This window comes from Janthinobacterium lyxosi (assembly GCF_051380665.1).
In the GTDB taxonomy this organism is placed as follows: domain Bacteria; phylum Pseudomonadota; class Gammaproteobacteria; order Burkholderiales; family Burkholderiaceae_D; genus Janthinobacterium.
This window is the reverse complement of record NZ_JBNYXM010000007.1, coordinates 224,790-274,961: the sequence shown is the minus strand read 5'-3', so window position 1 is coordinate 274,961 and position 50,172 is coordinate 224,790. Positions and strand designations below refer to the sequence as shown.

Below are 50,172 nucleotides of genomic sequence, written 5' to 3'. Positions count from 1 at the left end.
AAGTTGGTCCCACCCCTTCCCATCCCGAACAGGACCGTGAAACAACTTTGCGCCGATGATAGTGCTGCAACCAGTGTGAAAGTAGGTTATCGTCAGGCTTGTTATTCGCAGTAGAGAAAAACCCGATCAGAAATGGTCGGGTTTTTTTTCGTCTGGTGGTTTTTCGCTATAAAAAGCCACTTTTGACCCCATCTCCAGGTAAATTCGTATATAATTCGCTTCCTCAGATCAGATAGTTTGCTGCCCCACTGGGAGCAAGCTGTTGAAAAAGTTATGCCTGATGACCATAGCAAGTTGGTCCCACCCCTTCCCATCCCGAACAGGACCGTGAAACAACTTTGCGCCGATGATAGTGCTGCAACCAGTGTGAAAGTAGGTTATCGTCAGGCTTGTTATATAAAAAAACCCCGCGTGTGCGGGGTTTTTTTTCGTCTGCAGCGTTCATGGGACTAGATGCCCCAGGTGATGCTTTCACCTTCCGCCTTGGCCGAGCGCAGCATCTCCATCAAGGGATAGGCGCGCTGCGAAAAATGCACTTTCTGTGCGCGCGCATGGGTGCCCGTTTCGCCATCTTCCAGCGTTTCCGGCGTATGCGCATCGTGTTCGATGTCATTTTCCGGATGCAGTTTGCTTTCCGCGACTTCTTTTTCCAGCAAGGCCAGGGCATCGCCCGCTTCGACTGGCGTGATGACGCCGCGCGTGAGGTTCTTGTGCAGGATGTCGAGGATACGCTGGGCATGTTCCTGGTACATCAGCACTTCTGGGGAGGATTTGGATTTGAATGAGATCAACATAAGCGCTTTCTGAAACTTGTTGTTAGTGTCGAAACAATATCACGACTTGAAATATCGCACCGGCCGCCCGATTACCCGGATTGCATATTTGCCAGCCGGATACGGTCATCTGTTGGACAACGCACGTATTTACAAGGGCATGCTGACCGTTAAAACATCCGTTTAAGCGATCGTTAAGTCTCAATCCAGTTTCACCGAGTCCATGAAGGTATCGATGGTGTCACGCGACAGCTTGTGCTCTTCACCGAGAATGATGACCTGGAAGATGTGCTTGTCCTGTGCCACAAAACGGCCGACCAGCAAGACAGGCTTGCCTTGCTGCGTGCCGCTGGCCTCGATACTGAGCGAACTGCGCTGGTGCATTCCGGCAGCAGTGCTGCTGGCCGCCGATGTGGATTTTTCGCTGCGCACGGTGCCATTGATATTTTTCAACAGGGCTGTTTGCATGGCGGGCAGGGCCGCTTGCGCCTGTTCTGGGCTGCCGAGCACGGCGCTGCCGATGGCGAAGGTAGCACCATCGATTTCGCTCGCCGTCATGGTCAGGCTGACTTTCTTGCCATCGAGATCGATCTCGCGTGTCAGCACGGCCGGTTTGCCTGGAAACAGGGCCGTGAACTGTGCGTCGGGGCTGCGATAGTCGCGCCAGTCGAATTTCGGACTGCAGGCGGACAGCGTGCAAGCTGTCGCGAGCGCGGCCAGGAAGAAGGCAAGTGATGGTTTTTTCATCAGCAGATGGTAGCAGTGCCGCCAGTCACGTGCAATCGCGCACGCGTGGCATTCACTGGGCGCCTTATATTTCACGCAGCACGCGCCGGTACTGGATCGCTTCGGCGACATGCGGCTGCGTGATCGTGGGGCTGCCCGCCAGGTCGGCGATACTGCGCGCCACGCGCAGTACCCGGTGGTAGGTGCGCGCCGACCAGTGCAGGCGCGCCATGGCGCCATGCAGCAGCTGTTCACCATGAGTTTCCAGGCGACAATGCTGTTCGATTTCCATGTTGCTCAAGCGCTGGTTCGCTTTCCCCTGGCGTGCCAGCTGCAAGGCATAGGCTGCCGCCACCCGCGTGGCGATGGACTGCGTGCTTTCGCCTGCGCCTGCGTGCCGCCCCAGCGCTGCCGGTGACATGGCGGCAACTTCGATTTGCAGGTCGATACGGTCGAGCAGCGGACCTGACAGGCGACTGTGATAGCGCAGCACGGCGTCGGGCGTGCAGCGGCAACGGCCGGAAGCGTGGCCCAGATAGCCGCACGGGCAGGGATTCATGGCGGCGATCAACTGAAAGCGGGCAGGAAATTCGGCCTGGCGGGCCGCGCGCGAAATGCTGATGACGCCCGATTCCATGGGCTGGCGCAAGACATCGAGTACCCGGCGCTGGAATTCGGCGATTTCATCGAGAAACAACACGCCGCAGTGGGCCAGCGAGATTTCTCCCGGGCGCGGCAGGTTGCCGCCGCCCACCAGGGCCACACCGGACGCCGTCTGGTGCGGCGCACGATAGGGACGACGTTTCCAGTGTTCCACCTTGAAGTGGCCGACGAGGGAGTGCACGGCGGCTGATTCCAGTGCCTCTTCATCGCTCATGGGCGGCAGCACGCCGGGAAAGCGGCTGGCCAGCATGGTCTTGCCCGCGCCCGGCGGCCCCACCATCAAGACGTTATGGCCGCCCGCGGCCGCCACTTCCAGTGCGCGTCGCGCTTGCAACTGCCCCTGCACATCGGCAAAGTCGGGATACGCAAAAGCGAGCGCTGCCAGCACGGGTTGATGGCGCTGCAGGGCGGTCTGGCTGGCGGGTGCGGCAAAATGCGCGCAGACCTCGAGCAGGCTGTGGGCGGGATAGATGCAGGCATCGCTGACCAGTGCTGCCTCGTCCGCGTTCGCTTGCGGCAGGATGAAGGCGCGCGGCGCGCCCGATTGGCTGCGCTGCATGGCTAAGGTCATGGCCAGCGCACCACGGATGGGGCGTAGCTGGCCCGAAAGCGACAGTTCGCCAGCGAATTCGTAGTGGTGTAACTGCTTGTCCGGCAACTGGCCGGAGGCGGCCAGGATGCCCAGCGCGATGGGCAAGTCGAAGCGGCCCGATTCCTTGGGCAGGTCCGCAGGCGCCAGATTGGCCGTAATGCGCCGCGCCGGCATCTCAAAGCCGCAGTTTTGCAGCGCGGCGCGGACGCGGTCGCGCGATTCCTTCACTTCCGTATCCGGCAGGCCGACAATGGTAAAGGCGGGCAAGCCATTGGCAAGGTGGACTTCGACACTTACCTCGGGTGCCTCCATGCCGGCCAGGGCGCGGCTTTTCAGGACGGCCAAACTCATCAGACTCCCCTGTGGCGCGAGCGCGGTCAGGATCAGTCTAGCGCTTGCAACGCTGTCAGGCTTGAGGTATGCCAGCAATGCCGTCTATAACGCGACCTTGCAGGCGGTACTTTATGCCTTTGGTTCGTTCAGGCGCGTTTCCAGTTCGATCAGGCGCAGTTCCAGTGCGTCCAGCTTGGCGCGGGTCTTGGCCAGCACTTGTGCCTGGATATCGAATTCCTCGCGCGTGACGAGATCGAGGCGGGCAAAGCCCTGGGTCATCATCGATTTCACGTTTTTCTCGATATCCTTGGCAGGCGAGTTTTCGATGGCTTGATGGATCTTGCCTTGCAAGTCGTTAAAGAAGGTATTCATGTCCATGGTCAGTCCTTTTATGGTGCGGCCTGTGCATCGCACCATTGCGGTGCACAGCGGCGTTAATCTGGTGCGAAACTGGGCGCTTCATTGTGCTTCAGCAGTCCGTCTCCGCATTCCTGGCGGCTTGCTGGGTATGTATGGACGGAAATGCACCTGTCAAGGTGGCAAGAGAGCTGGCACGTATTCTGCTAAAGAAGTGATGAACGCTTTGTGATCTCCAGCCAAGATTCTAAACCTCAACCGCTTTAAAAGTTCAATAAAAGGGAATCGCCATGAAGAATCTGTCCAAGAACATGACTTTAGTAGCAGCGTTGACGCTGGCCATGACCGCCGTGTGCGGCAGCGCCATGGCCCAGGATGCAGTGGCAGTGCCTGCTGCGGCCGAAGTCGTACCTGATAACGTGGTGAGCTACAACGTGGCGCTGACCAGCGACTACCGTTACCGCGGCGTGTCGCAAAGCCGTCTTGACCCGGCCATCAGCGGCGGTGCCGACTATACCCATAACCCAACGGGCCTGTATGTCGGCACCTGGTTGTCGAGCATCAAATGGATCAAGGATGGCGGCGGCGATACCAACCTGGAATGGGATATCTACGGCGGCAAGCGGGGCGAGATCAGCAAGGATTTTACCTATGACGTGGGTGGCCTGTACTATTTCTATCCCTCGAATGGACTGAGCACCAATGCCAACACTTTCGAGCTGTACGGCCAGCTCGGCTACGGCCCGATGTATATCAAGTACTCGCATTCGACCACCAATTTGTTCGGTGTTGCCGACAGCAAGAACAGCGGCTACCTCGACGTGGGTGCCAACGTGGAAGTGCATGATGGCTACATGCTGAACCTGCATGCGGGGCGTCAGAAGGTTGAGCACAACGATGCCCTCAGCTATAGCGATTACAAGATTGGCGTGACCAAGGACTTTGGCATGGCAACCGTTTCCCTGGCGGCAGTCAAAGCCAACATCACGTCGCTGGCACCGAATGGCAAGAACCTGGCGAAATCCGGTCTCGTGCTGACCGTGTCCAAAACCTTTTAAGCGAGACTGCCATGAAAATGATTACAGCAATCATTAAACCGTTCAAACTGGACGAAGTACGCGAAGCTTTGTCGGCTATCAATGTGCAAGGCATTACCGTCACCGAAGTGAAAGGTTTCGGCCGCCAGAAAGGTCACACGGAACTCTACCGTGGCGCTGAGTATGTCGTCGATTTCTTGCCAAAGACCAAGATTGAAGCGGCCGTCGATGACGCCATTGTCGACCAGGCCATCGAAGCGATCGAAGGCGCCGCGCGCACCGGTAAAATCGGTGATGGCAAGATTTTCGTCTACAACCTGGAACAGGTCATCCGCATCCGTACCGGTGAAACCGGCAACGAAGCGCTCTAAGGGGAATATTGATGCATAAAAATATAACAAAATTGCTCGCCGGGATAGCCTGCCTGTGTGCGTTTGGCATCGCCGCGCCGAGCTTTGCCGATGCCCCCGTCAAGACGGAAGCGGCTACGACTACTGCCGTCGCCGCCCCCGCCGTAACGCCGGTTCCCGACGCCGCGCCAGCTGCTGCTGCTGCTGCTGCTCCGGCCCCGGCCGCTGCCGCGCCAGCCGCCGCGCCCGTCGCCAACAAGGGCGACACCAGTTTCATGATGATCAGCACCTTGCTGGTGATTTTGATGACCATCCCCGGCCTGGCCCTGTTCTACGGCGGCCTGGTGCGCTCGAAGAACATGCTGTCGGTGCTGATGCAAGTGTTCATGGTGTTCGCGTTGGTCATCGTACTGTGGTGTATTTATGGCTACTCGATCGCCTTCACGGAAAAAACCGCCTTCTTCGGTGGCTTCGACCGCTTGTTCCTGAACGGTATCTGGGATACGGCCAAGGGCACGTTTGCCGCCACTGCCACCTTCAGCAAGGGCGTCGTCATTCCCGAGTTCGTGTTTGTCGCTTTCCAGGGCACGTTTGCCGCCATCACGTGCGCACTGATCGTCGGCGCCTTTGCCGAGCGCGCCAAGTTTTCCGCCGTGCTGGCCTTTGTCGTGCTGTGGTTCACGTTCGCCTACCTGCCGGCCGCCCACATGGTGTGGTTCTGGACGGGGCCTGACCTGATCACCAATGCCGCCACCTCGGCCAGCGAAGCGCTCAAAGCGGGCTGGATCTGGCAAAAAGGCGCGCTGGACTTTGCCGGCGGCACCGTGGTGCACATCAATGCCGCCGTCGCCGGCCTGGTGGGCGCGATCATGATCGGCAAGCGCGTCGGCTACGGCCGCGAATCGATGGCGCCGCACTCGCTGACGATGACCATGATCGGCGCTTCCCTGTTGTGGGTGGGCTGGTTCGGTTTCAATGCCGGTTCCTCGCTGGAAGCGGGCGACGTGGCTGCCCTGGCCTTCGTCAACACGCTGCTGGCCACCGCTGCTGCCACCCTGTCGTGGGTGTTCGGTGAGTGGATCAGCAAAGGCAAGCCATCCATGCTCGGTGGCGCATCGGGCGCCGTTGCCGGCCTGGTGGCGATCACCCCGGCGGCCGGCTTTGTCGGTCCGATGGGTGGCCTGGTCATCGGCCTGCTGGCCGGTGTCGTCTGCCTGTGGGGCGTGAATGGCCTGAAACGCCTGATCGGCGCCGATGATTCGCTCGACGTGTTCGGCGTGCATGGCGTGGGCGGCATCCTCGGGGCTTTGCTGACGGGTGTGTTTGCTGCACCACAACTGGGCGGTCAAGGCATCTTCGACTATGTCACCAACAAGATGTCGGCGGATCCGTACTCGATCGGCCACCAGGTGTGGGTGCAGGCGCAAGCGGTCGGCACCACCATCATCTGGTCGGCCGTGGTCTCCGTCATCGCCTATAAACTGGTCGACATCGTCATCGGCCTGCGCGTACCGGAAGAAGAAGAGCGCGAAGGCCTCGATATCACCAGCCATGGCGAGCAGGCATATCATGGTTAAATGATAATGATCTGGCATGCCAGCGCCCAGGCGCAGCATGCCTGGCTGGAAAAGGCGCCTCATTGAGGTGCCTTTTTTTCGTTGTGGGAATGGAAAAGGTCTTTAAAACAAGGCTTTTGCCCCGATTTGGGATACTTACACGGTAATATAGTCGGCAGTTCTGTGTGCTTTTTTGAATACTGCACATAATTTAAGGATGTAACTATGGTTCCCCATCTCGTCACGGCCCTGACCGGACCGCTGCTCGACCTCGAAAAAAAGATTCTGGCCGCGACGCCGGCCATTGAACGCTGGTTTCGCATGGAGTGGCAAGAGCACACGCCGCCCTTCTATTGCTCGGTAGACTTGCGCAATGCGGGCTACAAGCTGGCGCCCGTCGATACCAATTTGTTCCCTGGCGGTTTTCATAACCTGGCCACGGAAATGCTGCCCTTGTCCGTGCAGGCGGCCATGGCTGCCATTGACAAGTATTGCCCGGACGCCCGCAACCTGCTGATGGTGCCGGAATTGCACAACACCACGCCGCAATACCTGCAAAACGTGGCGCGCCTGATGCAGATCTTCCGCCAGACGGGGCTGCACGTACGCCTGGGCTCATGGTCGCCCGAGATTACCCAGCCGACACCGTTGGCATTGCCAGATGGCAACATGCTCGTCATCGAACCCCTCGTGCGCCTGAACAACGGCCGCCGGCTGGGCTTGAAGGATTTCGATCCGTGCACGATCTTGCTGAACAACGACTTGTCGGATGGTATCCCCGATATCTTGCAAAATATCCATGAACAAAGCTTGCTGCCGCCTTTGCACGCGGGCTGGGCCTTGCGCCGCAAGAGCAACCACTACGCGGCCTACGATGAAGTGGTGAAAAAATTCGGCAAGATGATCGATGTCGATCCGTGGATGCTCAATCCCTTCCACGCCAAGTGCAGCGACGTCAACTTCCAGGAGGGCGAGGGCGAAGACGCGCTGGCCGCCAGCGTCGACGTGTTGCTGGCCAAGATCCGCAAGAAATACAAGGAATACGGCATCAAGGAAAAGCCGTTTGTCATCGTCAAGCCCGATGCGGGCACGTATGGCACGGGCATCATGACGGTGCGCGACGCCAGCGAAGTGCGCGACCTGTCGCGCAAGCAGCGCGACAAGATGTCCATCGTCAAGGATGGCAAGGTCGTCACCGACGTCATCATCCAGGAAGGCGTGCCGACCTTTGAAAGCATCAAGGATGCCGTGGCCGAACCTGTCGTCTACATGATCGACCGCTATGTGGTGGGCGGCTTTTATCGCGTGCACGCGGAGCGTGGCGTGGACCAGAATCTGAACGCGCCCGGTTCGCAGTACGTGCCGCTGGCGTTTGCCCAGCAGCATGCCGTGCCGGACTTGAAGGCCAAGCCGGGCACGGCCGCGCCGAACCGCTTCTATGTGTATGGCGTGGTGGCGCGCCTGGCCTTGCTGGCCGCGTCGCTGGAAATGGAGCGCACGGACCCGAATCCCGAGGTGTATTGATCCATCCCAGCAGCTTGCCGGGCGCGGTGACTACTGTGCCTGGCGATCTCGGCTAGAATCAAGCATTCCTTATCCAGGCTCCCCGATTGGACGCACCATGAAAATTGCATTCCTTGCCGACCCGCTGGCAGGCTTCAAGACTTACAAAGATTCCACCTTCGCCATGATGCGCGAGGCGGCCAAACGCGGCCACGCCGTGTATGCCTTCGAGCAGACGGATATGGCGCTGGAAGAGGGCATTGTCACGGCCCGTGTGCAGCACATCGAGCTGACCGGCGACGAGCACGACTGGTACACGGTCGTATCCACCGAAGAAGTGCGCCTGTCGACCCTGGACGCCATCATCGAGCGCAAGGACCCGCCGTTCGACATGGAATACGTGTATGGCACGTATCTGCTGGAACTGGCGGAAAAGCAGGGCGCCTGCGTCTTCAACAAGCCGTCCGCCATCCGCGACAACAATGAAAAGCTGGCTATCGCCCAGTTTTCCGAATTCACCTCGCCCACCCTGGTGACGTCGGATGAAGCGCGCTTGCGCGCCTTCCACGCCAAGCACCAGGACGTCATTTTCAAGCCGCTCGACGGCATGGGCGGCACGGGCATCTTCCGCGTCAAGGCCGATGGCCTGAACCTGGGCGCCATCATCGAGACCTTGAGCGAGAACGGTGCGCAGACCATCATGGCGCAGCGCTTTATCGCCGACATCGTCAAGGGCGACAAGCGCATCCTCGTCATCGGCGGCAAGCCGGTGCCGTTTTCGCTGGCGCGCATCCCGCAGGCGGGAGAAGTTCGCGGCAACCTGGCCGCCGGCGGCACGGGCGTGGCGCAGCCATTGACGGCGCGCGACCTGGAAATCGCAGAAAAGCTGGGCCCGATCCTGGCCGCGCGTGGCTTGATGCTGGTAGGATTGGATGTGATCGGCGACTATCTGACGGAAGTCAATGTCACCAGCCCGACCTGCTTCCAGGAAATCATGCAGCAGACGGGGTTTGACGTGGCGGCCATGTTTGTCGACGCCGTCGAGCACGGTGTTGCGCAAGCGCAGCAGCGCCAGAAGGTGAAATGACTATGGTAGGGATTTTGCTCATGACACATGCCCCGCTGGGACAGGCGTTCATCGCCGCCTGCACGCATGTGTTTCGGGGGCCAACGGAACGTTTTGAAGCCATTGACGTCGTCGCCGACCAGGACCTGGCGGAAGTGCAGAAGCTGGCGTCGGACGCCATCTGCCGCCTCGACGACGGCTCCGGCGTGTTGGTGATTACCGACGTGAAGGGCGGCACGCCGTCGAACTGCTGCAACAAGCTGGCCGATGCGGGCCGGGTGGAAGTCATCGCCGGCATCAGCCTGCCGATGCTGCTGCGCGCCATCACGTATCGCCGCGACACGCTTGACGTGGTGGTAGAGATGGCGCTGGCCGGTGCGCAAAGCGGTGCCGTGCGCGTCGATAACCGCATCCGCGTGGGAGAATAAGGAAGTGCATGGCCGCCGCCCTGAAGGCGGCGGTTTTTATAGGCCAAGATTGTCATCAGCGTAGTGCATTCAGGGATAGAGACCATACAAAAATGATTCAAAGAGAACTCGAAATCATCAACAAGCTGGGACTGCACGCACGCGCCTCCGCCAAATTTACCCAGCTCGCCGCCAAGTTCAAGAGCGACGTCTGGCTGACCCGCAACGCGCGCCGCATCAACGCCAAATCCATCATGGGCGTGATGATGCTGGCCGCCGGCAAGGGCGCGAAAGTGACCCTGGAAGCCGAGGGCGATGATGAGCTGGCATGTGTCGATGCCCTCACCGCCCTGATTAATGACAGGTTTGGCGAAGGCGAGTAATGCTCGCCGAACGCAGCCGCAGCCGCATCCCGACAGGTCACCCCATGGCATCTTTCACGCTCCACGGCATCCCGGTCTCCCGCGGCATCGCCATTGGCCGCGCGCATCTGCTGGCGCCGGCCGCCCTTGACGTCAAACATTACCTGGTTGCCCAGGAACAGATCGAAGCCGAAGTCCAGCGCTTGCAAAATGCCATCGCTGCCGTCCACAAGGAGCTGCAAACCCTGTGGAACGAGCTGCCCAAGGACGCCCCCACCGAGCTGGGTGCGTTCATCGACGTGCATGCGCTGATCCTGTCGGACCCGCTGATCGCCGAAGCGCCGCTCGACATCATTCGTTCGCGCCACTACAACGCCGAATGGGCGCTGTTGACGCAAATCGATGAATTGTCGGCGCAGTTCGACGAAATCGAAGACCCGTATCTGCGCGAGCGCAAGGCCGATATCCAGCAAGTGGCCGAACGCGTGCTGAAGGTCTTGCTGGGCACCGAACAGCTGCTGCCCAAGGCGGCCGCCGAAGATGAATTGCTGGCGCAGATGATCGTTGTCGCCCACGATATCTCTCCGGCCGACATGCTGCAGTTCCGCGACCGTTCTTTCATCGGCTTCATCACCGACGTGGGCGGACAGAACTCGCATACAGCCATCGTCGCGCGCAGCCTGGATATCCCGGCCGCCGTCGGCATGTCGCAGGCGTCGATGCTGATCGAGCAGGACGACTGGCTGATCATCGACGGCGACGCCGGCGTGGTCATCGCCAACCCCAGCGCGCTGGTGCTGGAGCAGTACCGCGAGCGCCAGGTGGCCATGCAGCGCGCGCGCAAGAAGCTGGGCAAGCTGAAAAAGACGCCGGCCGTGACCAAATGCGGCACGCCCGTCACCCTGCTGGCAAATATCGAATTGCCCGAAGATTGCGCGTTTGCGCTGGAATCGGGCGCCAGCGGCGTGGGCCTGTTCCGCTCCGAATTCCTGTTCATGGGCCGCGCCCACAAGATTCCCACCGAGGATGAACAGTTCGAGGCTTACCGCAACACGGTGCAGTCGATGAAAGGGCGCGTGGTGACGATCCGCACGCTCGACATCGGCGCCGACAAGCCGCTCGACCAGTCCGACCATACGGCCTTGAATCCCGCCCTGGGCTTGCGCGCCATCCGTTACTGCCTGGCCGAGCCGCAGCTATTCCTGACGCAGCTGCGCGCGATTCTGCGTGCCTCGGCCTTCGGCAAGGTGCGCATCCTGATCCCCATGCTGGCACATGCCTTCGAGATCGACCAGTCGCTGGCCATGATCGCACAAGCCAAGGCCAGCCTGCGCGAGGAGGGCGTCAAGTTCGACGATGCCGTCGAAGTGGGTGCCATGATCGAGATACCGGCCGCCGCACTGGCCCTGCCCATGTTCGTCAAGCGCATGGATTTCCTGTCGATCGGCACAAATGACCTGATCCAGTACACCCTGGCCATCGACCGCGTCGATTACGAGGTGGCGCATTTGTACAATCCGCTGCATCCGGCCGTACTGCAGCTGATCTCCATGACGATAGTGGCCGGCCACAAGGCAGGCATCGACGTGGCCGTCTGCGGCGAAATGGCGGGCGACGTGAAGCTCACGCGCTTGCTGCTGGGCATGGGACTGCGCGAGTTTTCCATGCATCCGGCGCAACTGTTGGCGGTCAAGCAAGAGATCCTCAACAGCGACCTGGGCCTGATCGCACCACAAATGCGCAAAATTATGCGTTCCATGGAACCAAATGTGATCGCGGAAGCCGTACAACAGTTGCAGCTCATGTAAACTGTCGCTTTATCAGCATCAGGAGACGTCGCGCGCGGCAAGATGTTTCCTGGTGTTAAAGTTGCAGAACCTATCATCGCGGTGCTGCATCGACCATGGCCCGTGGGGCCACCCCCTTTATAAACCGACACACATGTCATCCATTGGAACTGTTTCGCCGCAAACCATGTATTTTGCGCAACCCCTGCAGCTGCAAAGCGGAGCATCGCTGCGGGACTATATGTTGATGTATGAAACCTACGGTACCCTGAACGCAGACAAATCGAACGCGGTGCTGGTCTGCCACGCCCTGAATGCCTCGCACCACGTGGCCGGCGTGTATGCCGACGAGCCGAAAAGCACGGGCTGGTGGGACAATATGGTCGGTCCCGGCAAGCCGCTCGACACGGACAAATTCTTCGTCATCGGCGTCAACAACCTGGGCTCCTGCTTCGGCTCGACGGGCCCCATGCACACCAATCCCGCCACCGGCAAGCCGTACGGTGCTTCCTTCCCCGTCGTCACGGTGGAAGACTGGGTCAGCGCGCAGGCGCGCCTGGCCGATGAACTGGGCATTACCCAGTTCGCCGCCGTGATGGGCGGCTCCCTGGGCGGCATGCAGGCACTGGCGTGGAGCATCATGTTCCCCGAGCGACTGCGCCACTGCGTGGTGATCGCCTCGACGGCCAAGCTGTCGGCGCAAAATATCGCCTTCAATGACGTGGCGCGCCAGGCCATCCTGTCCGACCCCGATTACCGCGGCGGCGATTTTTATGCGCACGGCGTGGTGCCGAAGAATGGCTTGCGCGTGGCGCGCATGGTGGGCCACATCACGTATCTGTCGAATGACGACATGGCCGAGAAATTTGGCCGCAAGCTGCGCGACGCGGCGCAGACGGGCGACTACAAATTCGGCTTCGGCATCGATTTCGAGATCGAATCGTATTTGCGCTACCAGGGCGACAAGTTCTCCGAGTACTTCGACGCCAATACCTATCTGCTGATTACCAAGGCGCTCGACTACTTCGACCCGGCGCGCGCGCATGGCGGCGACCTGGCCAAGGCCCTGTCGGGCACCAAGGCCAAGTTCTTCCTTGCCTCGTTTTCCACCGACTGGCGCTTCTCGCCCGAGCGCAGCCGTGAAATCGTCGAGGCGCTGGTGTGCAACCGCCGCCAGGTGACCTATGCGGAAATCGACGCGCCGCACGGCCACGACGCCTTCCTGCTGGAAGATGCGCGCTACATGAACATGGTGCGCGCCTATTATGGCCAGGTATGGAACGACATCGGGGCGGGCTTGCCCGCTCCTGCACAGCACACCGCCGTCCGCCAGGGCGCGAAGGAGACCGCATGACTTTTGACGAATTGAGCGCGCTGCGCCCCGACCTGGCCTTCATCGCCCACTGGGTGCCGAACAACGCGCATGTGCTGGACGTGGGCTGCGGCGAGGGCGTGATGCTGCAGTACCTGCAAAGCGACAAGGAGTGCAGCGGTTACGGCATCGAGATCGCCGACGACAAGGTGCTGGCCAGCACCCTGCGCGGCGTGAACGTGATTCAGCAGGACATGGAAAAGGGCCTGGCCATCTTTGGCGACAACAGCTTCGATACGGTGCTGTGCCTGTCGTCGCTGCAGATGATGAAGCAGGTCGAGCCGCTGCTGCGCGATATCGTGCGCGTGGGTGCCGAAGCCATCGTCTCCTTCCCCAACTTCGCCTACTGGCCGCACCGCGTGGCATTGCTGAAAGGGCGCATGCCCGTGTCGAAATCTCTGCCCTACCAGTGGTACGACACGCCCAACGTGCGCTGCGCAACCATCAACGACTTCCGCGAGCTGGCCGAGGAATGCGGCCTGGAAGTGATCGAATGCGTGGCCCTGGCCGAAGGCAAGATGGTCTCGGTGCTGCCGAACCTGCGCGGCGACCTGGCCGTCTTCCGCCTGCGTAAAAAAGCGGTGCATTGATGACGACAAGCCCGGCGCCTGGCTGGCGTTCCTATGCCAATGGCCGCATGCTGGCCGTGCTGGTGCTGGGCTTCAGTTCCGGCCTGCCCCTGTTCATCCTGCTGTATTTGTTGCAGGCATGGCTGGCCAAGTCGGGTTTGAACGTCAAGGCGCTGGGGCTGTTCGCCCTGGTGCAGTTCCCGTATATCTGGAAATTCCTGTGGGCGCCTTTGATGGACCGCTACCGCATCCTCGGGCTGGGACGCCGGCGTGGCTGGATGGCCGCCACGCAAGTGGCGCTGTTCTTTTCCATCGGCGGCATGGGCATGCTGGACCCGCTGACGCAGATCGGCCTGATCGCGGCCGCCGCCGGCGGCGTCGCCTTCCTGTCGGCCAGCCAGGACATCGTCATCGACGCCTACCGGCGTGAAATCCTTGCCGATAACGAGCAGGGCCTGGGCGCCGCCGTCATCGTCAACGCGTATAAGGTGGCGGGCATGGTTCCGGGCGCGCTGTCGCTGATCCTGGCCGATCGCATGCCGTGGCAGCCCGTCTTCTGGATCACGGCCGCCTTCATGCTGCCGGGCCTCGTGTGCACCTTGCTGATCAGGGAACCGACCGTGTACGGCTCGCCGCCGAAGACCATGCGCGAAGCGATCATCCTGCCGTTCCAGGAATTCATCGCGCGCGATGGTTGGCGTAACGCAATGTGGATCCTCGCTTTCGTCTTACTCTACAAAATCGGCGACAGCATGGCCACGGCGCTGGCGACGAAATTTTACCTGGACCTGGGTTTTTCCATGACGCAGATCGGCCTGGCCGCCAATACCACAGGTTTCTGGGCCAGCCTGGCCGGCGGCGTGGTGGGTGGCATATGGATGCTCAAGCTGGGCATCAACCGGGGCCTGTGGGTGTTTGGCGCGCTGCAGGCCATCGCGATTCTTGGCTTTGCCTGGCTGGCGCAGGTGGGGCCGAATACCATGCTGCTGAGCGCCGTGATTGGTTTTGAAGCCTTCGCCAGCCTGGGCCTGGGTGCGGCCGCCTTTGTCGCGTTCCTGTCGCGCACCACGGACCCGCGCTACACGGCCACGCAATATGCGCTGTTTTCCAGCCTGAGCGCCGTGCCGCGCACCCTGATCAACGCCTCGGTGGGCTTTCTGGTCGCTGAACTGGGCTGGTTCTCGTTTTTCATCGTTTGCTTCTTCCTGGCTTTCCCGGCCATGATGATGCTGCCTAAAATCGCTCCATGGAGGTCTGCCAATGGCACCAATATCCCTTAAACGTTACACCGTCCTGGCCAGCCTGTGCGCAGCCACCGCGCTGGCGCCGCTGTCCGTCCACGCCCAGCAGGCGACGGTACAGGATGGCATCAAGGTGCGCCCTTTGTCGACTTCGCGCATCTTTGCCGGCGGCGCCGATTTCAATGCACAATCGAGGCAGCAATATACGCAGCTGGTCAACGAAGCGAAGGAAAAAAATGCGCTGGTGCCCGACAGCGATCCGCAGGTCAAACGCCTGCGCGCCATCGCCCAGCGCATCATTCCGTTCGCCACGCGCTGGAACGAGGCGGCGGCCAGCTGGAACTGGCAGATCAACCTGCTCAACTCGGACGAGGTCAACGCCTTTTGCATGCCGGGCGGGCAAATCGCTTTTTACAGTGGCATCATCACCAAGCTGAACCTGACCGACGATGAAGTGGCTGTCGTCATGGGCCATGAAATTTCGCACGCCTTGCGCGAACACTCGCAGGCGCAGGCAGGCAAGGGTAACCTGGCCGCCGTGGGCGCCAAGCTGGCCGGCGCCGGTCTGTCGGCCTGGCTCGGTGTCGATCCGAACCTGACCAGCACCGCCACGAACATGGCAGCCAAAGGCGTGATGCTGAAGTTTTCGCGCGACGATGAACGCGAAGCGGACCTGATCGGCATGGACCTGGCCGCGCGTGCCGGTTTCGATCCGCGCGCCGGCGTCATCCTGTGGCAGAAGATGGCGGCAGTCAGCAAGGGCGCCCCGCCGGAATTTCTCTCGACGCACCCGTCGGGCAGTGACCGCATTTCGCAGATGAACAGCCATATGGCGCAAGTGCTGCCGCTGTACGCACGCAGCAAGGGCGTCAGCGTCGAGGCGTTGCCGCCCTACCGCAGCAACGCCATCGCGCAGCGCTAGGATGTCGAACCGCCACACCGCCGCACCCTTGCCCATGCGCGACGGCGTGGCGCCCAGCTACCTGTGGCTGCCGGAAGGACAGTGGCCTGACATGCTGTCGTTTCTGCTGGATCGCTATCCGCAGATCAGTGCCGCGCAATGGCAGGACCGCATGGCGCGCGGTGAAGTGGTCAATGGCGACGGCGCCGTGCTGGTGCCCGACAGCGCATACCGGCGCGGCATGCGCATTTTTTACTACCGCGAGCTGGAATGGGAAACGCCGATCCCCTTCCAGGAAGAGATCCTGTTCCAGGATGAACACCTGGTGGTGGTCGACAAGCCGCATTTTCTGCCCATGACGCCGGCCGGGCGCTTCGTGCAGGAAACCCTGTTGACGCGCCTGAAGAAAAACCTGGGCTGCAGCGAGCTGACGCCGATCCATCGCCTCGACCGCGAGACGGCCGGCGTGGTGATTTTTTCGCGCCAGATAGCCAGTCGCGGCGCCTACCAGTCGCTGTTCCAGCGCCGCGAAGTGCGCAAGACGTATGAGGCGCTGGCGCCGCGCCTGGATGGTCGCGATTTTCCATTCACCTATCGCAGCCGCATGGTCGAGGGCGCGCAGTTTTTCCTCATGCGCGAGGAAGCGGGGGAGCCGAACTCGGAAACCATCATCGACGTGATCGAGCGGCGCGGCGAGGTGAACCTGTACCGGCTGCAGCCGCACACGGGGCGCAAGCACCAGCTGCGCGTGCATCTGGCAGCGCTGGGTATCCCCATCGTCAACGATACGTTTTACCCGGTGGCCCTGCCGTGCAAGGAAGACGACATGTCGCAGCCCTTGCAACTGCTGGCGCGGGCGATCGATTTCACGGACCCTTTGAGCGGCGCGGCGCGCCACTTCGAGAGTCGGCGCAGCCTGTGAGGTGACTTACGCCTTGATGGTGTAATCGACGATCAAGGGCGCATGGTCGGAAAAACGTTCGTCCTTGTAGACGCTGACCGTGTGCGCCTGGGCCGCGATGCCGGGGGTGGCGACGTGGTAGTCGATGCGCCAGCCCACGTTCTTTGCGTAGGCTTGTCCGCGGTTGCTCCACCACGTGTACTGGTCTTCGCGCTTGTCCAGGCCGCGGTGCACGTCGACAAAGCCCACTTCGTCGAAGACGCGCGTCAGCCATGCGCGCTCTTCCGGCAGGAAGCCGGAATTCTTCTTGTTGCCCTTCCAGTTTTTCAGGTCGATTTCGTGGTGGGCGATATTCCAGTCGCCGCAGATGACCACTTCGCGGCCCAGCGCCTTCAATTCCAGCAGGTGTGGCAGGAACAGTTCCATGAAGCGGAACTTGGCTTCCTGGCGTTCCGGACCGGATGAGCCGGACGGGCAGTACACGGAAATGACGGACAGCTTGCCAAAATCACAGCGCACGTAGCGGCCTTCGGCATCGAATTCCGGGCTGCCGAAACCGATATGCACGGCGTCCGGTTCGACCTTGCTGTATACGCCCGTTCCCGAATACCCTTTTTTCTCGGCGTAGTGGAAATGGCCATGGTAGCCGTGCGGGTTGAGGAATTCGGGCGTCATGTCGGGCAGCTGCGCCTTCAATTCCTGCACGCAGATGAAATCGGCGGTCTGCGTGCCCATCCAGTTGAAAAAGCCTTTTTTGGCGGCGGAACGGATGCCGTTCAGGTTGGCGGAGATAATTTTTGGCATAGGTCTAGAGTGAAAGAGCGCTGGACGGGGCCGGCGGGCGCGGCATGGCGATTGTCTCGCCGCTGCGCGCGGATTAAAATACAGGCACTTTTAAAAAATGAGGCTAATGTGAATAATTTACGCCAGCAGTTTATCGCGTTTTCAGTATCCAAGGGAGTCTTGCGGTTTGGCGAGTTCACCACCAAGGCCGGGCGATCATCGCCGTACTTCTTCAATGCGGGCCTGTTCCATGACGGCGCCACCCTGGCCGAGCTGGCGCAGTTCTACGCGCAGACCCTGCTCGACTCGGGCGTCGAATTCGACATGCTGTTCGGCCCCGCCTACAAGGGCATCACCCTGGCGTCGGCCACCGCCGTGGCGCTGGCCGGCAAGGGCCGCAACACCTCGTTCGCCTTCAACCGCAAGGAAGCCAAGGACCATGGCGAAGGCGGCACCATCGTCGGCGCCAAGCTGCATGGCAAAGTCGTCATCATTGACGATGTGATCTCGGCCGGCACCTCGGTGCGCGAATCGGTGGACATGATCCGCGCCGCCGGCGCCGAGCCATGCGCCGTGCTGATCGCCCTGGACCGCATGGAGCGTTCTGGCCCGGACGGCCAGCTGTCGCCAAGTTCGGCGGTGCAGGAAGTGTCGAAACAGTATGGCATCCCCGTCATCTCGATCGGCAACCTGGACGATTTGTTTGGCTACCTGAATGGCGCTGGCGCCGATCCGGAACTGCTGAAACATAAAGATGCCGTTTCCGCCTACCGCACCAGGTATGGCATTTAAGTAGTCTTATCCAGCAGCGCCCGCAATCGCGGGTCGCTGCAGGCGATGCTAGCTTGCGGATGGCATTGCAACAGCCGCCGCAGCAGCGCGCCGCCGATGCCGCGCCGACGGAACGGCGGTTTCACGAACAGCATGTTCACCGTCACCCCGTTCGCGCAGTTGCTGATGTCGAGCATGGCCACCTGCTGGCCGTCGATCCACGCGCACAGCGCGCTGTCCCCTTGCCAGTCTATCTTCATCACGCCAGCCATGGTTGCAGTGCCGCATGCAGGCCCAGAGCGAACAGGCCGACAAAAAAGCATCGCTTGAACACTGGCTGCGCGATGCGCCCGCGTAGCCATTGACCGGCCAGCATGCCGGCCAGCGCCGGCAGCAGCGCATACACGGAGGCGCGGGCGGCGCCCAGGCTGAAGTCGCCGTGCAGGGCCAGGCTGGCCGCCAGCGCCACGGTCGACGCCGTAAACGCCAGGCCCAGCGCCTGTACCAGCGCATCGCGCGCCAGTCCCAGTCCCTGCAGATACGGCACGGCGGGGATGACGAACACGCCCGTGGCCGCTGTCACGAGTCCCGTCACGGCGCCCGCCACGGGTCCCAGCCAGGCTTCGTGCCGCGCCGGCACGCGCAGCTGCAGCGAGAACAGGCCAGCCAGCGCATACAGCATCAGCGCCACGCCCAGCGCGCCGACGGCCCAGGCGCCGCTGTCGGTCGGCAGCAACGCGCCGCCCGCCAGGGTGCCGGCCATGACGGCCGCCAGCATGGGCCACAGACGCCGCAGCAGGGCGCGCAGGCCGGGGCCGGCCGCCAGCTGCCAGACATTCGTCACCATCGATGGCACGATCAGCAGGGCGGCCGCCTGCACGGGTGGCATGACAAGGCTGAGCGTGCCCATGGCCACCGTCGGCAAGCCCAGTCCGACTACGCCCTTGACGAAGCCAGCGATGAGGAAGCTGGCGCCGACGGCCAGCAGGAATGACGTCTCCATCTTTTTTATTCCACAGTGATTTTGCGTGGATTCTGCGCTTGCCCGCGACTTTCGCCAAGGCGGATTATTTTGAGTCAGCCTAAGTGATAGCCGAAGGCTGATAAGATGGCGAAAAGGAGAGCTGCCATGCGTTTTGATCTGGTCGACTTGCAGCTGTTTGTCAACGTGGTGGAGGCGGGTAGCCTGACGGCGGGCGCCGCGCGCAGCCACCTGGCGCTGGCGTCCAGCAGTGCGCGCGTGCGTGGCATGGAAGAGATGCTGGGCATGCCCTTGCTGCTGCGCGGGCGGCGCGGCGTGGAGCCGACTCCCGTGGGCCAGACCTTGCTGCATCACGCGCGCCTGGTGCTGCTGCAAATGGAAAAAATGCGCGGCGAACTCGGTGAATTTGCGCGCGGCTTGAAAGGGCAGTTGCGGCTGCTGTGCAATACGGCCGCGCTCAGCGAATTTTTGCCCGAGGCGCTCGGTGCTTTTCTCGACCGCCATCCGAACCTGACCATCGACCTGGAAGAGCGCCTCAGTTACGATATCGTCAAGGCCGTCTCGGAAGGGCTGGCCGACATGGGCATCGTGTCCGACTCGGTCGACATGCGCGGCTTGCAGACGTTTTTGTTTCGCCCCGACCGGCTGGTCGTCATCGCGGCGGCCGATGGCGTGCACCACCGCGCGCTCGGCCAGGACGGCGTCGTCGCGTTCTCCACGCTGCTGGATCACGATTTCATCGGCCTGGCCGACGACAGCGCGATGCAGCAGTACCTGGGTATGCATGCGGCGCGCCTGGGGCGTCCGTTGAAGGTGCGCGTGCGCCTGCGCAGTTTCGATGCCGTGTGCCGCATGGTGGCCAGCGGCGTGGGCATCAGCGTGGTGCCGCTGGCGGCGGCCAGCCGCTGCCAGCAGACGATGGCGTTGCGCTGCCTGGAATTATCCGATCCCTGGTCGGTACGCAATCTGACAATCTGCGTGCGCCAGTTCAGTGAATTACCCCTGTATGCGCGCCAGTTGATCGATCATCTGAAGGCGTGACAGGGCATGACAGGAGCAGCGATGCGTTTTTCAGAAGACAAGATGGCCAGCCTGCTGTGCAGCGACCAGGTCGAGCGGCCCATCCACATCTGGCAGCCGCCACAGCCACACCACCGGCGCGCCGTGATCCTGGCGATCCACGGCGGCATGGCGCATGCGGGCGACTACGTCACGCCGGCGCTGTACTTCCGCCAGCACGGCATCGCCACCGTCAGCTTCGACATGGTGGGCCACGATGGCAAGCGCAAGGTGGATATTCCTTCATTCGAGGCCTTCCTTGACGACGCGGAGCTGTTCCTTGCCTGGGTCAAGCAGGCATATCCCGGCTTGCCCATCTTTGTCATGGGCCATTCCATGGGCGGCCTGATCGCCACGCACCTGGGCCTGCGGCGTTTTGCGGGCGACCTGGCCATCCGGGGCTTCATCATCTCATCGCCGTATTATGTGAATGCGATTCCCGTGCCGAAGGTGCTGCAGATGCTGTCCGGCTGGCTGGCCAGGCGCTTCCCGACGATGAAGGTACCGCTGGGGAATCTGACCATGCTGCTGACGCACGATCAAACCATCACCGCGCGCCATTTCCAGGACGAGCTCGACGGCATCCGCGCCAGTGCAGCGTCGGTGCGCTTTGCCCATGCCTTGACGTCGGCGCAAAAGGAACTGGCGGGTGGCTTGTCGAGCTGGGGTTTCCCCCTGTTCGCCGTGGTGGCGGGCGACGACAAGCTGGCCGATAGCCGCGCCACGGAAAGCATGCTGCGCAGCGTGCCCGATGGCCTGCTCGACTACCATTTTTACCCGGCCAATTACCACGAGAACTTCAATGAAGTGAACCGCGACGTGATCTTCGCCGCGATCCTTGCGTGGATGGAGAAACTGCTGGCACCCGTAGCGCCTTGAGGCGCCAGTATCGTTATAATCGGTTTAACTGAATTCACCGCCGGCGCATGCCGGCCCGGTCCCCGCGGCACAGGGGAATACTCAAGGAACGAACGATGCGCTTGCTGATTGCCCTGATACTCCCGTGGCTGACCTTTTTCACCATCGGCCGCCCCATTGCCGGCATCATTTGCCTGATCCTGCAAATCACCTTGATCGGCTGGCTGCCAGCGACGATCTGGGCCGTGTATGCGCTGAGCCAGTACAAGACGGACCAGAAGATCGCCGAGGCCATGCGCCGGCGCTGATGTGGGGCTAAGCCCTGTTTAAGCTGCGCTTCCTATCTTGATTCAACCGACCTGAGGAGAGTGAGATGGCACCAGACAGACGCGGTACCCTGGGCCTGGCGGCGGCAATGCTGGCCGCCGGGCTGTTGCTGGGAAGTGCTGCGCAGGCCCAAACCGACAGCGCACTGCCGCCCGTGCAGAAGAGCGGGGCGGTGGAGTACCTGAGCGGCGGCATCGGCCTCGATGAGTCGACTGCCATCAAGAGCGCCAGCCGGCAATGGCCCTTGAGTCTCGTGTTTTCCGTGCAGGCGGCGGGCAAGGCGGAATTTGCCTCCGACGTGAAGCTCGAGATACGCGACGCCAAGGGCGTGCTGGCGCTGGAAACGACGGCCAGCGGACCGTTCCTGCTGGCGAAACTGGCGCCGGGCAGTTATAGCCTGCGCGCCACGCTGGCCGGCAAGACGCTGGAACGCAAGGCGCAGGTCAAGGCGGGATCGTCCGCGCGGGTGGAGCTGGTCTGGCCGGCGGGAACGAACCAGGGCCGGCCTTGATGCAGGGCGGCGACGGCAAGGCGCCCGAACGGGGCTTGTCGGCGCATATCCTGCCCACGTCGGCAACGATGGTCGGCGTATGCATGACGGTGCTGTCGATCGGACACCTGGCGCCGCGCGGCGAAGTGCGCGTGGCCATCGACAAGCTGCTCGCCGTCGATGCCATTGTCTTTCTCGTCAGCGCCGTGCTCTCGTTCATGTCGCTGCGCCCCGGCCAGTCGCGCTTGCGCTACGAATGGTGGGGCGAGCTGCTGTTCATTTGCGGCCTGGCCCTGCTGGCGCTGGGTGCCGTGGTGCTGGCCTTTGTCATCAACTGACCTTGATCAACTGACCGCGAGCACGCGGCCTTCGGCGGCGCTTTGCAGTGCCAGTTCGATCAGGCGTATCGTCGCTGCCGCATCTTCGGCCGCCACGGGTGCCGGTGCGTCGTGGCGGATGGCGTCGGCCATGCCCTGGTAAAAGTCCTGGTAGCGGCCCGCCTGCATCTCCAGGTGTTCAACATGTCCGTCCGGCTGCGTGCCCAGGTGCAGCGCACCGCGCACGGGGTCCACGCCCCAGCCGGGCTGTCCCGGCCTGCCGCCTGCTTTCAATGCATCTTCCTGCGGGTCGAGGCCAAACTTCACGAAACTACCCTTGTCGCCATGCACGGCGAAGCGCGCCGTCGGCGCCTTTACCAGGCAGCCGGCCTGCAGCACCACGCGCAAGCGGTCGTAGTACAGAACAAGGTGGAAATAATCTACAGCCTGCGCGCCATCGCGCTGCAGGGCGATATCGGCAGACAGTTTTTGCGGCTGGCCGAACAGCTGCACGGCCTGGTCCAGCATGTGCGGACCCAGGTCGTACAACATACCGCCGCCGGGCGCGCCGGACTCGCGCCAGCGCTGGCGGATCTCGGGGCGGAAGCGGTCGAAATGTGATTCGACACTGGCGATGCGCCCCAGCGTGCCCTGTGCCAGCAGCGCTTTCAAGGTGAGGAAGTCGCCATCCCAGCGTCGGTTGTGATATATGCTGAGCACCAGCTTGCGCTCTTTGGCCAGGACGATCAGGGTCTGCGCCTCGGCGCTGGAAATGGTAAACGGCTTATCGACCACCACGTGCTTGCCCGCTTGCAGGGCCGCTTGCGCCAGGCTGAAATGCGCCTCATTGGGCGCGGCGATGACGACCAGCTCGATCGAGGCATCGGCAAACAGCTGCGCCGCTTCCGCATACACGGTCACTTGCGGCCAATCCTTGTGCACGAGGTCCGGCTTGCTGGAGGCGATGGCCGCCAGCTCCAGGGCAGCGATGGTGGACAGCACGGGAGCGTGGAAGGTGGAGCCGGCAAAGCCGTAGCCGACCAGGCCGGTTTTGATCTTGTTCATGGCGTGTTCACAGGTGCGTGGAAGAATCCATGATCATACCCGCAAGCGGGCGGCGGTTGCCTGACTTGCTCGACGCCATGATCTTGTTGTTAAATTGTTGCATTTGGGAAATTGTTATATAATTATTTTTAATTTCATCAGGAATACAGTTTGCTTTGTTTGGCACGCTGCCTGTTCATTCATCTATTTAAGCCTGGCTAAGCCTGGCCCTACTCTCCCCCATGACACTGAAAGCAGCAATCCTGTCGGCTACCTGTACCTTGCTTCTGGCCGGATGCATTAATACGGCGCCGCACCCCCAATATATCTTGCCGAATCCGGCGCAACCTTCGACGACGCTGGTCATCAAGCCTATTTTCACGGGATCGAGGAAAGTGGCTGTCGTGTGGCGTAACGAGGTCGATTTTGCCGCGGACGGAAAATGGGCTGCCCAGCGTAGTTTTACGCTGGCCAGTTTTAATAAGGATAACCAATCCAGGCCCGTCGTGACCAGGCTGCCGGCTGGCGTGTCGCATTTTTTCGTCAGTTATCCCTTGGATTCTTCTTACGAGTGTTCGATTTCCTTTGCTGCCAAGCTGCAGGAAGGGCACAAATACACTTTGCGGACGAATGACAAAGCAGGCGGTTTCTTCTCTCTGGGGGGCTGCGGTGTCAGCGTGCTTGACGACGATACGCAGGAAGCCTTGCCACTCATGGTGTGCCGGGACGTCGGCACGGTGTTCAGTTCCTTCTTCTGTCGCAAGCCCGCTGATGCGGCAGCAGCCGGTGCCCCGTAGAGACGAAAGCCTCCATGCGGTGCATAAAAAAAGGACGCCGCGGCGTCCTTTTTTTTCAAGCGGACGGTCAGCCCGCCAGCCTGGCTTTCAGCAGTTCCGTCAGCTGGGCCGGATTGGCCTTGCCTTTGGATGCCTTCATGGCTTGGCCGATCAGCGCGTTGATGGCTGCTTCCTTGCCGGCGCGGTACTGCTCCACCGATTTGGCGTTTGCCGCTAGCACTTCATCGACGATGGCTTCCAGGGCGCCAGAATCCGAGATCTGCTTCAGGCCCTTGGTATCGATGACGGTATCGACCAGGTGTTCGTCACTCGATTTGGCTTCCCACATGCCGGCGAAGACTTCCTTCGCCGCCTTGTTCGAGATCGTGCCGTCGGCGATACGCTTGAGCATGGCGGCCAGCTGCGCGGCGGAGACGGGCGCGTCGTCCAGGTCCACGCCTTCGCGGTTCAGGGTCGACGCCACGTCGCCCATCAGCCAGTTGGCGGCGGCCTTGGCATTTTCCTTGCCGGCCTTGTCGACCACGGCGACGAAATAGGTGGCCATGGCTTTCGATTGCGTCAGCACCAGCGCATCGTATTCCGGCAGCGCGTATTCGCTGATGAAACGCGCGCGCATGGCGGCCGGCAGTTCCGGCATCGAGGCCTTGACCGTGGCTATCCACTCTGGCGAGATGACCAGCGGCGGCAAGTCAGGGTCCGGGAAATAGCGGTAATCCTGGGCGTCTTCCTTGCTGCGCATTTCGCGCGTTTCCTTGCGGTCCGGATCATACAGGCGCGTTGCCTGCACGACCTTGCCGCCATCTTCGATCAGTTCGATCTGGCGGCGCACTTCGACGTGCACGGCTTCCTCGATGAAGCGGAAGGAGTTCAGGTTCTTGATCTCGCAGCGGGTGCCGAATTCCTTCTGGCCGACGGGGCGCACGGAGACGTTGACGTCGCAGCGGAACGAGCCTTCCTGCATGTTGCCGTCGCAAACGCCCAGCCACATGACCAGCGAGTGCAGGGCCTTGGCGTAGGCCACGGCTTCGGCGGCGCTGCGGATTTCCGGTTCCGAGACGATTTCCAGCAGCGGCGTGCCGGCGCGGTTCAAGTCGATGCCGCTCATGCCCGCATAGTCTTCATGCAGCGATTTACCGGCGTCTTCTTCCAGGTGGGCGCGCGTCAGGTTGACCGTCTTGGTGACGAATTCGCCATCCTTTTCATAGCCGAAGGTCAGCGCGCCGCCGATGACGACGGGGTCTTCGAACTGGCTGATCTGGTAGCCCTTGGGCGAATCGGGATAAAAATAGTTCTTGCGCGCGAAGACCGAGCGCGGCGCGACGGTGGCGCCCACGGCCAGGCCGAAGCGAATCGCGCGGTCGACGGCCTGCTTGTTCATCACCGGCAGCACGCCTGGCAGGGCCAGGTCGACAGGGCTGGCCTGTGTGTTGGCGTCGGCGCCGTACTTGATCGGCGAACCGCTGAAAATTTTGGATTCGGTCGTGAGCTGCACGTGGTTCTCAAGACCGATGACGACTTCCCATTGCATAGTGTTCTCGCTTTTTTTCTGGTGGCGCCGGCAAAGCGGCGCAAATATATATTTAGATGCCGGCAGGAGCGCGCGTATGCCAGTCCGTCACTTGCTGGAACTGGTGGGCCACGTTCAGCAGCTTGGCTTCGCCGAAGTAATTGCCGATGATTTGCAGGCCGACTGGGCGCTTGCCATTCTTGTCTCCCGCGCCGAAACCGCAAGGGATCGACATGCCGGGCAGGCCCGCCAGGCTGGTCGACAGGGTGTAGATGTCGGCCAGGTAGTTTGCGACCGGGTCGTCCGTCTTGTCGCCCAGGTCCCAGGCGACAGTCGGCGCGACGGGGCCCATGATGACGTCGCAGACGGCGTTCGGGCCATTCAGGACGGCGTCGAAATCCTGCGCGATCAGGCGGCGGATCTTTTGCGCCTTCAGGTAGTAGGCGTCGTAGTAGCCATGGCACAGCACATAGGTGCCGACCATGATGCGGCGCTGCACTTCCGGGCCGAAGCCCTGCGCGCGCGACTTCTTGTACATGTCCTGCAAGTCCTTGTACTCGGCCGCGCGGTGGCCGTAGCGCACGCCGTCGTAGCGCGACAGGTTCGACGACGCTTCGGCCGGCGCGATCATGTAGTAGGCGGGAATCGACAGGGCCGTGTTCGGCAGAGAGATGTCGACCAGGGTGGCGCCCAGTTTTTCATACTGCGCCAGCGCGCCGCGCACGGCCGCTTCCACGTCCTTGGCCAGGCCCTCGCCGAAATACTCGCGCGGCACGCCGATGCGCAAGCCTGTGAGAGGTTGATCCAGACTGCGCGAAAAATCTTCCGCCACGCCGCCTTGCTCCGGTGAGAGGCTGGTCGAGTCGCGTGCGTCGAAGCCTGCCATGGCGGTGAGCAGCAGGGCGCAGTCTTCGGCCGAGCGGGCCATCGGGCCGCCCTGGTCCAGCGACGAGGCAAAGGCGATCATGCCGAAGCGCGAGACGCGACCATAGGTTGGCTTGATGCCGGTGATGCCGCAAAAAGCGGCAGGCTGGCGGATCGAACCGCCCGTGTCGGTGCCGGTGGCCGCTGGCGTCAGGCCGGCTGCGACGGCGGCGGCCGAGCCGCCCGAGGAGCCGCCCGGCACGGCGTTCTTGTCCCACGGGTTCTGCACGGCGCCGAAGGCCGAGTTCTCGTTGCCGGAACCCATGGCGAATTCATCGCAATTGACCTTGCCCAGGGTGACCATGCCGGCCGCCTGGAATTTTTCCACCACGGTGGCGTCAAACGGGCTGGCGTAGTTGGCCAGCATTTTCGAGCCGGCCGTGGTGCGCCAGCCTTTCGTCACGAACAAGTCCTTGTGGGCGATCGGCACGCCCGTCAATGGCGTGGCTGTGCCGGCGGCGATGCGCGCATCGGCCTCGGCCGCTTGCGCCAGGGTCAGGGCACGGTCGACGTGCAGGAAGGCGTTCGAAGTGTCCGCTGCGATGCGGTCGAGGAAGTGCGTCGCCAGTGCAACGGCGGAAATTTCCTTGTTCTGCAAAAGCGTGGACAGCTGTTTGATGGATTTTGTATGCATGGCGTTTCTATTTTGATATTCGACGGGATGGCAAAAGCATGGAGCTGCGCAATTACTCGATCACTTTTGGCACCAGATAGAGTCCATCCTGGACTTTCGGCGCCACGGCCTGATAGGCGTCGCGGCGATTTTCTTCGGTGGCGATGTCTTCGCGCAAGCGCAGGGCGATATTGTCCATGTGGGCGGCCAGTGGGTGGCTCAGGGGGGCCACGCCATCGGTATTGACGGCTTGCATTTGTTCCGCCAGTGCAAAAATCTTGTTCAATTGGGCCAACGACGTGACGGCCTGATCGTCGGCCATTTCAAGTTGTGCCAGGTGGGCGATGCGTTTTACGTCGGAGAGTGTCAGGGACATGGCGAATGGCGCGGAGTGACGCGCATGAGTATTAAGTTGGCGTTTTGATAAAACGCGGGTATTTGCTGCCTTTTTGCTTACAAAAGCCGAGGAATGCCGCGTAAGTCGCGGCCGCAAGAGTCGCACTTTTCCATGGTTTTTGAGCAAATCGCATTCAAATTATAAGGTAGAATGGCGGGTTAATGCGTTGCCGGCGCTGATGGACCGCTGCCGCAGCATAGAAAAGATTGCGCAAGCGCCAAGTGACACCCGGGAAAATCGCCTTCATGGATTTTCAGGGGGCCTGAAAGCGCCCGCTTTGAAACTCCCCATAAACAGCTTTTGCGCAGCTCGATGCGCTACAGGACACTCATGTTTGGTTTTTTACGCAGGTATATCTCCACCGATCTGGCCATTGACTTGGGCACGGCCAACACCCTTATTTATGTGCGCGGCCTCGGTATCGTCCTGGACGAACCGTCCGTTGTCGCCATCCGCCAGGAAGGCGGTCCGAATGGCAAGAAGACCATTCAGGCAGTCGGCAAGGAAGCCAAGCAGATGCTGGGCAAGGTGCCGGGCAATATCGAAGCGATCCGTCCGATGAAAGATGGCGTGATCGCCGACTTCACCGTGACCGAGCAGATGCTCAAGCAATTCATCCGCATGGTGCACGACTCGAAATTCTTCCGTCCTTCGCCGCGCATCATCATTTGCGTGCCGTGCGGTTCGACCCAGGTCGAGCGCCGCGCGATCCGCGAATCGGCGCTGGGCGCCGGCGCTTCGCAGGTGTACCTGATCGAAGAACCGATGGCAGCGGCCATCGGCGCGGGCCTGCCCGTATCCGAAGCGACCGGCTCGATGGTGGTCGACATCGGCGGCGGCACCACGGAAGTGGGCATCATTTCGCTGGGCGGCATGGTCTACAAGGGTTCCGTGCGCGTGGGCGGCGACAAGTTCGATGAAGCCATCGTCAACTACATCCGCCGCAACTACGGCATGCTGATCGGCGAACAAACGGCCGAAGCCATCAAGAAGGCCATCGGTTCGGCTTTCCCTGGTTCGGAAGTGAAGGAAATGGAAGTCAAGGGCCGCAACCTGTCCGAAGGCATCCCACGTTCGTTCACCATTTCCAGCAACGAGATCCTCGAAGCGCTGACCGATCCGCTGAACAACATCGTCTCGGCCGTGAAGAACGCGCTGGAACAGACACCGCCGGAACTGGGCGCCGACATCGCCGAAAAAGGCATGATGCTGACGGGCGGCGGCGCACTGTTGCGCGACCTGGACCGCCTGCTGATGGAGGAAACCGGCCTGCCGGTGCTGGTGGCCGAGGACCCGCTCACCTGTGTGGTGCGCGGTTCCGGGATGGCTCTGGAGCGTATGGACAAGCTCGGCTCGATCTTCTCCTACGAATAATCTGACAGAAGGGCCGGAAACCAACTCCGGCCTTTTTTTGGTTTTGGCGCCGGCGTTCGACCGGGGCTTGCACGTTGGCGCACTGCGCCTGGCCTGATTATTGGAAGTCATGGAATACAGTCCTCCGCCACTTTTCAAACAAGGCGCCTCCGCCCGCGTCAAGATGATGGTGTTCGCCGGCATCTCTATCGCCCTGTTGCTGGTCGATTCGCGCATGCACGCCTTGACGGCCGTGCGCCAGGCAGTCGGCACGGTGCTGTATCCGGTGCAGATGGCGGCCCTGGTGCCGCGCGACGTGGCGCTTGGCGTCGGCAACTACTTTTCTTCGCTGTCCTCCCTGGAAAAACAGGTGCGCGAGCTGAAGCACGAACAAATCGCTTCGGCGCAGATCATGCAGCAGGCGCAGCTCAATATCGTTGAAAACAACCATTTGCGCAAATTGATGGAGGCGCGCGAAAGAGTTCCGGTCAAGACCATGATGGCTGAAGTCCTGTATGACACGCGCGATTCGGCCACGCGCAAGATCGTGCTGGACCGGGGCATCCAGAATGGCGTCGAATTGGGCCGTCCCGTGATCGACAACCTGGGCGTGGTGGGACAAGTCACGCGCGTGTTCCCGTTCACCTCGGAAGTGACCTTGCTGACCGATGAAGAACAGGCCATTCCCGTGCAGCTGCTGCGCAATGGCGTGCGCAGCGTGGCCATCGGCCGCGGCAAGTCCGGCACCATGGAGCTGCGCTTTACGGCCCCCACCGCCGACATCCAGATCGGCGACATCGTCATTACCTCGGGCCTCGACGGCCTGTATCCGGCCGGCCTGGCCGTGGCGCGCGTGACCCTGGTCGAGCGCAATGCGCACGGTCCATTTGGCCGCGTCGTGTGCCAGCCGCTGGCTGGCATCGAACGCAACACCCAACTGCTCATCTTGATGACGTCGCCGGAGATCCCACCGCGTCCGCCAGTCGAAGACGTCAAGACGGGCCGCAAGATCGCCGGCAAGATGGCACCCATCAAGGACCCGGCCGCTGCGGCAACCCCGCCCGCCACCACCACCCCGCCCGCCACCACCACCCCCGCGGCAAAACCGCCAGCCACGCCTGCCGCCGTGCCGAAACCGGCCGTGGTACCTGCCGCCGTGCCACCGAAGGAGGCGACACGATGAACCGCCCGCATTACATCCTGCTGCCGGTCAGCCCCCTGTTCATCGGTTTTTCCCTGCTGTGCGCTTTTCTGCTGAACCTGCTGCCATGGGGGCAGTTCGTCGGCGTGCCCGATTTCGTCGCCCTGGTGCTGGTCTTCTGGGGCATCCACCAGCCGCGCAAGGTCGGCATCGGCGTGGCGTTCTTCATGGGCTTGATGATGGACGTGCACGACTCGACCCTGCTGGGCGAGAATGCGCTGGCCTACACCTTGCTGTCCTACTTCGCCATCATGATGCACCGCCGCGTGCTGTGGTTCCCCATCCTGACGCAGGCGCTGCATGTGCTGCCGCTGCTGCTGCTGACGCAGGCGCTGCAATTGCTGACGCGCCTGATCGTCTCGGGTCGTTTCCCCGGCTGGCTCAATTTCATCGAGAGCTTCGTGGCCGTCGCCCTGTGGCCCTTCGTCACGTGGATCTTGCTGGCACCGCAGCGCCGCGCCGTGGACCGCGACCATAACCGGCCGATTTGACGGGCGCCTGTCATGACTGAACTTAAGAATACCGAGCGCGAACTGCATTTTTTCCGCATGCGCCTGACCATCCTGGGCGCGCTCGTCTTCGTCTGCTTTTCGCTGCTGCTGGCGCGCTTCATCTGGCTGCAGGTGATCAAGCACGAGGACTATGCGACCAAGGCCGAAGACAACCGCATCGCCGTGGTGCCCATCGTGCCCACGCGCGGCCTGATCCTCGACCGTAACGGCGTGGTATTGGCGCGCAATTACTCGGCCTACACGCTGGAAATCACGCCATCGAAATTGAGTGCCAGCCTCGATTCGGTGATCGACGAGCTGTCGACCCTGGTGCAGATCGACATCAAGGACCGCCGCCGCTTCAAGAAGCTGCTGGAAGACTCGAAGAATTTTGTCAGCGTGCCGCTGCGCACGCGCCTGACGGATGAAGAAGTGGCCCGCTTCACGGCGCAGCGTTTCCGCTTCCCCGGCGTGGAGGTGCAGGCGCGCTTGTTCCGCCAGTATCCGATGGGCGAGGTGGCGTCGCACGTGGTGGGTTTCATCGGCCGCATCAACCGCAATGAAGCCAAGGCGCTGGAAGAGGGCGAAGATGCAGCCAACTACAATGGCACCGACCATATCGGCAAGGAAGGCCTGGAAAAAAGCTACGAAAAGCAGCTGCATGGCACCACCGGCTACGAAGAAGTGGAAGTGTCGGCCGGCGGGCGCGCCATGCGTACCCTGTCGCGCACGGCAGCGACGCCTGGCAACAATCTGATCCTGTCGATTGACATCGAACTGCAAAAAGTGGTCGAGGAAGCGTTTGGCGAATGGCGCGGCGCGGCCGTGGCGATCGACCCGGCCACGGGCGACATCCTGGCCTACGTCTCCAAGCCCGGCTACGATCCGAACCTGTTCGTCGACGGCATCGACCAGCAAAGCTGGAATGAACTCAATACTTCGCTGGACCGGCCGATGGTCAACCGTCCCCTGTCCGGCACCTACGCGCCAGGTTCGACCTTCAAGCCCTTCATGGCGCTGGCCGCACTCGAATTGGGCAAGCGCACGCCGAGCCAGTCGATCTCCGATCCTGGCTTCTTCATCCTGGGTGGCCACACCTTCCGCGACGACAAGGTGGGTGGCCATGGCACGGTGGACATGCACAAGTCCATCGTCGTTTCGTGCAATACCTATTACTATCAGCTGGGCCGCGACATGGGCATCGATGCCATTCACGACTTCATGAAACCGTTCGGTTTCGGCCAGTTGACGGGCATCGACCTGAATAATGAAAAGACGGGCGTGCTGCCGTCGATGGAATGGAAGCGCAACCGCTTCAAGACGCCACAGCAGAAAAAATGGGTGGGCGGCGACACGATTTCGGTGAGTAACGGCTCCGGCTACAATTCCTATACGCCGCTGCAGATCGCCCACGCGACAGCCAACCTGGCCAATAACGGCGTAGTGATGAAACCGCATCTGGTGAAGATCATCGAAGACGCCGCCACGCGCGCGCGTACCCTGACGGTACCGAAGGAAAGCTACCGCATCGCGCTCAAGCAGGAAAACATCGACATCATCAAGCGCGCCATGGTGGGCGTGACCAGCGAACAGGGCGGCACGGCCGCGCGCATCTTTGCCGGCGTGCAGTACACGGTGGGCGGCAAGACGGGCACGGCGCAGGTGGTGGGCATCAAGAAAAACGAGAAGTACAACGCCAAGCTGTTGGCCGAACGCCTGCGCGACAATGCCTTGTTTACTGCCTTCGCACCGGCCGACAAGCCGCGCATCGCGATTGCCATCGTGGTGGAAAACGCGGGCTTCGGCGCCGGCGTGGCTGCGCCGATCGCGCGCAAGGCGCTCGACTACTACCTGCTGGGCAAGCGCCCGAGCGACAAGGAAAAAGACACTACCAAGGTGCCCAAGGAAGATGTCGACGAAGTGCGCACCCTGGAAGAAATCACTGACGAGCAGGCTGCCCCGGCGGCGCCTGCCAGACAACAATGAAACGTTTGTCATTACGAGAGGCGCTCGCTATGGCGGCGCGCCAGACCACAAGGCAATAAGGAAGCACATGCCCATTAACGAGAGGCGCTCGCTGTGGCGGCGCGCCAAACCCTATCTGGCGGTGTTCGATCCGCCGCTGATGATCATCATTCTGATGCTGCTGTGTACCAGCCTGCTGACCCTGTATTCGGCCAGCATCGGCATCCCCGGCAAGATCGAGGACCATTTGCGCAACATCCTGTTGTGCTTTTTCGTCATGTGGGTGGCGGCCAACGTCACGCCGCAGATGATGATGCGCATCGCCGTGCCCGTGTATACGGTATCGGTGATACTGCTGGTGGCCGTGGCGCTGTTCGGTACCATCAAGCTGGGCGCGCGGCGCTGGCTGCATATCGGCGTGATCGACATCCAGCCCTCCGAATTCCTGAAGATCGCCACGCCGCTGATGCTGGCCTGGTTCTTCCAGCATAATGCGGGCGCCCTGCGCTGGAAATCGTTCCTGATGGCGGCCGTGCTGTTGCTGGTGCCTGTCTACCTGATCGCGCGCCAGCCCGACCTGGGCACGGCATTGCTGGTGGTGGCGGCCGGCTTTACTGTCATCTTCCTGGCCGGCCTGTCGTGGAAGGTGCTGGCCGGCTTGCTGATCACCTTTGTTTCCTGCCTGCCGATCGCCTGGTCGCACCTGCATGATTACCAGCGCGACCGCGTGATGATGCTGATCGACCCGACCAAGGACCCGCTGGGCAAGGGCTTCCATATCATCCAGTCCATCATCGCCATCGGTTCCGGCGGCATGACGGGCAAGGGCTGGACGCACGGCACGCAGGCCCACCTGGAATTCGTTCCGGAGCGCACGACCGATTTTATTTTTGCCGTATATTCCGAGGAATTCGGCCTGGTGGGTAATTTGATCCTGATGCTGATGTATTTGCTGCTGGTGGGACGGGGGATGATGATCGCCGCCAACGCCCCCAGTTTTTTCACTCGCCTGCTGGCAGGAGCGATAACAATGATTTTCTTTACGTATGCGTTTGTCAACATGGGCATGGTCAGCGGCATTGTGCCAGTGGTCGGCGTTCCCCTGCCTTTCCTCAGCTATGGCGGCACCGCGCTGCTGACCCTGGGCGTGGCCACCGGTATCCTGATGAGCATCCAGCGTCATCGCAAGCTGGTGCAGACCTGATGCGCGCGCCTTTCGACACTCTCGCCATGCGCGGGTTGAGCCTGGCCGCTTTGCTGACCCTGGCCGCCTGCGGCACCACGCCGCACAAACCCGCATCGAATAACGTGCCGCTGCCGTCAGGCGGCAAGGTCAAGTCCCCCGTGCGCCAGGACCCCACCTTGCCGGCGCTGCCGGCGGCCGGCTCCGGGCGCGGCGGCTACTACAAGGATGACGGCCCGGGCGACAATCCACCAGCCAACCTGCGCGACGTGCCCGATGCGGAAGTGCGCAACGAGCCGTATTCGACGCGCTCGAACCGTCCTTACGTCGTGTTTGGCAAAACCTACACGCCGATCACCGATAATGAACCGTTCAAGCAGAAGGGCACGGGCACCTGGTATGGCAAGAAATTCCATGGACAGCGCACTTCGTCGGGTGAAATCTACGATATGTACAAGATGACGGCGGCCCATCCGACCTTGCCGATTCCGTCGTATGCGCGCGTGACGAGCATCGACAGTGGCGAGCAGGTGATCGTGCGCATCAATGACCGTGGTCCCTTCCACGCCACGCGCGTCATCGACGTGTCCTACACGGCGGCGCTGAAACTGGGATTCCTGGGCAAGGGCAGCCACCAGGTGGTGGTCGAACGGTTGCTGCCGGCCGATATCGATGCCATCCTGGCTGCTCGCGCGGCGCCCAAGCCGGTGCCTTCCGTGGTGGCTATCTCCATAGATACGCCGGTGGAAACGGGCGCCGTGGTGCAGCCGGAAGTGTCGACGCAGATGCTGCCCGTCGATGCGACGGTGGCCATGCCTGCACCGGCGGCGCTGGCCAGCGGCTTCTATTTGCAGCTGGGCGCCTATTCGCGCGCCGACAATGCGGAAACGGGGCGTTCGCGCCTGGCGCCATACGCGGCGGCCCTGGGGACGCTTGGGGTGGTGCAGGCCGGAAACCTGTTCCGCCTGTACGGCGGACCGTTCTCCAGCCGTGCCGACGCGGCACGCGCGGCAGCGAATTTACCTGAGTCGACGGGTATCAAGCCCATCGTCATCCAACGCTAGGCGCGCCTGACGGTGCAAAGCACCTGATAAAACCGTAGCGAGCGGCAGCGATTTGTGGCTAAGAAGCGCAGCTGTGCTGGAGCACAGCGAGCATCGCAGGCCGCAAAGCGCAGTAGGTTTAGTCAGGTGCTTATTTGCAGTTGCGCAGTTCCTGGTCCGGGAACTGCGTTTTGATTCTCTCCAGCTGCGTGCGCGTGGCGGCGTCGAGGTCGCGGAACTGGTAAGCGAGCTGCTTGCTGGCGCTGTAGCGCGGCGCGATGCGGGCGCTGTGCACGCCCTGCTTGTTGAGCGATGCCAGCTGGCTTTGCGCGCTGGTTTCCGACTTGAACACGCCCAGTGAAATGCCCCAGCGCAGTGGGCTGCCTTCATTCATGATGAAGTAATTCGTCACGCCCAGCTGCTTCAATTCACCGGCCTTGCGGTCGGCGCCTTCCTTGCTGCCCTGCGGCGGGATGTACACCATGTAGCTGGAAATCTCCTGGCCGGCCACGTTGCGGCGCGACTGCCGGTCGCCCAGGTCCAGCGCTGCCACTTGCGCCTCGAAGCGGCGCCCGTCAGCCAGCAGGAAATTACCCACTTCCGTGCAGGCATACGATGGCGGTGGCGCCGGTGCGGCCGCCGCCGTCGCGCCCTCTTCGGCGGCGGGCGCCGTGGCCTGCTCCTGCGTCAGCAAGGTGAGCTTGCCGGCCTGCAGCTGGTTTTTCAGGCGCGCCGGTTCGCGCGTCTCGGTGCGAAAACTGCCCAGATAACCCTGGCCGATGGCCAGCACCAGCAGGTTGACGCCGGCCAGCAGCCAGAAGACAAATTTCAGCATACGTGGTTTCCTTGTGTTCCTGCGGTCCCGGCGCGTGCGGCCGCCTGCAGGCCGAGCATGACGATATTGTCCACCAGATGCAGCGGTACCGCCAGTGCCAGGGCCGGTGCGATACGTGGCGCGGCGCCGCCTGACAATAAACAGGCGCTGGCGCCGTGCATGCGCACGGCCCGTTCGATGGCGCCCGCCTGCGCCGCCAGGCAGCCGGAGAGGATGGCGTCGTCCGTGTTGTCGGCAAAGCCGGCCGGTAGCATGGCGTCGCCGGCGATTTGCGGCAGCTGCGCCGTGTTGCGCGCCAGCGAGCTGGCCATCAGTCCGAGTCCCGGCAAGATCATCCCGCCGAGGAAAATGCCATCGGCCGTGATGGCGTCGATGGTGGTGGCGGTGCCGCAATTGGCGACGATGACCGCCTGGCCAGGCGCCAGTGCCCGCGCGCCGATGGCGGCGGCAAAACGGTCGCAGCCCAGTTGCGACGGCGTGCGGTAGCCGTTCGTCAGCCCGGCCAGCTGTGGCAGCGAGGCAAAGTCACGGGCAACGACCGGCAGCATGGCGCGCAGGTGCATGCCGATGACGCTGCCTGCCACGTTCGACAGCAGCGCTTCGCTGATGGAAAGTGCGGCCCACTGCGTGGCCAGCGTGTCGAGCTGCGCATGCGTGACGGCGCCGCTGGCCAGCCAGCCGCCGACGGCACTTTCGGTAGCCACGAGTGCCCATTTGATGCGCGTATTGCCGGCGTCGATCAGCAGTAGCATGTACTTACTCCCCGGTCAGGCGCAAGGACACGTCGCCCGACATGATTTCCTGCAGGCCGCCATCGGTGCGCAGCAGCAGGCGGCCCAGGTGATCCACGCCGGCGGCCACGCCTTGCTGCAGCAACTGCCCGTTGTCGAGGATTTTCACGTGTTGGTCCTGCCAGGCGTGCAGCAGGTTCCAGCGTTCGGCAAAGGGCGCGAAGCCCGTGTCGTCGAATTCTGCCAGCACGCCGGCCAGGCGGCTGAGCAGAGCCGCCACCAGCGTATTGCGTTCCATCTGCGCCAGCCAGGGCACGGCCGAGACGCTGCGGCCAATCTGCCGTTCCAGCGCATCGGGCATCAGCAGATTGATGCCGCAGCCGATCACGGCCCACACGCTGCCATCGGCTGCCTGCTGCGTCTCGACGAGGATGCCGGCCAGTTTATGGCCATCTTTGAGCAGGTCGTTCGGCCACTTCAAATGCACCGGCACGCCCAGCGCCGTCATGCTTTCAGCCAGCGCCACGCCGACGGCCAGCGGCAGGCCGACCAGCTGATGCAGCGGTCCCTTGAAGCGCCAGGCCAGTGAGAACATCAGGCTGGCGTCCGCCTGCGACACCCAGGGCCGCCCGGCACGTCCCCGTCCGGCCGTCTGCTGGCCGGCGATGCGCAGGGTGGGTCCGGTCAGGGTGGCGCAGCGCGCCAGCAGGTCGGCGTTGGTCGATCCCGTTTCGTCGACCACTTCAATGGCCACGTGGGCGGCGCCCGTGGCGCAATGGGCGGCGATGGCCGCGCTGTTCAGATCTGAGTGCTTCGTCATGGGGAGAGTAAGTTTTTTACTGGCTGTCGCCGGATGGCTTGCTGCGCGCCTTGTGCGGCGCGTTGGCGAAGGCCTGGTCGTAGACGGCATTGGGCAGTGCGCGCAGCAGCTTGGCAACGACGCCCATTTGCCACGGGATCACGCGGTAGCTGTCACCGTCGGCGATGGCGCGCGCGGCGCGCACGGCGAATTTTTCGGCTGGCATCAGGAAGGGCATGCGGTAGGCGTTGTGGCGCGTCATCGGCGTGTCGATGTAGCCGGGCGTGATGGTGACGACCTTGATGCCGGCCGGCTTGAGTTCCAGGCGCAGCGATTCGCAGTAGCTGATGACGGCGGCCTTCGAGGCGCCGTAGGCTTCGGCGCCGGGCAGGCCGCGGATGCCGGCCACGCTGCCGATGCCCACCAGGCGTCCGCTGCCGCGGGTTTTCATGGCGGCGATGAAGGGGGCGAAGGTGGCAACGGTGGCCGTGACATTGATGGCCATCAAACGCGCGAAGGCATCGAGGTCTTCCGCGTGTTCGGTCAAGGTACCGTACGACACGCCGGCGCTGGCGATGACGACGTCGATGCGCCCGGCGTAGCCGATGAAGTCTTGCGCCGCGCTTTTCAGGGCGTCGTGGTCGCACACATCGACGGCGTAGGCGCGGTGGCGTTCAGGGTGGGGCAGGGAGGCGATCAGTTGCTGCAGGGTCTCGCCGCGGCGCGCCAGCAAGCCCAGTTGGGCTCCCTGGCGCGCGTACTGCAGCGCCAGGGCGGCGCCCAGTCCGCTCGACGCGCCCGTGATGAAAACGCGTTGCATCAGGCGATGCCCGGGCGCGCCAGGGAAGTGGCCATGCTTATTTCTTTTCCGCTTTGGCTTTCGCGACCAGCACGTCCATCACGCTGAGCGCCTGGATGTTCAGCTGCTCTTCGTTCTTTGCCGACTTGCTGCCTTGATCGGCCTGCGAAGGCGAGGTGATGTAGCGGCCATCGATGGCGATCATGGGCCAGAACGTCACGTTGTAGCCCTGCATCATGGCGTCCGCGCGGCGCACGCGGGCCGAGATACCCATCGAACGATAAGTGTCGATGAATTTCTGGCGGTCCACGCCCTGTTTGGCGACGAAGTCGAATACGGCGTCGTCGGTGGCCAGGCGGTTGCGTTCCACGTGCATGGCGTGGAAGACGCTGGTGTGCAGCTTGTCGAGCAGGCCCATGGCTTGCAGGGTGAAGAACAGCCGCTGCTGCGGCGCCACGCTGTCATCGCGCGACACGTGCACGCGCTTGAAGACGATGTTGTCGCCCTGCTTCTTGACCCAGGCCGCCAGTTGCGGTTCGAGCACGTTGCAATGCGGGCAGTAATAGGCGAAAAATTCCGTCACTTCGATTTTCTTGCCCGATTCCGTCGCCTGCGGCGTGGCCAGGGTTTCGTATTCGACGCCGTTCTTCGGCTCGGCCGGCGAGGCCGACGCGCCCATGGCTGCAGTGCACAGGGCGGCGGCGAACAGGATTTTCTTCAGAAAACGCATGCTGGTTCCTTATTTTTGGTTGCGGACGACGGCGACATCGATGCCATTTTCAGACAGCTTGGTGCGCGCGCGGTTCATCGATTCGAGCTGGTTGAACGGTCCGATGCGCACGCGGTGCAGCACGCCGGCATCGGTGCTGCGGTCACTGATGGCCGCTTCGAAGCCCAGCAGCGCCAGTTTGCCGCGCGTGCTTTCGGCGTCCGACATGTCATGGAAGGCGCCAGCCTGCAGATAATAAATCCATTTGTCGCTGGCTGCATCGGCCTTGCTTTCGGCTTTCACGTCAGCCTTGGCTTGCGCTGCGGGCGCGGCCGCTGGCGTTTTCGGTGCCGGCTTGTCCTTCAATGTGCCGATCAATTCCTGCAGCGCGTCCGGCGGCGGTGCCTTCGGCTGCTGTGCGGTGGTGGGCGCCGGCGCAGCTGGCTGCGTCGGCGTGACGATCTCGCGTGGCTCCTTGGAGAAGTCGCGCGCCGCTTCCTTGGCCGCTTCCTTGTTGCCGTACATCGGCTTGTTCGGGTCAGCGATCTGCCCGGCCGTCGGTTCGGCCGATTTGCCGGCCTTGCCCGACTTGTCGGTGAAGGGCGAGGCGCCCTTGGTGATCACCAGGGCGACCACCACGGCGATGCCCAGGCCGATGACCAGGCCGATGATGATGCCGACCAGGGTATTGCCCTGCTGGCGCCGGGTCGAAGAGAAGCGGGAGGTGTAAGAGGAAGCGTGATTCATTGACGGTTTGACCTTCGCGATTACATTTTGTTTGGCGCGGACACGCCGATCAGTGCCAGGCCGTTGCGCAGTACCTGGCGCGCGGCGATGACGAGGGCCAGGCGGGCCATCTTGACGGCTTCGTCCTCGACCAGCACCTTTTCAGCGAAGTAGAAGCTGTGCAGGTTGGCGGCCAGGTCGCGCAGGTAGAAGGCAACTTGATGCGGTCCCAGTTCCGCTTGCGCGCGCGCCAGCATTTCCGGGTAGGCGGCCAGGGTCGCCAGCAAGGTCGCTTCGGTTGGTGCCGTTAACGGAGACAAATCGGGCGACAAGTCGACGTCGTTGAAAATGCTTTCATCGCCAGCCCAGTTTTCCAGGATGCGGCAGATGCGCGCATGCGCGTACTGCACGTAATACACCGGGTTTTCATCGGTGGTTTTCAGCGCCACGTCGACATCGAAGACGAATTCCGTATCGGCCTTGCGCGAGATCAGGAAGAAGCGCACGGCGTCGCGACCCTTGGCGATGTCGCCGCCGCCCGACCATTCGATCAGGTCGCGCACGGTCACGTAGGAGCCGGCGCGCTTCGAAATCTTGACTTCTTCGCCGTCCTTCATGACGGTGACCATCTTGTGCAGCACGTAGTCGGGGTAGCCTTGCGGGATACCCATGTCGACCGCCTGCAGGCCGGCGCGCACGCGCGCGATGGTGCCGTGGTGGTCGCTGCCCTGGATATTGATGGCCTGCACGAAGCCGCGCTGCCATTTCACCAGGTGATACGCCACGTCCGGCACGAAATACGTGTAGGTGCCGTCGGTCTTGCGCATGACGCGGTCCTTGTCGTCGCCGAAGTCGGTGGTGCGCAGCCACAGCGCGCCATCCTGCTCGTAAGTGTGGCCCGCCTTGACCAGCGTTTCGACCGCGCTATTGACCTTGCCATCCGCGTACAGCGAGGATTCGAGGTAGTAATTGTCGAACTTCACGCCGAAGGCCTGCAAGTCGATATCCTGCTCGTTGCGCAGGTAGGTGACGGCGAAGGGACGGATCGAATCGATGTCGTCGATGTTGCCATTGGCCGTGGCGGGCAAGCCATCGCTGGCCGAGACGGTCTTGCCGGCCTTGAAGTCGTTGGCGATATCGGCGATGTAGTCGCCGTTGTAGGCAGGTTCCGGCCATTCGGCGTCGCCCGGCTTGAAGCCGCGCGCGCGCGCCTGTACGGAATTGGCCAGGGTCTGGATCTGCACGCCCGCGTCGTTATAGTAGAACTCTCGCGTCACCTTGTAGCCTTGCGCGTCGAACAGCGAGGACAGGGCGTCGCCCAGGGCCGCCTGGCGGCCGTGGCCCACGTGCAGCGGGCCGGTCGGGTTGGCCGAGACGAATTCCAGGATGACCTGCTTGCCGGCGCCTGCCGTGCTGCGGCCATAGCTGTCGGCTTCGCTCAGGATGGTCTTCACCACGGCTTGCTTGGCGGCGGCGGAGACGCGCACGTTGATGAAGCCGGGGCCGGCGATTTCCACTGCCTCGATCAGGCCCTGGCCAGCCGGGTTGGCCAGCACGGCCGTGACGATGGTTTGCGCCAGTTCGCGGGGATTCTGTTTCAGCTGCTTGGCCAGTTGCATGGCGATGTTGCAGGCGACATCGCCATGCGATGCATCGCGTGGTCGCTCGAGCACCACGGATGGCGTCAGCGAAGTGCCGGCCAGGACGGGAGCGAGGGCGGCCTGGAACAGGGCGATGATTTCTTGTTTCTGTTGGGCGAGCATGAGCAGGATGGCGGTGGAACCGCGTTAAGAATGAATAGAATGAATCAAAAAGCAAAACGGACGGCCAGTACCCAAGCCGCCCAGACTGCGTCAATTATACTGGTTTGCCGACGGGAACAATACGCTTGCCGGCAAGGTCCCCGTGCCGGCGCATTTCACGATATTATCAGGACAACATGCCCATGTTGGTGCATGAAAACATCAGCATGGCGCATTCTGCTTGTATATATGCAGTTTTTTGCCGCAAATTGCCCATATCGCTGCAATCGCTTGGGCCAGAGGGCGCCACAAACGCTACAATCGACCCTTTATTGATGACGCGCGGCCGCGTATTTGCTTTCATGCCGCCAGCCGCGCGCAGCCACACCGGATAATTATGAACAAGCGCCCCACGCTGAAATTGAAAACCAAGCCGGCGCCAGGCCAGGCTCCTGCCCCTGCCGCACCGAAATTGCGTCCCAGCTACCATCCCGACCTGAAACCGGTCTTGCAGCCAGGCTTCCAACCCGATTTGCGCGCCGACTCGCTGGCGTTTTGCCTGCTGGGCGCCGCCAATGCCGTGGCGCAAGTGCGCACGGGCACGGCTCTGCCGCAGGCGCTGGCCAAGGTGTTTGCGCAATCGAACGCCAACCCGCAGGCGCGCGGCGCCATCCAGGATATTTCCTACCGCACCATGCGCCAGCTGGGCCGCAGCGAAACCCTGGTTGGCCTGATGACGTCGAAGGCGCCTGAGCCGCCGATGCTCGCTGCGCTGCTGTGCTGTGCGTTGTCCTTGATGTCGGCCGAGCCGGGCGAGCAGCCGTACGAAGAATTCACGGTGGTCGACCAGGCTGTCACGGTGGCCACCTCGCACCCTGACCTGGCGCATGCCAAGGGCATGGTGAATGCCGTTTTGCGGCGTTTCTTGCGCGAGCGCAAGTCCTTGCTGGAAGCGGCCCTGCAGCAACCATTGGCGCAATGGAATTATCCGCAGTGGTGGATCGACTCGCTGCGCCTGGCCTATCCGCGCGACTGGCAAGCCATTCTGACGGCCGGCAATGCCGTGCCGCCACTGACCCTGCGCGTGAATCGCCGCAAGAGCACGGTCGAAGCGTACCTGGCCGTGCTGGCCGAGGCGGGCATCGCTGCGCGCCAGGTGGGACCGTTTGCCGTGCGCCTGGACAAGCCCATCGGCGTGGCGCTGATTCCCGGCTTCGAGCAGGGCGTCGTCTCCGTGCAGGATGCCGGCGCGCAACTGGCCGCGCCATTGCTGGATTTGCAGGATGGCATGCGCGTGCTGGACGCCTGCGCGGCACCGGGCGGCAAGACCTGCCACATCCTCGAGCTGGCCGACGTGCAGGTCACCGCCATCGATGCGGACGCCAAGCGCCTGCCGCGCATCGCGGAAAACCTCGAGCGCCTGGGCCTGGAAGCCACCTTGAAGGCGCAGGATGCGCAATCGAGCGCGTGGTGGGACGGCCAGCAGTACGACCGCATCCTGGCCGACGTGCCGTGCACGGCCTCGGGTATCGTGCGTCGCCATCCCGACATTCGCTGGTTGCGCCGCAAGGGCGACGCGTTCCAACTTGCAACACTTTCCTCCAAAATTCTGGACAACCTGTGGCAGATGCTGCGCCCCGATGGTAAATTGCTATTCGTGACATGTTCATTGTGGCCGCAAGAGTCCGAGGCACAGGCGGCGGCATTTGCGGTGCGCAATAATGCGACCCGTTTGACAGCGCCTGGCCAGCTGTTGCCGACCGGCAGCGCGGAGCAGGACCATGACGGTTTGTTCTATGCGCTATTCCAAAAAAATGCGGCTTGAGCGATTCGTCGAACCTTTTCCTACGGACACCACCGGCACACTTGTGACAACACGACTCTTCCGACTCCTGGCCCTGCTGCTGATGCTGGCATGTACCATGCCACGCGCGCATGCCGCCGATATGGTCGAGATCACCCGTGCCTACATCGAGGCTAGCGAGGAGGGCTACAAGCTGGCCGCCACGTATTCCTTCGAGCTCAATCACGATCTCGATGATGCCGTGCAGCATGGCGTGCCGCTGTATTTCACGACGGAAATCGAACTGACCCGGCCCCGCTGGTACTGGTTCGATGAAAAAGCCATCGTGGCACGCCAGACCAGCAAGCTGTCGTACAACGTGCTGACGCGCCAGTATCATGTGTCGGGCGGTGGCTTGCAGCAAAGCTTCCCCACCCTTGACGATGCGCTATTCCTGATCCGCCGTCCCAGCCGCTGGCTGGTGGCGCGGCGCGGCGAGCTGAAAGTGGGGCAGACGTACAACGTCACCTTGCGCATGGGCATGGACCGCGACTACCTGCCCAAGCCGATACAGGTCAATGCCTTCAATAACAGCGACTGGCGCCTGGCTTCGAATAAAAAAACCTTCTTGTATACGGCGGAGTAGTGAGTCAAGCATTGCGCTATCTGCTAGTGGTGGGCGGCGGCATTGTCAGTATCCTGCTGTTCCTGCTGGCGTCGGCTTCCGACAATTCCGGCTTTTTCGACCGCTATTACACCTGGCTGCTGGGCCTGAACGCCGCCGTGGCCGTGTCCCTGCTGACGCTGGTGGGCATTTCCCTGGGCCGCCTGTACGCACGCTACAAGAGCGGCAAGTTCGGCTCCAAGCTGATGACACGCCTGGTGATGCTGTTCGCCGCCGTCGGCATCCTGCCGGGCCTGGTTATTTTCCTTGTCTCCGTGCAATTCGTTTCCCATTCCATCGAGTCCTGGTTCAACGTCAAGATCGAAGCGGCGCTGGAATCGGGGATTGAGTTGGGCCGTGCCGGCCTCGATGCGGCCCTGGTCGAGCTGGACCAGCGGGGCCACAAGGCGGTCGATGAACTGGACGCCGACCCGGTGGCCGGTCCGGCTGTGCTGACCAGCCTGCTGCGCGAAGAGGGCATGCAAAATGTCATGCTCGTCAGCCGCGACGGCGTACTGCTGGCCAGCGCCGGGCCGCACAGCGCGGCCGACTTGCCCACGCCGGCCATGCTGGTGCAAGCGGCCTTGCCGGCCGGCTATGCCTCCGCCGAAGGGGGCCTGGAGTTGCACAACGATGGCACGGAGTCGGGCGGCGGCGGTTTCCGCGCGGGCACGCCGGCATCGCTGGAAACGGCGGCCAGCCTGCGCCTGCGGGTGCTGGTGGCCGTGCCGGGCCCCTCCGTTTCGCCCCGCTACCTGCAACTGCTGCAAGCGGTGCCGCCCAAGCTGGCGACGAATGGCGAAGTGCTGCGCGCCGCCTACAGCGAATACAAGGAACGTTTCGTCGCGCGCGTGGGCTTGCGCAAGATGTACATGGAGATCCTCACCTTGACCTTGCTGCTGGCCATTTTTGGCGCCATCGGCAGCGCTTTCCTGATCGCGGGTAACCTGGCCCAGCCCCTGCTGCTGCTGGCCGAAGGCACGCGCGCCGTGGCCGAGGGCGACCTGTCGCCGCGCCCCATCGTCGCCACCAAGGATGAACTGGGCACCCTGACGCAGTCGTTCAACATCATGACGCGCCAGCTGCTCGATGCGCGCACGGCAGTGGAAAGTAACCGCGCCGCGCTGCAAAACGCCAAGGCCCACCTGGAATCGGTGCTGGCGAACATGTCGGCCGGCGTGATGGTGCTCGACGGCGATTTCAAGCTGGTGACCTGCAATGAGTCGGTCGAGCGCATCCTGCAGCATTCGGGCATGAGCATGGTGGGCCAGCCGCTGGTGCATATTGCTGGAATGGAAGAGTTTGGCGGCGCCATCATCAGTGCCTTCACGGCGCAAAGCGCGCAATCGGCCTCGGGCCGCAACCAGCAGCGCCTGCACTGGCAGCGCCAGATCGAGATTCCGCGCCGCCTGGGCAGTAGTGCCGACGAGCACGACATCACCTTGCTGGCGCGCGGTTCGCGCCTGCCGCTGGAGTCCGGCAGCGGCTACATCGTCGTCTTCGATGATATTTCCGACGTCATTTCTGCGCAGCGCTCGATCGCCTGGGGCGAGGTGGCGCGCCGCCTGGCGCATGAAATCAAGAATCCGCTCACGCCCATCCAGCTGTCGGCCGAGCGACTGCAGATGAAGCTCGAAGGCAAGCTGGAACAGCCCGATGCCGACCTGCTCAGCCGCGCCACCACCACCATCGTCAAGCAGGTCGATGCGATGAAGCGCATGGTCGATGACTTCCGCGACTATGCGCGCACGCCGCCGGCCGTGCTCACGCCGTTGCGCTTGAACGAACTGATCGAAGAGATCCTGAACCTGTACTTGCGCGGCGATGATGGCGACATCATCCACCCGCAACTGGCGCCGAATCTGCCGATGGTGATGGGCGATCCGACCCAGTTGCGGCAGGTGATCCATAACTTGCTGCAGAACGCGCAGGACGCCATGGCCGACCTGCCGCCGGACTCGCCGCATCCGCGGATTGACGTAAGGACGGAAGCAATTCATTATCGCAGTGCGGACGGTGGCGTGAATATCGCCGTGCGGCTGGCCATCACCGACAATGGCCCTGGTTTCGCGCCAAAAATCCTGGCGCGCGCGTTCGAGCCCTATGTGACGTCGAAGGCGCGCGGTACGGGATTGGGCCTGGCGATGGTAAAGAAAATTATCGATGAACATGGCGGACGCATCGATATCGAGAACCGGGTCGACGGCAATGGCGCTTCGGTGGTCATTTTGCTGTTAAAGTTAGCTCCCGACACTCCTGCCCAGGAATTCCTGGCGTGAGGGTCTGGTTTAGTATTTAAAACACTAATAAAATCATAGCTGTCCGCCGTGTGCATCTTGTGCGCGAGGGCCGGCGAAATGAGGAAGGCAAGACACGAATGGCAAACATACTCGTAGTGGATGATGAAATGGGTATCCGTGAGTTGCTCTCGGAAATATTGGGTGACGAAGGACATGCTATCCAGCTGGCCGAAAATGCGCAGCAGGCGCGTGAAGCGCGTGCCGCCGGTGCGCCGGATCTGGTACTGCTGGATATCTGGATGCCCGACACCGATGGCGTGACCCTGCTCAAGGAATGGCAGCGTGACGGCTTGCTGACCATGCCGGTGATCATGATGTCGGGCCACGCCACCATCGATACGGCGGTCGAGGCGACGCGCATCGGTGCCATGAACTTCCTGGAAAAACCGATTGCCCTGCAAAAACTGCTGAAAGCGGTCCAGCAAGGCTTGACGCGGGCACAGGAAACCGTGCGCGCGCCGAGCGTGGCGCCGCGTCCCGTGGCACCCGTGGTGGTCGAGGAAAGCAGCCATCCCGTGCCCAGCTTTGGCGGCAGCGCGCCGCAACAACTGATGGTGCGCCCAGGCATCGCCGTACCGGCAGTGGCCGAAGGCCATGGCTACAACCTGTCGTTCGACTTGCCGCTGCGCGAGGCACGCGACGCGTTCGAGCGCATGTACTTTGAACACCACCTGGGCCGCGAAGGCGGCAGCATGACCCGCGTGGCGGAAAAAACGGGCCTGGAACGCACCCATTTGTACCGCAAGCTGAAACAGCTGGGTGTCGAACCGGGCAAGCTGGCCAAGAAAAGCCTGTGACGGCAGCCGTGCGGCGTCCGACGCCGCTGACCCTGGTCAGCGGTGGACGCGCCGCCGAGCGCGAGGCAGCCATCGCGCGAGCCTTGGCGCCGGACGAGCCGACCGCCGTGATCCTCGAGGGATTGGCCGATGGCAACGCCGTCCTGGCCGACCTGGCCGAGCAAGTTCCCCCTTCTCTTTCGTCTCCATTGCACCTGTTGCGCATTGCACCCGGTTGCCTGTGCTGCAGCGGCAATCTCGTATTGCGTGTAACATTGAATCGTCTGCTGCGCCATCCCCCCGCGCGCTTGTTCATCAGCCTGGCCGACGCTTCGCACATCGAACAATTGCGCACCTGGCTCACTGCCAGTCCCTACGATGCCCTGCTGGCGCTGCAAGCAGACATACAAGTTTCCTGAGCGTGGTTTCCTGACGATTTTCTGATCGACTTAACGCAGTGGCAATTTGCATCTCGTTACAACTCTGCAGCCCGCCGGGTGGCATGGCGCTTGAAATGGCGCCGTATAGCCCCACCTCTGTTCTGAAACCGCAGGATATTCTCCTGCCTGAGCGAAGGATGCAAAATGAACCTGATCTATAACAGCGAGCAATACAGCGTCGTGGAATTCGGCGCCGACGTCGGCCTGGAAGCCCTGCGCTTTGGCGGCTATGAAATCGTCGACAAGGGTGGCAAGCGGGAAACTTTTATCGCCGGCATCCTTGCGCAAAACTTCCGCCGTGACGTCACGGAATTGATCGCCAGCGAACCCAGCATGGAAGAAATCGATGAATTTTTGGGCAGCTATGATTCCCTCATGAGTCAGCCAGTGCTGTTGCACTAGGATGATGGCCATCGCCACCATACCAATCCGCCGGGCGGCATGGTATGGTGGCCGGGTTATCCCGCTGCAAACAGACCATGTGCCAACTTCTCGGAATGAATTGCAATGTCCCCACGGACATTGTCTTTAGTTTTACCGGCTTCGCCATGCGCGGCGGCCAGACCGATACCCACCATGACGGCTGGGGCATCGCCTTTTTCGAGGGTGCCGGCGTGCGCCATTTCGTCGACCACCAGGCGGCCATCGCCTCGCCCGTGGCCGAGCTGATCAAACGCTATCCCATCAAGTCGCGCAATGTCATCGCGCATATCCGCAAGGCCACGCAAGGCCAGGTAGCGCTGGAAAACTGCCACCCGTTCGTGCGCGAACTGTGGGGCCGCTACTGGGTGTTTGCCCACAACGGCGATTTGAAGGAGTTTCATCCCGTGCTGACGGGCAGCTACCGCCCCGTCGGCTGCACCGACAGCGAGCTGGCCTTCTGCTATCTGCTGCAGGAGCTGCATGCGCGCTTTGGCGACGCTCCGCCGGCGTTGCCGCAACTGCATGCCGCCCTGGCGGAGTTGTTGCCCAGCATCGCGGCCCACGGCACCTTCAACATGATGCTGTCGAGCGGCGAGGCGCTGTTTGCCCATTGCTCGACCAGCTTGCACTATCTGGTGCGACAACATCCGTTTCCAACTGCTAAACTCTCCGATGAAGACCTGAGCGTGGACTTTTCCCAGGTGACGACGCCCCAGGATCGCGTGGCCGTGATCGTTACCCAGCCGCTGACGACGAATGAGCAATGGACGGCGTTTGCGCCGGGCGAATTGAAGTTATTTGTCGACGGGATGGTGCAAGACACGCCAGCGGCCTAATTTGTTGACGACAATATGCTTGATTGCTGCCAAAATACCCACAGCGCGGGCGAAATTCAGCTAAAGTATTGTCAATAGTGAACCTTGATGCGGGCGCCGCGCGGCCGGTGTCACTCGACGTGATTGATGAAGACTTAATGATCGATATTTCCAGCAACGACATCACCCCGAAACCCTTGCGCGTGCGCGAGTTTTATCTGGGTCGGCAACCTATCCTTGACCGCAATCAAGCCCTGTTTGGCTATGAGTTGCTATTCCGCAACGCCCCGGTCGGTCCCGCCAACATCACCAGCGACCTGTCCGCCACGGCGTCCGTGATTGCCCACGCTTCCCAGCTGGGGATGGAAAAGGTCATCGGCGACGGACTCGGTTTCGTCAACGTCGATGCTGACGTGATCATGAGCGACATTTTCGTTTTCCTGCCGCGTGAAAAAGTCGTGCTGGAAATCGTCGAATCGATGCCCGTCACGCCGGAAGTGCGCGTGCGCATCAGCGAACTGGTGGGCCACGGCTTCACCTTCGCGCTGGAAAACGTGGTGGCCGATACGTCACAAGTACAGCAGTTGTTGCCTCTTGTGCAATATGTCAAAATGGACATGAGCACGGTCGACCCGAAGGTGCTGGCAGCGCTGGCCCCCCGTTTCAAGCAGGAGCAGAAGAAACTGGTGGCCGAGAAGGTCGAGACGCGCGAAGAATTCAAGTCCGGCCTGGACCTGGGCTTCGATTATTTCCAAGGGTATTATTTTGCCAAGCCCGCCATCATGACGGGTAAAAAACTGTCGCCGTCGCAACTGGCTGTCATGGAACTGATGACCCTGGTTACCTCCGACGCCGACAATATGGATATCGAGCGCGCCATCAAGCGCGACGTGTCGCTGGCGCTGAACCTGCTGCGTCTGGTGAATACGCCCGCCGTGGGCGCGCGCCAGCGCATCGATTCGCTGAGCCAGGCCGTGACCGTGCTGGGCCGCCGCCAATTGCAGCGCTGGCTGCAAATCATGCTGTACGCGGAGCCAAGCAAGCGCGGCCATAGCATGACGCCGCTGCTGATGCTGGCCACCACGCGCGGCCGTTTGCTCGAATTGCTGGCGCATAAACTGCGCCCGAACCACGCCCACTCGGCCGATATCGCCTTTACGGTCGGCATCATGTCCCTGATGGATACCCTGTTCGGCGTGCCGATGTCGGAAATCCTCAGCCAGATCGAAGTGATCGATGAAGTGGCCGAAGCGCTGCTGTCGCGCGAAGGCTTCTACGGCGACCTGCTGCGCCTGGCCGAATGCATCGAGCGCATCGAAGACATGGAAGGCGAGATCGTGCCGACCTTGCGCGACCTGGCCATGTCGCCGGACGACCTGGTGGAGCTGGAAATGGCCGCCTATGAGTGGAGCGATAACGTTGTGAGATACGCCCTGTAATTGGCATATCAGATCAAGAACCCCGCCCGGCATTGCCCGGCGGGGCTTTTTTTCGTCGGTAGCTGCGCTACGCCGCCGCACCGGGCCAGTGCTTGTGCAGCTCGGGGTCGGTGCGCAGTTCCCACAGGGCCAGCACGACGACGGCGATACCGACGAGCAGCTCGTTCCACATGACGACGCGCTGTTCGGCCAGCCGCAGTATCCACGGCGAGGCCGCGACCCAGACGCCGACCAGCAGGTTGACGACGACGGCCCAGAAATACGTCTTGTACAGGTCGAAGGCGGCCAGGATGGCGATCACGAGCCCCGAGACAAAGGCATTGAGCATCTGTGGCGAGCCTTCGGCATAGGAAAAGGCCCAGGGCGAGACGAGCAGCCACAGGCCCAGCAACAGGATCACTTGATCTTGCCAGCGTTTCAGTTTGAAATTGCTTGCCATATATCCTCCTTAGCCAGTTAGGGAACGGGCCGGAGCGGGCATGCAGCATGCCGGCCGGCATACTGCGTTAGTGCGCTGCGGCGCGCGATAAGTTCCGCGCGCCTTGTACATATTATGACAGATTGGGCGCCAGCCAGCGTTCCACGTCCTC

54 protein-coding genes and 2 rRNA genes (1 of these 56 cut by a window edge) are annotated in these 50,172 nt (G+C 62.1%); 36 read left to right on the top strand and 20 right to left on the bottom strand.

Translation table 11 applies throughout. The annotated features are described in order from the left end of the window. Nucleotides 1-98 (top strand): 5S ribosomal RNA (rrf, locus tag ACQ4WP_RS09935); the annotation flags it as partial. 178 nt (nucleotides 99-276) lie between these two features. Further along, a 5S ribosomal RNA gene (rrf, locus tag ACQ4WP_RS09930) occupies nucleotides 277-389 on the top strand. Between the two features lie 60 nt (nucleotides 390-449). Here the strand turns inward: rrf (ACQ4WP_RS09930) and ACQ4WP_RS09925 are convergent. From ACQ4WP_RS09925 to ACQ4WP_RS09910, 4 genes are all read right to left on the bottom strand, one after another. Then, nucleotides 450-794, bottom strand: a complete 345-nt coding sequence (locus ACQ4WP_RS09925; RefSeq protein WP_436520099.1) for a DUF1840 domain-containing protein — start codon at nucleotides 792-794, stop codon at nucleotides 450-452. Nucleotides 795-974: 180 nt separating this feature from the next. Beyond that, the gene (locus tag ACQ4WP_RS09920; RefSeq protein WP_436520097.1) at nucleotides 975-1,520 is read right to left on the bottom strand and encodes a hypothetical protein; all 546 of its coding nucleotides are present in this window, start codon (nucleotides 1,518-1,520) and stop codon (nucleotides 975-977) included. A gap of 64 nt (nucleotides 1,521-1,584) precedes the next feature. Beyond that, nucleotides 1,585-3,105, bottom strand: a complete 1,521-nt coding sequence (locus ACQ4WP_RS09915) for a YifB family Mg chelatase-like AAA ATPase (protein ID WP_436520095.1) — start codon at nucleotides 3,103-3,105, stop codon at nucleotides 1,585-1,587. A 111-nt stretch (nucleotides 3,106-3,216) separates the two neighbouring features. Then, nucleotides 3,217-3,465, bottom strand: a complete 249-nt coding sequence (locus tag ACQ4WP_RS09910) for an accessory factor UbiK family protein (RefSeq protein WP_092716695.1) — start codon at nucleotides 3,463-3,465, stop codon at nucleotides 3,217-3,219. A 269-nt stretch (nucleotides 3,466-3,734) separates the two neighbouring features. Between ACQ4WP_RS09910 and ACQ4WP_RS09905 the strand changes: the two genes are divergently transcribed. The 13 genes from ACQ4WP_RS09905 (at nucleotide 3,735) to ACQ4WP_RS09845 (ending at nucleotide 16,517) form a co-directional block, all read left to right on the top strand. Further along, complete coding sequence (locus ACQ4WP_RS09905) at nucleotides 3,735-4,502, top strand: TorF family putative porin (RefSeq protein WP_436520093.1); 768 nt, start codon at nucleotides 3,735-3,737, stop codon at nucleotides 4,500-4,502. Between the two features lie 11 nt (nucleotides 4,503-4,513). After that, nucleotides 4,514-4,852 carry a P-II family nitrogen regulator gene (locus tag ACQ4WP_RS09900; protein ID WP_010393464.1) on the top strand — a complete coding sequence of 113 codons (339 nt, stop codon included), beginning with the start codon at nucleotides 4,514-4,516 and terminating at the stop codon, nucleotides 4,850-4,852. Between the two features lie 11 nt (nucleotides 4,853-4,863). Beyond that, nucleotides 4,864-6,408, top strand: coding sequence for an ammonium transporter (locus ACQ4WP_RS09895; protein WP_436520091.1), 1,545 nt, complete (start codon nucleotides 4,864-4,866; stop codon nucleotides 6,406-6,408). 204 nt (nucleotides 6,409-6,612) lie between these two features. Further along, on the top strand, nucleotides 6,613-7,911 hold the full coding sequence (gshA, locus tag ACQ4WP_RS09890; RefSeq protein ID WP_426074591.1) for a glutamate--cysteine ligase: 1,299 nt from the start codon (nucleotides 6,613-6,615) through the stop codon (nucleotides 7,909-7,911). Nucleotides 7,912-8,008: 97 nt separating this feature from the next. After that, nucleotides 8,009-8,977 (top strand): glutathione synthase, encoded by a 969-nt coding sequence (gene gshB, locus ACQ4WP_RS09885; protein ID WP_436520088.1) that lies wholly within the window; start codon nucleotides 8,009-8,011, stop codon nucleotides 8,975-8,977. Nucleotides 8,978-8,979: 2 nt separating this feature from the next. Beyond that, nucleotides 8,980-9,384 (top strand): PTS sugar transporter subunit IIA, encoded by a 405-nt coding sequence (locus ACQ4WP_RS09880; protein WP_436520126.1) that lies wholly within the window; start codon nucleotides 8,980-8,982, stop codon nucleotides 9,382-9,384. A gap of 92 nt (nucleotides 9,385-9,476) precedes the next feature. Then, entirely contained in the window at nucleotides 9,477-9,746 is a 270-nt protein-coding gene (locus tag ACQ4WP_RS09875; protein WP_099380004.1) for an HPr family phosphocarrier protein, read from the top strand. A 44-nt stretch (nucleotides 9,747-9,790) separates the two neighbouring features. Further along, nucleotides 9,791-11,533 carry a phosphoenolpyruvate--protein phosphotransferase gene (gene ptsP / locus ACQ4WP_RS09870; RefSeq protein ID WP_436520124.1) on the top strand — a complete coding sequence of 581 codons (1,743 nt, stop codon included), beginning with the start codon at nucleotides 9,791-9,793 and terminating at the stop codon, nucleotides 11,531-11,533. A 133-nt stretch (nucleotides 11,534-11,666) separates the two neighbouring features. After that, nucleotides 11,667-12,866, top strand: a complete 1,200-nt coding sequence (gene metX, locus ACQ4WP_RS09865; protein WP_436520086.1) for a homoserine O-succinyltransferase MetX — start codon at nucleotides 11,667-11,669, stop codon at nucleotides 12,864-12,866. Continuing rightward, nucleotides 12,863-13,474 (top strand): methionine biosynthesis protein MetW, encoded by a 612-nt coding sequence (gene metW, locus ACQ4WP_RS09860; protein ID WP_070222822.1) that lies wholly within the window; start codon nucleotides 12,863-12,865, stop codon nucleotides 13,472-13,474. Before metX ends, metW begins: the two co-directional genes overlap by 4 nt. After that, the gene (locus tag ACQ4WP_RS09855) at nucleotides 13,474-14,733 is read left to right on the top strand and encodes an AmpG family muropeptide MFS transporter (protein WP_436520084.1); all 1,260 of its coding nucleotides are present in this window, start codon (nucleotides 13,474-13,476) and stop codon (nucleotides 14,731-14,733) included. Before metW ends, ACQ4WP_RS09855 begins: the two co-directional genes overlap by 1 nt. Beyond that, on the top strand, nucleotides 14,714-15,616 hold the full coding sequence (locus ACQ4WP_RS09850) for a M48 family metallopeptidase (RefSeq protein ID WP_436520082.1): 903 nt from the start codon (nucleotides 14,714-14,716) through the stop codon (nucleotides 15,614-15,616). Before ACQ4WP_RS09855 ends, ACQ4WP_RS09850 begins: the two co-directional genes overlap by 20 nt. A gap of 1 nt (nucleotide 15,617) precedes the next feature. After that, on the top strand, nucleotides 15,618-16,517 hold the full coding sequence (locus ACQ4WP_RS09845) for a pseudouridine synthase (protein WP_436520080.1): 900 nt from the start codon (nucleotides 15,618-15,620) through the stop codon (nucleotides 16,515-16,517). Nucleotides 16,518-16,523: 6 nt separating this feature from the next. Here ACQ4WP_RS09845 and ACQ4WP_RS09840 read toward each other — a convergent pair whose 3' ends face one another. Beyond that, nucleotides 16,524-17,300, bottom strand: coding sequence for an exodeoxyribonuclease III (locus tag ACQ4WP_RS09840; protein ID WP_436520078.1), 777 nt, complete (start codon nucleotides 17,298-17,300; stop codon nucleotides 16,524-16,526). Nucleotides 17,301-17,408: 108 nt separating this feature from the next. Here ACQ4WP_RS09840 and pyrE point away from each other — a divergent pair, with 108 nt between their 5' ends. Next, nucleotides 17,409-18,071 (top strand): orotate phosphoribosyltransferase, encoded by a 663-nt coding sequence (gene pyrE / locus ACQ4WP_RS09835; RefSeq protein WP_436520076.1) that lies wholly within the window; start codon nucleotides 17,409-17,411, stop codon nucleotides 18,069-18,071. Here pyrE and ACQ4WP_RS09830 read toward each other — a convergent pair. Next, complete coding sequence (locus tag ACQ4WP_RS09830) at nucleotides 18,068-18,310, bottom strand: GNAT family N-acetyltransferase (RefSeq protein WP_436520074.1); 243 nt, start codon at nucleotides 18,308-18,310, stop codon at nucleotides 18,068-18,070. The two genes, pyrE and ACQ4WP_RS09830, sit on opposite strands and share 4 nt — an antisense overlap. Continuing rightward, nucleotides 18,310-19,053: a sulfite exporter TauE/SafE family protein gene (locus tag ACQ4WP_RS09825; protein ID WP_436520072.1), complete on the bottom strand. Its 744-nt coding sequence runs from the start codon at nucleotides 19,051-19,053 to the stop codon at nucleotides 18,310-18,312. Before ACQ4WP_RS09825 ends, ACQ4WP_RS09830 begins: the two co-directional genes overlap by 1 nt. A gap of 126 nt (nucleotides 19,054-19,179) precedes the next feature. Here ACQ4WP_RS09825 and ACQ4WP_RS09820 point away from each other — a divergent pair, with 126 nt between their 5' ends. From ACQ4WP_RS09820 to ACQ4WP_RS09800, 5 genes are all read left to right on the top strand, one after another. Then, complete coding sequence (locus ACQ4WP_RS09820; protein WP_070222806.1) at nucleotides 19,180-20,073, top strand: LysR family transcriptional regulator; 894 nt, start codon at nucleotides 19,180-19,182, stop codon at nucleotides 20,071-20,073. Nucleotides 20,074-20,094: 21 nt separating this feature from the next. Then, complete coding sequence (locus tag ACQ4WP_RS09815) at nucleotides 20,095-20,970, top strand: alpha/beta fold hydrolase (RefSeq protein WP_436520070.1); 876 nt, start codon at nucleotides 20,095-20,097, stop codon at nucleotides 20,968-20,970. 95 nt (nucleotides 20,971-21,065) lie between these two features. Beyond that, nucleotides 21,066-21,257, top strand: a complete 192-nt coding sequence (locus ACQ4WP_RS09810) for a YqaE/Pmp3 family membrane protein (protein WP_092716721.1) — start codon at nucleotides 21,066-21,068, stop codon at nucleotides 21,255-21,257. Nucleotides 21,258-21,322: 65 nt separating this feature from the next. Beyond that, on the top strand, nucleotides 21,323-21,787 hold the full coding sequence (locus tag ACQ4WP_RS09805) for a carboxypeptidase regulatory-like domain-containing protein (protein ID WP_436520068.1): 465 nt from the start codon (nucleotides 21,323-21,325) through the stop codon (nucleotides 21,785-21,787). Beyond that, complete coding sequence (locus tag ACQ4WP_RS09800) at nucleotides 21,787-22,104, top strand: hypothetical protein (protein WP_436520066.1); 318 nt, start codon at nucleotides 21,787-21,789, stop codon at nucleotides 22,102-22,104. The genes ACQ4WP_RS09805 and ACQ4WP_RS09800 overlap by 1 nt, the downstream gene beginning before the upstream one ends. 6 nt (nucleotides 22,105-22,110) lie before the next feature. On the opposite strand, the gene ACQ4WP_RS09795 is transcribed toward ACQ4WP_RS09800, so the two are convergent. Beyond that, entirely contained in the window at nucleotides 22,111-23,148 is a 1,038-nt protein-coding gene (locus tag ACQ4WP_RS09795) for an oxidoreductase (RefSeq protein WP_436520064.1), read from the bottom strand. Between the two features lie 221 nt (nucleotides 23,149-23,369). Between ACQ4WP_RS09795 and ACQ4WP_RS09790 the strand changes: the two genes are divergently transcribed. Then, on the top strand, nucleotides 23,370-23,924 hold the full coding sequence (locus ACQ4WP_RS09790; protein ID WP_436520062.1) for a hypothetical protein: 555 nt from the start codon (nucleotides 23,370-23,372) through the stop codon (nucleotides 23,922-23,924). A 67-nt stretch (nucleotides 23,925-23,991) separates the two neighbouring features. Here ACQ4WP_RS09790 and gatB read toward each other — a convergent pair whose 3' ends face one another. Genes gatB through gatC form a run of 3 tightly spaced genes read right to left on the bottom strand, consistent with a single transcriptional unit; the run spans nucleotide 23,992 to nucleotide 27,344 of the window. After that, nucleotides 23,992-25,452: an Asp-tRNA(Asn)/Glu-tRNA(Gln) amidotransferase subunit GatB gene (gene gatB, locus ACQ4WP_RS09785; protein ID WP_436520060.1), complete on the bottom strand. Its 1,461-nt coding sequence runs from the start codon at nucleotides 25,450-25,452 to the stop codon at nucleotides 23,992-23,994. Between the two features lie 52 nt (nucleotides 25,453-25,504). Next, nucleotides 25,505-26,989: an Asp-tRNA(Asn)/Glu-tRNA(Gln) amidotransferase subunit GatA gene (gene gatA / locus ACQ4WP_RS09780; protein ID WP_436520058.1), complete on the bottom strand. Its 1,485-nt coding sequence runs from the start codon at nucleotides 26,987-26,989 to the stop codon at nucleotides 25,505-25,507. A gap of 52 nt (nucleotides 26,990-27,041) precedes the next feature. After that, nucleotides 27,042-27,344, bottom strand: a complete 303-nt coding sequence (gene gatC / locus ACQ4WP_RS09775) for an Asp-tRNA(Asn)/Glu-tRNA(Gln) amidotransferase subunit GatC (RefSeq protein WP_436520056.1) — start codon at nucleotides 27,342-27,344, stop codon at nucleotides 27,042-27,044. A gap of 351 nt (nucleotides 27,345-27,695) precedes the next feature. On the opposite strand from gatC, the gene ACQ4WP_RS09770 reads away from it, so the two are divergent. The 6 genes from ACQ4WP_RS09770 to ACQ4WP_RS09745 all read left to right on the top strand — a co-directional run bounded on the left by ACQ4WP_RS09770 (nucleotide 27,696) and on the right by ACQ4WP_RS09745 (nucleotide 34,622). Beyond that, a complete protein-coding gene (locus ACQ4WP_RS09770) occupies nucleotides 27,696-28,739 on the top strand; it encodes a rod shape-determining protein (RefSeq protein ID WP_010393186.1) in 1,044 nt (347 codons plus the stop codon). A 109-nt stretch (nucleotides 28,740-28,848) separates the two neighbouring features. Then, nucleotides 28,849-29,901: a rod shape-determining protein MreC gene (gene mreC / locus ACQ4WP_RS09765; RefSeq protein WP_436520054.1), complete on the top strand. Its 1,053-nt coding sequence runs from the start codon at nucleotides 28,849-28,851 to the stop codon at nucleotides 29,899-29,901. Next, the gene (gene mreD, locus ACQ4WP_RS09760) at nucleotides 29,898-30,410 is read left to right on the top strand and encodes a rod shape-determining protein MreD (RefSeq protein ID WP_035824494.1); all 513 of its coding nucleotides are present in this window, start codon (nucleotides 29,898-29,900) and stop codon (nucleotides 30,408-30,410) included. The genes mreC and mreD overlap by 4 nt, the downstream gene beginning before the upstream one ends. A gap of 12 nt (nucleotides 30,411-30,422) precedes the next feature. Then, nucleotides 30,423-32,396: a penicillin-binding protein 2 gene (gene mrdA, locus ACQ4WP_RS09755; RefSeq protein WP_436520052.1), complete on the top strand. Its 1,974-nt coding sequence runs from the start codon at nucleotides 30,423-30,425 to the stop codon at nucleotides 32,394-32,396. 67 nt (nucleotides 32,397-32,463) lie between these two features. Continuing rightward, a complete protein-coding gene (rodA, locus tag ACQ4WP_RS09750; protein WP_436520050.1) occupies nucleotides 32,464-33,579 on the top strand; it encodes a rod shape-determining protein RodA in 1,116 nt (371 codons plus the stop codon). Further along, the gene (locus ACQ4WP_RS09745; protein WP_436520048.1) at nucleotides 33,579-34,622 is read left to right on the top strand and encodes a septal ring lytic transglycosylase RlpA family protein; all 1,044 of its coding nucleotides are present in this window, start codon (nucleotides 33,579-33,581) and stop codon (nucleotides 34,620-34,622) included. The genes rodA and ACQ4WP_RS09745 overlap by 1 nt, the downstream gene beginning before the upstream one ends. Before the next feature lie 130 nt (nucleotides 34,623-34,752). Here the strand turns inward: ACQ4WP_RS09745 and ACQ4WP_RS09740 are convergent, their stop codons facing one another. The 7 genes from ACQ4WP_RS09740 to argS are packed head-to-tail and all read right to left on the bottom strand — an operon-like array spanning nucleotide 34,753 to nucleotide 40,963. Then, entirely contained in the window at nucleotides 34,753-35,436 is a 684-nt protein-coding gene (locus ACQ4WP_RS09740; protein WP_436520046.1) for an SPOR domain-containing protein, read from the bottom strand. Next, nucleotides 35,430-36,188 (bottom strand): type III pantothenate kinase, encoded by a 759-nt coding sequence (locus tag ACQ4WP_RS09735; RefSeq protein WP_436520044.1) that lies wholly within the window; start codon nucleotides 36,186-36,188, stop codon nucleotides 35,430-35,432. The genes ACQ4WP_RS09740 and ACQ4WP_RS09735 overlap by 7 nt, the downstream gene beginning before the upstream one ends. A 4-nt stretch (nucleotides 36,189-36,192) precedes the next feature. Further along, nucleotides 36,193-36,987 (bottom strand): biotin--[acetyl-CoA-carboxylase] ligase, encoded by a 795-nt coding sequence (locus tag ACQ4WP_RS09730; protein ID WP_436520042.1) that lies wholly within the window; start codon nucleotides 36,985-36,987, stop codon nucleotides 36,193-36,195. Nucleotides 36,988-37,003: 16 nt separating this feature from the next. Next, the gene (locus tag ACQ4WP_RS09725) at nucleotides 37,004-37,786 is read right to left on the bottom strand and encodes an SDR family oxidoreductase (protein WP_436520040.1); all 783 of its coding nucleotides are present in this window, start codon (nucleotides 37,784-37,786) and stop codon (nucleotides 37,004-37,006) included. A 37-nt stretch (nucleotides 37,787-37,823) separates the two neighbouring features. After that, the gene (locus ACQ4WP_RS09720) at nucleotides 37,824-38,495 is read right to left on the bottom strand and encodes a thiol:disulfide interchange protein DsbA/DsbL (protein ID WP_436520038.1); all 672 of its coding nucleotides are present in this window, start codon (nucleotides 38,493-38,495) and stop codon (nucleotides 37,824-37,826) included. Between the two features lie 9 nt (nucleotides 38,496-38,504). Next, entirely contained in the window at nucleotides 38,505-39,221 is a 717-nt protein-coding gene (locus tag ACQ4WP_RS09715; protein WP_436520036.1) for an SPOR domain-containing protein, read from the bottom strand. Between the two features lie 20 nt (nucleotides 39,222-39,241). Continuing rightward, nucleotides 39,242-40,963 (bottom strand): arginine--tRNA ligase, encoded by a 1,722-nt coding sequence (argS, locus tag ACQ4WP_RS09710; RefSeq protein ID WP_436520034.1) that lies wholly within the window; start codon nucleotides 40,961-40,963, stop codon nucleotides 39,242-39,244. Between the two features lie 376 nt (nucleotides 40,964-41,339). On the opposite strand from argS, the gene rsmB reads away from it, so the two are divergent. The 8 genes from rsmB (at nucleotide 41,340) to ACQ4WP_RS09670 (ending at nucleotide 49,582) form a co-directional block, all read left to right on the top strand. Beyond that, entirely contained in the window at nucleotides 41,340-42,767 is a 1,428-nt protein-coding gene (gene rsmB / locus ACQ4WP_RS09705) for a 16S rRNA (cytosine(967)-C(5))-methyltransferase RsmB (RefSeq protein WP_436520032.1), read from the top strand. Between the two features lie 97 nt (nucleotides 42,768-42,864). Next, complete coding sequence (locus ACQ4WP_RS09700; RefSeq protein ID WP_226939765.1) at nucleotides 42,865-43,371, top strand: DUF4390 domain-containing protein; 507 nt, start codon at nucleotides 42,865-42,867, stop codon at nucleotides 43,369-43,371. Then, nucleotides 43,371-45,668 carry a sensor histidine kinase gene (locus tag ACQ4WP_RS09695; protein ID WP_436520030.1) on the top strand — a complete coding sequence of 766 codons (2,298 nt, stop codon included), beginning with the start codon at nucleotides 43,371-43,373 and terminating at the stop codon, nucleotides 45,666-45,668. Before ACQ4WP_RS09700 ends, ACQ4WP_RS09695 begins: the two co-directional genes overlap by 1 nt. Before the next feature lie 98 nt (nucleotides 45,669-45,766). Then, the gene (locus ACQ4WP_RS09690) at nucleotides 45,767-46,486 is read left to right on the top strand and encodes a response regulator (protein WP_436520028.1); all 720 of its coding nucleotides are present in this window, start codon (nucleotides 45,767-45,769) and stop codon (nucleotides 46,484-46,486) included. After that, a complete protein-coding gene (locus ACQ4WP_RS09685; RefSeq protein ID WP_436520026.1) occupies nucleotides 46,483-46,884 on the top strand; it encodes a GTPase in 402 nt (133 codons plus the stop codon). The genes ACQ4WP_RS09690 and ACQ4WP_RS09685 overlap by 4 nt, the downstream gene beginning before the upstream one ends. Before the next feature lie 165 nt (nucleotides 46,885-47,049). Continuing rightward, complete coding sequence (locus ACQ4WP_RS09680; RefSeq protein ID WP_436520024.1) at nucleotides 47,050-47,307, top strand: BTH_I0359 family protein; 258 nt, start codon at nucleotides 47,050-47,052, stop codon at nucleotides 47,305-47,307. Nucleotides 47,308-47,384: 77 nt separating this feature from the next. Then, nucleotides 47,385-48,164, top strand: coding sequence for a class II glutamine amidotransferase (locus ACQ4WP_RS09675; protein ID WP_436520022.1), 780 nt, complete (start codon nucleotides 47,385-47,387; stop codon nucleotides 48,162-48,164). Between the two features lie 137 nt (nucleotides 48,165-48,301). Next, nucleotides 48,302-49,582 (top strand): EAL and HDOD domain-containing protein, encoded by a 1,281-nt coding sequence (locus ACQ4WP_RS09670; RefSeq protein ID WP_436520020.1) that lies wholly within the window; start codon nucleotides 48,302-48,304, stop codon nucleotides 49,580-49,582. A gap of 67 nt (nucleotides 49,583-49,649) precedes the next feature. On the opposite strand, the gene ACQ4WP_RS09665 is transcribed toward ACQ4WP_RS09670, so the two are convergent. Both ACQ4WP_RS09665 and metH read right to left on the bottom strand, forming a co-directional pair. Further along, a complete protein-coding gene (locus ACQ4WP_RS09665; RefSeq protein WP_436520018.1) occupies nucleotides 49,650-50,021 on the bottom strand; it encodes an SPW repeat protein in 372 nt (123 codons plus the stop codon). Nucleotides 50,022-50,133: 112 nt separating this feature from the next. After that, a protein-coding gene (gene metH, locus ACQ4WP_RS09660; protein ID WP_436520016.1) for a methionine synthase crosses the window boundary here: on the bottom strand, nucleotides 50,134-50,172 show its final stretch. Its footprint extends 3,756 nt past the window's final position; 39 of the gene's 3,795 nt are visible here — the last part of the coding sequence; its start codon lies off the right edge, out of view; the stop codon is at nucleotides 50,134-50,136.

Bases quoted from the DNA above. Each gene is read 5' to 3' on its own strand.
- ACQ4WP_RS09925 (WP_436520099.1), bottom strand. From the start codon at position 794: ATGTTGATCTCATTCAAATCCAAATCCTCCCCAGAAGTGCTGATGTAC.
- ACQ4WP_RS09920 (WP_436520097.1), bottom strand. From the start codon at position 1,520: ATGAAAAAACCATCACTTGCCTTCTTCCTGGCCGCGCTCGCGACAGCT.
- ACQ4WP_RS09915 (WP_436520095.1), bottom strand. From the start codon at position 3,105: ATGAGTTTGGCCGTCCTGAAAAGCCGCGCCCTGGCCGGCATGGAGGCA.
- ACQ4WP_RS09910 (WP_092716695.1), bottom strand. From the start codon at position 3,465: ATGGACATGAATACCTTCTTTAACGACTTGCAAGGCAAGATCCATCAA.
- ACQ4WP_RS09905 (WP_436520093.1), top strand. From the start codon at position 3,735: ATGAAGAATCTGTCCAAGAACATGACTTTAGTAGCAGCGTTGACGCTG.
- ACQ4WP_RS09900 (WP_010393464.1), top strand. From the start codon at position 4,514: ATGAAAATGATTACAGCAATCATTAAACCGTTCAAACTGGACGAAGTA.
- ACQ4WP_RS09895 (WP_436520091.1), top strand. From the start codon at position 4,864: ATGCATAAAAATATAACAAAATTGCTCGCCGGGATAGCCTGCCTGTGT.
- gshA (WP_426074591.1), top strand. From the start codon at position 6,613: ATGGTTCCCCATCTCGTCACGGCCCTGACCGGACCGCTGCTCGACCTC.
- gshB (WP_436520088.1), top strand. From the start codon at position 8,009: ATGAAAATTGCATTCCTTGCCGACCCGCTGGCAGGCTTCAAGACTTAC.
- ACQ4WP_RS09880 (WP_436520126.1), top strand. From the start codon at position 8,980: ATGGTAGGGATTTTGCTCATGACACATGCCCCGCTGGGACAGGCGTTC.
- ACQ4WP_RS09875 (WP_099380004.1), top strand. From the start codon at position 9,477: ATGATTCAAAGAGAACTCGAAATCATCAACAAGCTGGGACTGCACGCA.
- ptsP (WP_436520124.1), top strand. From the start codon at position 9,791: ATGGCATCTTTCACGCTCCACGGCATCCCGGTCTCCCGCGGCATCGCC.
- metX (WP_436520086.1), top strand. From the start codon at position 11,667: ATGTCATCCATTGGAACTGTTTCGCCGCAAACCATGTATTTTGCGCAA.
- metW (WP_070222822.1), top strand. From the start codon at position 12,863: ATGACTTTTGACGAATTGAGCGCGCTGCGCCCCGACCTGGCCTTCATC.
- ACQ4WP_RS09855 (WP_436520084.1), top strand. From the start codon at position 13,474: ATGACGACAAGCCCGGCGCCTGGCTGGCGTTCCTATGCCAATGGCCGC.
- ACQ4WP_RS09850 (WP_436520082.1), top strand. From the start codon at position 14,714: ATGGCACCAATATCCCTTAAACGTTACACCGTCCTGGCCAGCCTGTGC.
- ACQ4WP_RS09845 (WP_436520080.1), top strand. From the start codon at position 15,618: ATGTCGAACCGCCACACCGCCGCACCCTTGCCCATGCGCGACGGCGTG.
- ACQ4WP_RS09840 (WP_436520078.1), bottom strand. From the start codon at position 17,300: ATGCCAAAAATTATCTCCGCCAACCTGAACGGCATCCGTTCCGCCGCC.
- ACQ4WP_RS09830 (WP_436520074.1), bottom strand. From the start codon at position 18,310: ATGAAGATAGACTGGCAAGGGGACAGCGCGCTGTGCGCGTGGATCGAC.
- ACQ4WP_RS09825 (WP_436520072.1), bottom strand. From the start codon at position 19,053: ATGGAGACGTCATTCCTGCTGGCCGTCGGCGCCAGCTTCCTCATCGCT.
- ACQ4WP_RS09820 (WP_070222806.1), top strand. From the start codon at position 19,180: ATGCGTTTTGATCTGGTCGACTTGCAGCTGTTTGTCAACGTGGTGGAG.
- ACQ4WP_RS09815 (WP_436520070.1), top strand. From the start codon at position 20,095: ATGCGTTTTTCAGAAGACAAGATGGCCAGCCTGCTGTGCAGCGACCAG.
- ACQ4WP_RS09810 (WP_092716721.1), top strand. From the start codon at position 21,066: ATGCGCTTGCTGATTGCCCTGATACTCCCGTGGCTGACCTTTTTCACC.
- ACQ4WP_RS09805 (WP_436520068.1), top strand. From the start codon at position 21,323: ATGGCACCAGACAGACGCGGTACCCTGGGCCTGGCGGCGGCAATGCTG.
- ACQ4WP_RS09800 (WP_436520066.1), top strand. From the start codon at position 21,787: ATGCAGGGCGGCGACGGCAAGGCGCCCGAACGGGGCTTGTCGGCGCAT.
- ACQ4WP_RS09795 (WP_436520064.1), bottom strand. From the start codon at position 23,148: ATGAACAAGATCAAAACCGGCCTGGTCGGCTACGGCTTTGCCGGCTCC.
- ACQ4WP_RS09790 (WP_436520062.1), top strand. From the start codon at position 23,370: ATGACACTGAAAGCAGCAATCCTGTCGGCTACCTGTACCTTGCTTCTG.
- gatB (WP_436520060.1), bottom strand. From the start codon at position 25,452: ATGCAATGGGAAGTCGTCATCGGTCTTGAGAACCACGTGCAGCTCACG.
- gatA (WP_436520058.1), bottom strand. From the start codon at position 26,989: ATGCATACAAAATCCATCAAACAGCTGTCCACGCTTTTGCAGAACAAG.
- gatC (WP_436520056.1), bottom strand. From the start codon at position 27,344: ATGTCCCTGACACTCTCCGACGTAAAACGCATCGCCCACCTGGCACAA.
- ACQ4WP_RS09770 (WP_010393186.1), top strand. From the start codon at position 27,696: ATGTTTGGTTTTTTACGCAGGTATATCTCCACCGATCTGGCCATTGAC.
- mreC (WP_436520054.1), top strand. From the start codon at position 28,849: ATGGAATACAGTCCTCCGCCACTTTTCAAACAAGGCGCCTCCGCCCGC.
- mreD (WP_035824494.1), top strand. From the start codon at position 29,898: ATGAACCGCCCGCATTACATCCTGCTGCCGGTCAGCCCCCTGTTCATC.
- mrdA (WP_436520052.1), top strand. From the start codon at position 30,423: ATGACTGAACTTAAGAATACCGAGCGCGAACTGCATTTTTTCCGCATG.
- rodA (WP_436520050.1), top strand. From the start codon at position 32,464: ATGCCCATTAACGAGAGGCGCTCGCTGTGGCGGCGCGCCAAACCCTAT.
- ACQ4WP_RS09745 (WP_436520048.1), top strand. From the start codon at position 33,579: ATGCGCGCGCCTTTCGACACTCTCGCCATGCGCGGGTTGAGCCTGGCC.
- ACQ4WP_RS09740 (WP_436520046.1), bottom strand. From the start codon at position 35,436: ATGCTGAAATTTGTCTTCTGGCTGCTGGCCGGCGTCAACCTGCTGGTG.
- ACQ4WP_RS09735 (WP_436520044.1), bottom strand. From the start codon at position 36,188: ATGCTACTGCTGATCGACGCCGGCAATACGCGCATCAAATGGGCACTC.
- ACQ4WP_RS09730 (WP_436520042.1), bottom strand. From the start codon at position 36,987: ATGACGAAGCACTCAGATCTGAACAGCGCGGCCATCGCCGCCCATTGC.
- ACQ4WP_RS09725 (WP_436520040.1), bottom strand. From the start codon at position 37,786: ATGCAACGCGTTTTCATCACGGGCGCGTCGAGCGGACTGGGCGCCGCC.
- ACQ4WP_RS09720 (WP_436520038.1), bottom strand. From the start codon at position 38,495: ATGCGTTTTCTGAAGAAAATCCTGTTCGCCGCCGCCCTGTGCACTGCA.
- ACQ4WP_RS09715 (WP_436520036.1), bottom strand. From the start codon at position 39,221: ATGAATCACGCTTCCTCTTACACCTCCCGCTTCTCTTCGACCCGGCGC.
- argS (WP_436520034.1), bottom strand. From the start codon at position 40,963: ATGCTCGCCCAACAGAAACAAGAAATCATCGCCCTGTTCCAGGCCGCC.
- rsmB (WP_436520032.1), top strand. From the start codon at position 41,340: ATGAACAAGCGCCCCACGCTGAAATTGAAAACCAAGCCGGCGCCAGGC.
- ACQ4WP_RS09700 (WP_226939765.1), top strand. From the start codon at position 42,865: ATGCCACGCGCGCATGCCGCCGATATGGTCGAGATCACCCGTGCCTAC.
- ACQ4WP_RS09690 (WP_436520028.1), top strand. From the start codon at position 45,767: ATGGCAAACATACTCGTAGTGGATGATGAAATGGGTATCCGTGAGTTG.
- ACQ4WP_RS09680 (WP_436520024.1), top strand. From the start codon at position 47,050: ATGAACCTGATCTATAACAGCGAGCAATACAGCGTCGTGGAATTCGGC.
- ACQ4WP_RS09675 (WP_436520022.1), top strand. From the start codon at position 47,385: ATGTGCCAACTTCTCGGAATGAATTGCAATGTCCCCACGGACATTGTC.
- ACQ4WP_RS09670 (WP_436520020.1), top strand. From the start codon at position 48,302: ATGATCGATATTTCCAGCAACGACATCACCCCGAAACCCTTGCGCGTG.
- ACQ4WP_RS09665 (WP_436520018.1), bottom strand. From the start codon at position 50,021: ATGGCAAGCAATTTCAAACTGAAACGCTGGCAAGATCAAGTGATCCTG.